The organism is Ruminococcus intestinalis, from assembly GCF_014288065.1.
GTDB lineage: Bacteria > Bacillota > Clostridia > Oscillospirales > Acutalibacteraceae > Ruminococcoides > Ruminococcoides intestinale_A.
In genome coordinates, this window is the sequence record NZ_JACOPS010000004.1 from 288,358 (window position 1) to 346,028 (window position 57,671).

The following is a 57,671-nucleotide window of genomic DNA, read 5'->3' on the forward strand; positions in this document are numbered from 1 at the left end:
TTTAAGAACCTTACAACATTCTCCGAGTGTGTTGCCCGTAGTAATAATATCGTCAATTATAAGAATATTCTTGTCAGCCACTGCTTGACTGTCAATTACACGGTACACACCTTGAACATTGCTTTCTCGTTCTTTTCCTTTAAGCGTATGTTGAGCTTTATTTTTCTTATGCTTTTCAACAAGTTCTGCATACGGAATGTTAAAAATTTCCGCACATTCTTTTGCAAGAAGTTCCGATTGATTATATCCCCGTTCACGCATATTTTTATAATACATCGGTACGGCGGTAATAATATCAAAACAGCCGACACCGTATTTTGCGATTATTTCATTAGCCAGAGGTATGGCAAGTTGGCGGGAATATGACGGATTTTCATAGAATTTAAAGTTTTTTACACCGCTTGCAAATATACCATCATATTTAAACGGCGCTATTGTTTTGTATCCTCCGACAGCGTAAGTTTCATAGCCTTTTTGCGGAAATTTACTCTTACATTCTTTACAGGCGTAGTCATTCCTGTCAATAACTTTTTCGCAGTACGGGCACTTTACGGTGAAAATTATGTCCTGCAAAAACAGCATTGCTCTTTTAATATAACTGTTCATCACGCAGTAAAAATTCCTTTAATCCGCTGTATCTTTTTGTACGGCGGTTATTTTGTACCATATATTCTACCGTTTTTGGATTTCCGACAAGCACAAGCGTTTTCTTTGCTCGTGTAACGGCTGTATAAAGTAAATTTCTGTAATAAAGTTGAGGAGGTCCTTGAAACATAGGTATAATTACGCAGTCAAATTCGTTACCCTGGCTTTTATGTACAGTGACCGCATATGCAAAGTCAAGATCGGTTGCGTATTCATAAGTGTATTTGGCTGTCTTGTCGTCAAAAATAACTATAAGCGTACGGCTTTTGCGGTCGATAGAATCAATAATACCTATGTCGCCGTTAAAAATCCCCGAACCCTGCTCTCCGTCATCTCTTATCCAGGTTATATCGTAGTTGTTTTTTATCTGCATTACCTTGTCGCCAATTCTGAATGTTTTTGATGCAATTTCAATTTCAGCTTTATCGGCTGATTTTGGATTAAGAGCCTTTTGAAGTCTGAAATTCATTTCGGCAGTGCCAAGTTCGCCTTTCTTTGACGGGCAAAGCACCTGAATATTGTCAAATGCAGAGTAACTGTAAGCCTTTGGTAATCTTTGTGCGCAAAGGTCAACGATTACTTGAGAAATTTCGGTTTTGTTATTCCTTAATAAAAAGAAAAAGTCTTTATCAGATGCATTGAGAACGGGCATTTCGCCGTTGACTATTTTATGTGCGTTTGTAACAATAAGACTTTTCTGTGCCTGACGGAAAATTTCGTTTAGCCTTACAACCGGTACAATTCCGCAGTCGGTAAGGTCGCCGAGTATGTTGCCCGGCCCTACGGATGGCAACTGGTTAGAGTCGCCGACAAGTATAAGACGGCAACCGATAGGCAAGGCTTTCATAACGCTTTCAAAAATAAAGGTGTCAACCATAGAAACCTCATCAACTATGAGGGCGTCACATTTAAGCTGATTGCGTTCGTTTTTATTAAAAATAGGTTTATCGTGCTTGTCCCAGCTTACTTCAAGCAGACGATGAATAGTTTTTGCCTCAACTCCCGTTAAAGCACTCATTCGTTGAGCCGCTCTTCCTGTCGGTGCGGCAAGCAAAACTTTTTTGCCGTTGTTTTGCAATATTTTAATAATAGCGTTTAATGTTGTGGTTTTACCTGTGCCCGGACCGCCTGTCAGCACAAGCATACCTTTTGTTAGTGCCTGTGTGATTGCCTCTTTTTGCAGTGCGGCATATTCTATTCCGTCATTTTTTTCGCATTTTTCAATTTCGGTGTCAATATTTTTAATTTGTTCAGCCGCAAATCCAAGCAGCATTTTCACTCTTGAGGCTATATAAAGTTCACAAAGATGGGTGTTAGGAGAAAAAATAAATTCTTTATCGTTTACATTGTCTTTGATAAGCGAGCGGTCGAAAATCATTTCCTGCATTGTTGAAGCAATAAGTGCTATGTCAACTTTCAGGAAATCTGCGGCTTTTTTGCAGAGAACCTCAAAAGGCAAACAGGTATGACCGTTGCCTTCGTTATGTATTAAAATATAAGCAATTCCGGCACGAAGTCGCTCTGTGCTCTGCTCGTCAAAATCACGCTTTTTTGCAATAAAGTCGGCAGTCTGAAAACTTATGCCGAACTCTCCGCTGCAAAGTATGTACGGGTTTCCTTTAATTTGTTCAATAGCGGAAGTTCCGAGTTCTGTGAAAATTTTGACAGCCGCCGCATTGCCTATTCCGTATTCACCGAGGAATATTATTAGTGAGCGGATACCCATGCTTTGCTTTAGCTGCAGAGAAAAATCTTCTGCCTTTGATTTTGAAATTCCCTTGAGCATTGCTACTCTTTCGGGTTCGTTTTCCATAACATCAAGAGTTTTTTCGCCAAATTCAGATACAAGTCTTTGTGCGGTTGTTGCGCCTATTCCACGGATTGCACCGGAAGAAAGGTAACGCAGAATCCCTGCTGTACCGCTCGGACGGCAAAGCTCACAGACCTGGGCAGAGAATTGCCTGCCGTAATTAGGATGTTCCTTATAATTGCCTGTGAGCTTTAAAAGGTCGCCCTGATGTACCCTTGGCATAATGCCGACAGCTGTTATATAGTCGTCATCGTCCGATATTTCAACAACGGTATAACCGTTTTCCTCATTTCTGTAAACTACGCTTTCAACATAGCCTTCAAGCTGTAAAAGTGTATTGTCATCCATAAAAACATACCTGTTTCCTTAAAAAATACAGCGGTATTTTGCCACAATTATAATTATTATAGCACTGTTTTTTTGCTTTAACAATACACCTTGCGATTATTCGTTTAAAAGATGTATAAGTTCAGTCTTTTTTATCATACGAATAAATCCGTATTCTTTGCACAAGGCTTTACAAATGTTTTCGGTTTCTTCGTCCATATCGCAGTCAAGGCAAAGTATGCAGTCTTTACCGCCACGACAAAACCATCTTAATCTTGACGCCGCACCACGCAAAATAAATTCGGCATTTTGATTTTCTCCTTCAAGCGGAGTAACAATAATGATTGAGCAATTATTTTTGTTTTTATAAAGGAAATATGTAATTTCCCTTACGCAGTATATTATTCCCATAACCGCAAAAATAATCAGTATGGCAGTTGAAATCGCTGTCATAAAATCACCTCAATATATTTTATTATTAAGTGTGAATTTGGTGAGGTATATTTACTGTTGTTTTGCAGACAATAAGAGGGCGAACAGAACTGCAACGGCGCAGTGTTCGCTAATAATGTATGAGGTGATTTATAATGATGAACAACTCCTATGTAAACCGTAGCATTAAATGCACCGTAAATAACTGTTCTCATAACAACGAGACTGAACACTACTGCTCACTTGAAACAATTAAGGTTGGTACACATGAATCAAACCCAACAGTATGTCAGTGCACAGACTGTCAGAGTTTTGAGTTAAAACAGGGTTGCGGTTGTAAGTAATCTTGCGGTAAAGCAAAAAGCTGTATCCCTTTGCGGGGTACAGCTTTTACTTATATACCGAGAATTATTATGCAATACAGCTTTTTAACAATCGGCATTTTACCGATTGTTTTATTTCTGAATGTTAATACATAATTAAGAACAATTTTATATTCTTCATCAGAAATATTGTGCGTGGAAAACTTTGCTTTGGTACAGATATTTTCAATTTTTTTCGGTATTCTGACTTTTGCATGAACGGAAAGTTTATTTAAATATCTGTAAATGCAGATTACTCTTGATTTATAATCTTTGTGAGTAAAACTGTATTTTCTGTAATACCGTATTAAAATAATTCTTAAGATTGCCAAAGCTATAATCAGTAAAATAATTATAACAATTATGGCAGGTGTTGAAATTTTTGCCTTTACTTCTGTTTTTACAGGCTTAGTATTTTGTGCCTGTGTAGTAGGCTGAACGGTAGGAGAGGTTGTCTGTGCCTGCGTTGTTGTTTGCACTGATTCGGTAGCTTGCGGCACTTCAAAATCAGATGATGTAGCGTCAAGAGGAATCCAGCCGATTCGTTCGTCAAAGTATTCCACCCAAGCATGGGCATTGTCTGAGGTGACTGTCGCCTTGCCGTCAACTACATTTGCGCAGTAGCCTGTTACATATCTTGCGGGAACGCCTAAGGCTCTCAACATTACGGCGGCGGCATTTGCAAAATGCATACAATAACCTGTTTCGGCATCGTTTAAAAACCATTCTGCAACATCTCTGCCGTCGGGTACTTTTTGTGTATTGAGAGAATACGATGCGGAATGTGAAACAAAGTCCTTAACCGCCGCAACCGTTTGAGAAATATCACTCTTGGATAAATCTTTAATATTGTTGCGCTCGGCAATTTCAAGCATTGCCTGTTTGGTATCGTTTGGCAGAGATAAATAGCATTGTGCAAAATCATCGTATTTTGAGGTGCCACTTATTTCTATTCGTGAAAAGTCGTTAATATTTTCCTCGGAATACGGTATAACAAACATAGTGTAGTTTGTTGCCTTGTCGGTGTTTGCTATGAACACATCGCATACAGGCGAAAAATTGTTGTTGATATAATTAAGATAATAGGGTGTGTAAATAACATTTTCTTTGTTTACGGTGTCAATGGTTACGGTTTCTGCCTCTTCGAAATACTGCGTCATAATAGTCATAATAAAGGATTGATAATCCTGCGGATAGTTGTCTGCCTGCTCATCGGTAAGTACAGACCATTTGTTGTTTTCGTAATTTGCATATGCCATACTCTTAAGGTAAATTCTGCCGTCTGTACTTGATGTGACAGTCATAACCTTTTTCCCTGTTTGAGTAAGTGCGCCTGCATTTGAAAAATCTACTTCGGAGCTGACATTATTTCCTACTTCGGCAAGAGCGGATGAGATTTTGCCACTGCCGTTGTAAGTTTTCATTCCCGTGAGAGTTTGTACTGCATTCAGCATATTATCCTGCCACTTCGGTCTTTCGTAATCGGCAACCGGATTTATTACAGCCAAAACAGTAATGAGTACAGCCAAAATAACGGCACAAACCGCAGTTATTACACCGCTGTGTGCATAGTTTAATTGTCTTGTCTGCGATGAAAAGTAAAGCGCAAACAGAACTGTAAATATTATAAGCAGCGGTACAAGGTCGGGCAAAGTGTTTACAAGTACAAAGCAGGGTACAAGTAAAGCAATGCTCAAAAGTCCTGCAATTTTGATTGATTTAATTCGTGATATTAAGAAAGAAAACAATCCGTTCAGAATTAATGACAGCAAAACAAAGAAGCCTGTAGCGTCGTTCGCTATATAACTTGCAAATTTGATGTTGCTGTAAACAGGAAGATAAACCGAATACAGTTCAAGCAGTTTGTTAATTGCGTAGTTTGCCTGTGCAACAATACGCTCATTTGCAAAAACAAATACCAAAAATGCCACAAAAGCGATTACTGTCATACATAAAGCATATTTCAAATTGTTTTTTACAAAGGCTGACAGCAGGCTGAAAACAATTGAAAATAATACAGCCGCCATAATCAGTACCGAAGCTTCGAGTTTAACCGAAAATGCGCTTGCATAGCAGAGTATGGGGCAGACCGACAAAAGAACTATGCATATACTGTCTGCCAGAGTGGAAAGCAAATATTTTTTCATTTTGCCACCTCCTCGGAGTCGGCAAAAATACTGTGAATTTCTGCATTTGAAGTATCTGCGTTACCGAGATTTTGCCGTGTATAAATTGCTTTGTATATGGAATAAATATTTGTTTGAGGGGTAAGGGGATATGCACCTGCATTTTTGGTAGTACACACCGTACACGGAATTTCATTTTTTATTGCGTTCTTGCAAACGCCTGCAAATTTCGCCAAAACTTTATTGTTGTTGTCGGGGTTGTCGCCAAGCATAAGCATAATTTTAAAATTCTTGTAAATCGGCAGGCTCGGTTCTCGAACCATTAAATCATCATTTTTGGCAGATAATTTCCAGTGAACATTACGCAGATTGTCGCCGTCACGGTATTCTCTGATTTCGTAATCATCAGAAAATCCGCCTCCGGCTTTCTTTTTGTATCCTATAATAGTTTGTTTGCCCGTCAGGACTTCTTCGCTGCAATTTGCGGTTTTAGGAATTACAAGTATTTCTGCTGCGGTATTAAACCTTACGGGAATAAAAAAGATTCCGAGCATATCGTAAATCTTAAGCCATCTTGTTTGTGTTTCGACTAATCCGCAATCTTTGCCGATTTTTGAAAGCGGAATATTTACGGGCTTGTTTATCATTCCGCTGTATTTAAACGCTGTTTTTTTCGATTTGCCGCAAAAACTGTTCTTTGAGTAAACAAGAACTTTAATCAAAGGGCAGAAAAGACCGTTGCGGTTGTTTGCCGCAAGATTAATTACAACATCATCGCCTGCATAAATGACCTTGGAAGCATAAAGAGAAAAACCTTTGACGGCCGAATAAATCATAAAAGGCAGACTGCATAACAATGAAAGAACAGGCAGACAAAGTACAACAATCAGCAGAAAATTGGAAAACCAGGCATAATAAAAAACCGCAAACGAAAATGATATTGCAAGAACCGCAATATATATAAGTATGTTCTTTATCATTTTTCCCTCACTAAATTTTGGGTTGCCTTGTTGTTCTCAAAATCTCATTAAGAGCTTTTGTAACGCTGATTTTTTTAGCGTTTGCCTCTGCGCTCAAAATAACACGATGACTTATGGTAGCAACAAAAATATTTTGAATGTCACGGGGAACAATGTAATCTCTGTCATCCGCAAATGCCGCCGCCTTTGCCATATCTTTAAGTGAAAGTGCGGCTCTTGGACTTGCACCTCTTTCAAAAAGGCTGTTCTGTCTGGTGGCTGTTACGAGCATTACAATGTATTTTGCCATATCTTCGCTTACAAAAACTTCTTTTACTTTGTTTTGCATATTAATAAGTTCTTCAACAGTAACTGCTTGTTTTACCTTATCAAGAGGGTTTTGCCGACTGCGGTTAATAAGCATTTGACATTCAGCCTCAAAATTAGGGTATCCCATTGAAATTCTTACTGTAAAACGGTCGGTTTGAGAGTCAGGCAAAAGTTGTGTACCCGATGCACCTACAGGGTTTTGGGTTGCAATTACGGAAAAAGGATTTTCAAGCTGATAACTGTGTCCGTCAACGGTAACTTGCCTTTCTTCCATTGCCTCAAGCAAAGCCGCTTGAGTACGGCTTGAAGTACGGTTAAGCTCATCCGCCAAAAACAAATTACAGAAAATAGCTCCTTTGTTAAAATGCATTTTTCCGCTTTCTTTGTTAAAAGAAGAAAATCCCGTTATGTCTGACGGCAGAGTATCGGGAGTAAACTGTATTCTGCCGTACTTCAGTCCGAGAGCCTTTGAAAAAGCAAGAGCCATAGTGGTTTTGCCGACGCCCGGTATATCCTCTATAAGAATATTGCCGTTTGCGAGCAGAGCAAGCATTGTAATAATAATTTCCCTGTCTTTGCCGTTAATAACTTTTCTTACTTCATTTAAAACAGATTTAAATTCATTCATATTTTCACCATAATTTCTACTTTTTAGATTAATTTATAAATAAAATATGTGTTTTGTGTGAAATGATTTGTATATATTATATATTACCTTATTTTCCAAAAATCTGCAATACAAATACAAAATATTTACAAACAGAATATAGCAGAATAAAAAGGGAACCCGTCAAGGATTCCCTTTGAAAAATATCAGTTGTTAATTTCGTGCTTTTGTTTTGAATATTCACGGTAAAGTGTTTCACTTATTGCCATTTTTTGAATTATATTTTTGACAGTATTGTCAAGCCCGCTGTTTTCGCTGTAGTCGGCAGGGTAAATGTAATCAACTCTGCCACGCTGTAATAAATCTTCTACTTTTGCGTCTTTTTTTTGATATACGGCAATGGAATATCCTCCGTATGCTTTCATCATTTTCATACACGGTACATCGGAAAGACCGTCGCCAATATAAATCATATTGCAAAAAGGAATACGCTTGCTGTCGTCGGGCATCGATTTGTTGAGATCGTTATCGTTGGCAACATCAAGAACACCTTTGTTTATGCGGTACACAAATTGAGTTTTATTTGTGTAATTAACATCGGTTTTCGGCCATATTCCGTTGCCGTTTTCATCGTAAAGAAATTCACAGGCGAAAATACTTTTAAATTCGTTCGCAATATCCGTACCTTCGATAATCTCTTTAAGACCGGACGAAATAACATAGTGCTCGACACATACGCCGAGTTTTTTACCGAAATTGTTTATTCGTGAAAACCATTTTGAAACTCCGTCAAAAAGTTCGACTTTTTTGCCTGTTTCAACAAGTTTTTCTCTTAATAAAGGAATGTTCTTATCTTTAGATATTTTAACCATTGCATACATATATGCAAGGATTGAATCCATATGCTCCTTGTGCCCGATTTCGTTGGCGTAATTCCAAAACTCTTCCTCGGTTATGCCAAGACTCGGAATAAAGCCGTATCCCTGCATATCTTTTGTACAAAGCGTTTTATCAAAATCATACATTATTGCAATAATAGGCTTTCCGTTCATAATAATCCTCTTAATTGGCAGAATATGTTGTAATTTCTACAGAAGTTACTTTTACATCTTCCGTAGGTTTATTTGTCGATGAGTCAACAGCTACAGATGCGATTGAATCCACTACATCCATTCCCTCAATTACCTGTGCAAATACGGTATGACCTCTGTCAACTGCGTTGTAAGCGCCGTCAAGGTATGGGTTACCGCCGTTATCGTCATAAAGCTTTTTGATGTCATCACTGATTACATCTGTGTTGTAGCAGTATGTGCCGTACTGCTGAACAAAAGCGGAGAAAAGCTCGGAATCTTTATAATTTTCAAGCTGTGCTTTAATGTTTGCCCACTGATTTTCAAAGGCAGAAAAACCGCCGTTGTTTTTATAAGCTTCGGGTGTGGTCTGATTGATAAAGAACTGACTTCCGTTTGTGTCAGGACCGCTGTTTGCCATTGATACCGCACCTCTTATGTTAAAGAGTTTGTCGCAGAATTCATCTTCAAAACTTTCACCGTATGAGCTTGTGCCGCCTGTGCCGTCGGCATTTTCGTAGTCACCGCCCTGAATCATAAAATCATTGATTACTCGGTGGAAAATGGTGTTGTCATATTTGCCCTCTTTGGCAAGATTAATAAAGTTTGTAACGGTTTTTGGCGCTTGGTCCGCAAAAAGGCGGAGCTTTATGTCACCCTTTGAGGTGTGCATAATCGCAATAGTGTCGCCGTCGTTAGGAACGTCAAGCTGGAAACCTACTTTATTGTTGTCGTAATTTATAGAAGGATTAATACCTACGGTTGACGGAACAATGCCCATATCTTCAAGTGCGGATACGGCAGGCTGTCCGACTTTTGCTTCGTCAATTGTGGCAACGGCAGCGGGAGTTGCTTCTGTTGCTTTTGAATTTTCGGATTCGCTTTTATCGTTTGAGCAACCGACTGCAAATGCAGGAATAAGTGCAAGTGCCGCAATAAGGCACAAAGTTTTTTTAATTCTGTTGTATTTCATAGTGTATTGATTCCTTTCGGTACATATTTATACATTTTTATCATAACATACTTTAAAAAAAAATGCAACTTTTTAAGCAAATGAGCCGCTTTTGCGGCTTCTTTAAGATTGATTTAAAAAATAAATACCTGTATTGTTTTATTATGCTTTGTGTGTTACAATAATAAAGTATAGCTATGCGGTCGGTTTTGAATTTATGATTTAACAGAGAGTTTTTATTAAATGATTTGCAGTATTTAAAATAAATCCGATTGCATTGAATGTATAGGGGTTATACTATGATAGAATTAGAAAAACTTAACAGAAACGAGGCAGTGCGTTATCTCGGAGGGGCGGGAATCAGGCTTAATTACCGAATGGATGTACTGATGGATGAATGCGAAAAGGCTGTACTTGAAAAAGCGTCGCCAAAATATCTTTATGTAGAAAAGGATTTGCCGTGCCCGCAGATTATGGGTGGAAAAGATATAGAATCACACTTAAACGGTTGTGAAAAAGCTATTGTTATGTGCGCCACCGTCGGTTCAGAGGTGGACAAACTCATCAGAATTTCGCAGATTTCCGATATGGCCCGTGCTGTGGTAATGGACAGCCTTGCAAGTGTTGCCGTGGAGCAGGTCTGCAATGCTTTTGACAAGATAATTGCGGAAAAATACAGCGATTATAATATGACATTCCGATTCAGTCCGGGCTACGGAGATTATCCTATTGAATTGCAAAAAATAATTTTGCAAATGCTTGATGCGCCAAAGAAAATAGGACTTTGCACAAACGATAACTTTTTGCTTACACCGACAAAGTCTGTTACGGCGGTGCTGGGACTTTCAAAAAATCCTATAGAAAGAAAAAAGCGTGGCTGTGCCATCTGTAATATGAGAGAAACCTGTAAATTCAGGAGAAAGGGACTTCATTGTGGGGTTTAGAGAATTATTAAAGGAAAAAGAATTTATTATACTTGACGGTGCGACAGGCACTATGATTCAAAAAAGCGGTGTACAGTATGACGAAGTGCCCGAAACGCTTAACATTACACATCCCGAACTTATTGCGTCATTTCATAAAGCTTATGTAGATGCGGGCGCAGATGTTGTTTATGCAAACACCTTTGGTGCGAATGCGTACAAACTTGAGGGATGCGGCTACAGTGTTGAAGAAATTGTAGGAGCAGGTATCAGCATTGCTAAAAACGCTGTCGGCGACAGAGCGCTTGTTGCCCTTGACATCGGTTCAATCGGTCAGCTGCTCGAACCTGCGGGTTCGCTCACTTTTGAACAGGCTTATGAATATTACAAACAGCTTATCCTTGCAGGTAAAGACGCTGATGTTATAGTTTTTGAAACTATGACGGATCTTTATGAACTTAAGGCCGCTGTACTTGCCGCAAAGGAGAACAGCGACAAGCCAATATTCACCACTATGACATTTGAGCGTAATATGCGTACTTTTACAGGCACATTGCCGTCTGCTTTTGCCGTAACTATGGAAAACCTCGGCGTTGACGCTCTCGGCGTAAACTGTTCGCTTGGACCTGATGATCTTGAGCCGATTGTAAGTGAGATTTCCAAGTACACAAATCTTCCTATTGTAATTAAACCGAATGCAGGTTTGCCGGACCCTAACACCAATGAATACGATGTTATGCCCGATGATTTTGCAAAGTCATCTCTGTCACTGTTAAAGTACGGTGTTAAAGTTCTCGGCGGCTGCTGCGGTACAAATCCCGAATATATAAAGGCTCTTAAAGACGCTCTTGCAGATAAAAAATATCAGCCGTCAAAAAGTCAAGTTGATACAATAGTATGCAGTGCAAGTTCTGTTGTTGAAGTTAATCATCCGAGAATTATCGGCGAAAGAATCAACCCTACAGGCAAAAAGCTGTTTAAACAGGCACTTGTTGATAATAATATTGATTACATTCTTACACAGGCACTTAGTCAGACGGGCGCAGGTGCGGAAATTCTTGATGTCAATGTAGGTCATCCCGAAATTGACGAAAAGCAGATGATGGTGCGTGTGCTCAAAGCAATTCAGAGTGTTTGCGATGCACCTCTGCAGATTGACTCTACCAAACCCGATGTACTTGAGGCAGGACTTCGTGCTTATAACGGCAGACCGATTGTAAACTCGGTAAACGGTGAGGAAAAAAGCCTTAGCACGGTTTTACCGCTTGTTAAAAAATACGGTGCTTGCGTTGTCGGTCTTACACTTGACGAAAACGGTATTCCAAAGACAGCGGAGGGCAGATTTGAAATTGCAAAAAGAATTGTAGAGAGGGCAGAGGCAATCGGTATTGACAGAAGAGATGTGTTTATCGACTGCCTTACGATGACGGTTTCTGCCGAACAGTCTGCCTGCAGACAGACGCTTAATGCTTTGCACAGAGTAAAAACCGAACTTGGCTGTAAAACCTGTCTCGGTGTTTCAAATATTTCATTCGGACTTCCGAATCGTGACCTTGTTACAAGAACTTTCCTTACTATGGCTCTTGAAGAGGGACTTGACTTACCGATTATTAACCCGAATATTGATTCTATTACGGGTGCGGTAAGAGCATACCGTGTGCTTGACGGTATTGATAAAAACTCTATGGATTTTATTGCCGCATATAACGATGCGGCGCAAGCACCTGCCGCAAATAATAATTCTGCCGCATCCGATTTGGATATTATGACCGCTGTTTTCAACGGCTTGAAAAAAGAAGGTGCGTTGCTTACAGAAAAAATGCTTGCCGAAACAGGCGACGCAATGAAAATAGTAAACGAAATGCTTATTCCTGCCCTTGATAAGGTAGGAGAGGGTTTTGAAAAGAACAAAATCTTTTTACCTCAGCTTATTCAGAGTGCAAATGCCGCACAGGCTTGCTTTGATGTAATTAAATCACATATTTCCAAAACAAGCGGAGAAACCGTAAGCAAGGGCAAAATCATTGTTGCAACCGTTAAGGGTGATATTCACGACATAGGAAAGAACATTGTAAAAGTATTGCTTGACAACTACGGTTATACGGTTGTTGACCTCGGTAAAGATGTTGACCCTCAACTTGTTGTCGATACTGCAATTGAGCAGGATATAAAGATGATTGGTTTGTCTGCTCTTATGACAACTACCCTTAAGAGTATGGAAGATACAATCAAACTTGTAAGAGAAACAAAAGAATTACAGAATCCCGACGGAAGCAGTAAATGCGTAATTTTTGTCGGCGGTGCTGTACTTACGGAAGAATATGCTATGAAAATCGGCGCTGACTACTATTGCAGAGATGCTAAGGAAAGCGTAGATACGGCTAAAAAGGTATTAGGTTAAAACAAAAGGGCAGTTCCGAATCAGGAATTGCCCTTGGTTATATTTATTATGCAAATTTCAGTTCTCAAATGACGAAATCTATAGCATTTAATAACTGTTATATTTTGTTATGGAAAACTCGTTAATCCATTGAAAATGCTAAACTTTTCATTGGTGTTCTGTCCATCACATCTTGTATCGTGTTATATCATTTTACCCTTGATTACGAACCCTCATAAGGGAAAATACAAGGGAAAGAAAATCTGGTGGCAACTAATAACAAATTATAAAAATGGCAATTGGAACTGGATGAAATGCTTTTAATACATTGTCGGTTATAATGACGATGTTACTGCGTTTTTTGCAAAAGTGCAAAAGATATAAAAGAGGTGGAAAATTATTGAAATATAACGAATTATATCATACAATAGTAGTGTTTTTGTACAAGTCAATTTGATAGAAAAGGGGGAGAGAAGGAACTGTGTATTTCGATTTGTATAACCAAAATATAGGCAAACTTATGGAATATGAATAATGGACTTATAGTATATAGTTTCAAGAAAAAACAACCAGATGAAGTACCAGTACCAGTGCCGGTTCCTGAAGAAGAGAAATATGATAACTATGTATATGTTCCGCAATATCAACCATCACAAGAGATACAATTTTGGGGAACTGTAGCAGCTGTTCTTATAGTTGGAGGAACACTTGCAGAAGATGTGATTACAGGTGGTGGCGGAATTGCAGATGATGCCGCATCATTCTATCTTGCATACAGGTTGACGTTTGGACTATAACAAAGGAGATTTTTTATGTCGTTTAATTCACAATTTAAACTTATTTTTGGTGAAACATTTCAAACAGAGGGTTTTCGATATTGCTCAAAATTGAATGTTTTTGTTAAAATGCTCAACGAAGATTTGATGGCTTTTTTTGGAGTAAAAACAGCTCCGGCATGGAATAAAGGGGCAAAAGGATTTTTCCTTACTGCAGGAATTATTTCTACCTATCATTCCTCTATCGATAAAAAATCAATATTGTATGCTGGACAGGATTTAAATTCATTCCTTCCACGAAATGAAGCAAGAGTAAGTTTTGAATATACCGAAGATACAATGGAAGAGATTATTTCAGCGACGGCTTTATATGTGAAGGAACGTTTGATGCCTATATTCAATCGAGTTTATGATTTAGATTCTTTTATTGATTTTTTAAAGGAATATTCGATTAATAAATTGCGCGCATGTGATACTTTTGAAGGGGAATCTCTTGTCTTGATTAAAACAGATAACCATGATGATTTTCAAACGTATTTCCAGCAGCATCTGGATGAATTATACGCACAAATTGATGCAGGAAATGTTGGTGATGGCTATACGAAAGAAATGGCTTATGATGATTTGTTTCATGGTATTATCGAAAGTATTGTATATCCTCGGGATAAAGTATATTCTGACAAGAGTTTATATAATGAGGCGCTGGAAGAGGCTGAGAGAAGAAAAAGTGAAAATATGAAAAAATTATATAGCTATCAAATATTGAAGAACTGATTACTATAGCAATTAATCAAATTGATTTCAATAATGGAAGTTTAGTGTGATTTCTTGATGATGAGTGTTCTGAACTTCATTTTTGAAAAAATTAAGCAATGACTATTGCAAGAGCAAATAAAGCAGAAAAAATAATTAAAGGTAGTCTTTTCTTTGTTTTCTTCATAAAAATGTCCTTTCTTTAAGAATAATGTTATATTGTTTATAAAATTATATTATATCTAAATTAAGTATTTGTCAAATTAGGTAAAAAAAACACATATTTTATCTACGCAAATAAGAAAAGAGCATTGCTTTGCAATTTGACAAAAAATTAAATTTGATGTATAATATTGTGTGTTAATTTGTATAATATTTTAAAATTAGACGATATGTTTGTATTAAATTTTATATAATCAGATAAAATTTGCAGGGGACAATTAAAAAATGAAAAAAATAAATTATCGTAAGCTTATTCTTGCTTTGGCTGATGTTTTTATTATTGTGGTAAGCGGTATTGTGCTTGATTTTGCTATGTCGCTTATATTTCCGGAACTTTCGGAAGCAAGCAGAGGACTGTTATATACAATAATAGTAAACTTAGCACTGTGTATGCTTATTATGTACGGTGCAGGTGCGTATAAAAGACTTTGGCGATACTTTAATGAAAAGGATTACTTGGTTTGCGGTTTGGCGATGTTCGCAGGCTTCGCTTTGGGCTATCTTATTATGTCGATTTTGCAGATACAGCAATCTGTTTTGTTTGTTGCTTTATATGCAATTCTCGCAACAGGCGGAGTGCTCTTATTCCGATTTATATTTAAGCGTACTTTCCTTAATTTAATTGAAGTTGGCAGAGCGGATAATTGTGAGCGTACGCTTATTGTTGGCGCAGGCAATGCAGGCAGAATGATTCTTACCGAAATTCAGAATGCAAGTTATGACGAAAACAGTCCCGCACGCAATCTTATTGCGGTAGGTTTTGTTGATGATGATGAAACAAAACTTAACAGAAGCATTAACGGTGTGCCTGTTCTCGGTTTTTGCAGAGAAATTTCTAAGATTTGCAATGATAAAAAGATTACAAATATTATTGTGGCTGTTCCGTCTTGCGAAGAAGAGGAAAAGCGCAAAATCCTTGATTATTGCTCGGAAACTACTTGTAAAATCAAGATAATTCCTTATTTGAGCGAGCTTTTGTTTGACGATAAGCACACAGAGCTTATTTCACAGGCTAAAGAAATTAAAATTGCAGACTTACTTGGCAGAAAGCCGATTGAATTTGATAAAAAAGAAATAAAAGAATTGGTTACGGGAAAAATCTGTATGGTTACAGGCGGCGGCGGTTCTATAGGCAGCGAGCTTGTAAGACAGATTGCAAAGTATTCGCCTAAGCAGGTAATTATTGTTGACATATACGAAAATAACGCATATGATATTCAGCAGGAACTTGTGCTTGAGTACGGCAACAAACTTAATCTTGTAACTTTGATTTCATCTATCCGTGATTACGACAAAATGGAACTGATATTTAAAACATATCGTCCTCAGCTTGTATTTCACGCAGCTGCCCACAAGCATGTTCCTCTTATGGAAACCGTGCCGGAAGAGGCAGTTAAAAATAATATTTTCGGTACTTTTAATGTTGCAACACTTGCAGAAAAGTACAAAGCCGATAAATTTGTTATGATTTCAACCGATAAGGCTGTAAATCCGACCAATGTTATGGGTGCAACCAAAAGAGCATGTGAAATGATAATTCAGCACAAGGCTCAGCACAGCACTCATACCGAATTTGTAACAACTCGTTTCGGTAATGTTCTTGGGTCAAACGGTTCGGTTATTCCCCTGTTCAGGCGTCAGATTGAAAGCGGTTCACCTGTAACCGTTACTCACCCTGACATAATCAGATATTTTATGACTATTCCCGAGGCTGTTTCGCTTGTCCTTGAGGCAGGCGCTATGGCTCACGGCGGCGAGATTTTTGTTCTTGATATGGGTGCGCCCGTAAAGATTACAACTCTTGCCGAAAATCTCATTCGTATGTACGGCAAGATTCCATATAAAGATGTTCCGATTGTTTTCACGGGCTTAAGACCGGGCGAAAAACTTTTTGAGGAACTTTTGATGGACGAAGAAGGACTTAAGTCTACCGCAAACGAAAAGATATTTATCGGTAATCAGATAAATATCAATTCCGCAGAACTGCTCAAAAAACTTGATGAGCTTAAAGTTGTTGCTAACAGCAACGACAGCGAAAAGACGGTAGAACTTCTTGCGGATCTTGTACCTACTTTTAACCATAAGACAAACTGATATATTTATTCATCAGCAAAGGAGAGAATACATAATGTGTGGTATTGTTGGATATGTTGGACCTAAAGACTGCAGTGATGTGCTTGTAAGCGCACTCACAAAGCTTGAATACAGAGGTTATGATTCAGCGGGTATAGCTGTTTTTGGAAAAAACGGCATTGAAACAGTTAAAACAAAAGGTAAACTTAAAAATCTTGTTGACAAGATGGCAGTTGAGGGTAAACCGGAGGGTCATGTAGGTATAGGCCATACAAGATGGGCAACTCACGGTGAGCCGTCAGATGTAAACTCACATCCGCACAGCGGCGCAAGAGTTACCATTGTTCATAACGGAATTATTGAAAATTACATTGAATTAAAAGAATTTTTAACATCAAAGGGCAGAACTTTCCTCAGTGATACAGACACCGAGGTTGTTGCACAGCTACTTGATTATAAGTATAACGGAAATCCGCTTGAAACTATCGACAGCGTAATGGCTGAACTTAAGGGTTCTTTTGCTCTCGGTATTATGTTCAAAGATTTCCCGGACAGAATTTTTGCCGTAAGAAGAGAGAGTCCGCTTATTGTTGGCGTAGCTGACGGCGAAACCTTTATTGCGTCCGATGTTCCTGCAATTCTTAAATACACAAAGAATTACTATCTTCTCGACCATGATGAGATTGCTACACTTACAGCAGACGGCGTTTCATTTGTAGATGAGCACCTTGACCCTATCGAAAAAGAGTTAAAGGTTGCGGATTGGGATATGGAGGCTGCCGAAAAGGGCGGTTATCCGCATTTTATGATTAAAGAAATCAAAGAACAGCCGGAAGCTATCAGAACCACCGTTGCTCCGAGAGTAAGAGCCGGATTGCCTTGCCTTGAAGAATGCGGTATTACACTCGAAAAATTAAGAGAATTTAAATCAATTTCGGTTGTTGCCTGCGGTACAGCTATGCATGCCGGTCTTGTAGGTAAATATATTATCGAAAGTATTGCGAGAGTACCTGTTACAGTTGATATTGCGTCAGAGTTCAGATACAGAAATCCTATTGTAGGTGAAGGCGACCTTGTAATTATTATTTCGCAGTCGGGTGAAACTGCCGACAGCCTTGCCGCAATGCGCCTTGCAAAGCAGAAAGGTGCAACTACTCTTGCTATTGTAAACGCAAAGGGAAGTTCAATTGCACGAGAGGCGGATATGCTTATTTATACTCTTGCAGGCCCTGAAATTTCTGTAGCGTCGACAAAAGCGTATATTACACAGCTTTCCGTTATGTATCTTTTTGCCTTTGAGCTTGCTCTTGCAAAGGAAACTGTAAGCGAAGCAGAGTGCAAAAGACTTGTGTCTGCACTTCTCAAAATGCCGGAAGCTGTTAAGTATGTTATTGAAACAACAGAGGAAAAATGCAAGTATGTAGCGACAAAACTTATCACAACAGACAGCTTGCTCTACATTGGCAGAGGTCTTGACTATGCTCTTTCAATGGAAGGTTCGCTTAAACTTAAGGAAGTATCATACATTCACTCCGAGAGCTATGCGGCAGGTGAATTAAAGCACGGTACAATTTCTCTTATTGAGGACGGTATGCCTGTAATTTCTGTTGCAACACAGAGTGACCTTATTGCAAAAACTATCAGTAATATTGTTGAGGTTAAGTCGAGAGGTGCTATGAATATTCTTGTTTGCTCGGAGGCTTGTGCAAGAACTCTTGAGGACGGTATTGCGGATTATGTTATTAAAGTTCCGCAGACAGATGAACTTCTTATGCCGATTTCTGCGGTTGTTCCGCTCCAGATTCTTGCTTATTACACAGCGGTCAATAAGGGTAATGACCCTGATAAGCCAAGAAACCTTGCAAAATCAGTTACTGTTGAGTAATTTACAAAAATAAACATTAGAAATTTTATTATAAAAACCAAGTGACGGAATAGCTGTCACTTGGTTTTTGTTTTCTTTATTGGAAAAAACAAACGCTTTAGCGCTTTAAATTTCAAAAAAATTCTCTTAAAACACCGCCTTGCACTTGTATTTTTTACTTGTATTATGTATAATAATTGATGTATATAGATTTATTGACAGAATATTCTGCTTTTCGGAGGCTTTTAGTATGACAGCTAAAAATATAAAAAGATTTTTTACAGCATTTGTTTGTGCGGCACTTGTTGCTTGCACTGCCGTTGTTTGCAGTGCGGCGGGCAGTAAAATACAGATTGAAAAACTTGATAATATGACAATTCAACTGCCCGACAATATGCTTGGCATAACAAGGGACAGCAAGAGTACCGACAAGTATTTTTCCGTTTTCGGACTTGATTATGACAAAACAATGTCTGATTTCAAGAGCAGTGATATTTTTATGCAGGCTATGGATAATCAGGCAACCACGACGGTCACGGTTACTATGACACGCAACGGTGACAGCGAGGGTATTAAGAATTATAAACTTCTTTCGGACGAAAAACTTTATGAAGTGAGAGAAAGTTTTATTTCTCAAGAGGAATATATCAGTTGCACGCCGGATCAGGCGCAAGACCTTGTATGGCTTATGTTTGACCTTAATGTAGAGAGCGGCAGTGACAGAATCAAGACTTATCAGGCAAACACCGTTTATGACGGAATGAGTATTAATATTACTATTCAGCATAACGGCGGCGATGTTACATCTGCCGATTATCAAACTTTAAAGTCAATTCTTTCAACCGTTACTTTTAATGCAAAAGCTGACCCGGAAAGCGACTTTACAAAATATGTTTACATAGGTATAGTTGCTGTTGTTATTATTCTTTTTATCATAGTTATGATTGCAGGTAAAAAGACAAGAAAGAAAAACAAAAAGAGCAAAAACGAAAAAATTTTGCGTGAACTTACCGATAAATACAAATCAAACAATAAACCTGTAAAAAAATTACAGGAAGATGATATTGTCAGCATTCATCAGGCTTATGATGAGTTAAAAGAAGAAAACAACGACATAAGCAGCGGCAGAAAAGACGATGACCTCTTTGACGATTACAAGGACATTGACGAAGAAGAAGTAAAGGTTAAGATTTACGAAAAGCCGACAGTTTCGGATTATGAAATTGACGAAATAGTAAATGAGAGCAAAGAAAGGCTTAAGAATGAGGGCGCAGATGTTGAAGTAATAGAAACAAGTGCCGAAAAACTTGAGCCGCAGGAAGTAATTGAAGACCGACTTGAAGAGGCTAAGGAGGATTTACAGACCGAAGAGGTCGTTCAAACCGTGGCTGTTGACGAACCCGAAGATGAAAACGATGCTGAAGAAAACTCGGAAATAACCGAGGAGGCAGATGCGGATGCTACCGATGCAACCGTTGAAAATCAATCGGAAGAAAAAGTAATTTCGGACGACGGAAAATACGAAGAAGCTGCACAGGCAGAAATTTCAACAGAAGAAGAACCGACAGACGAAATAGAAGAAACAATTGAAGAAGTTGAATCTGAATACGAAGAAGAAACGGAAGATGAAGTTGAAGAAGAAAACGAGGAAGAACTGAGAAGAGAGGCTGAAAAAAATACAGCCGATGATTTTGATGAAGGTTATGATTTCTTTGAGGAAAAGCCGAGAAGAATTGTAGGTATCATTGATGTTGACAGTTCAGACCTCAAAAATGCGGTCGATTACGATGTTCTTTCAGAGGAAGAAAAGCGTGCCGTAGAGGTTGAAACCGCTGTGGATAACGATAAGGCAGAAAGCTTTATTGCGGCTGCGGAAAAAGCAGGTAACGGAATAAAGAATTTCTTTGTACACTGCGGATATTTCTGCACAAATGTTTCAAGACTTATAAAGCGTAAGCATGCTGCTAAAAAGCGTAAAAAAGCTGAACTCGAACGCAGAGAAAGAGAGCGTGTGAGAAAACAGCAGGCTGCGCAAAGGCGTGACGGCAACGGTCTTGTAAAGGTACACAGCGCCACACAGAGAAGACCGCAGCCTAACGGCAGAGCATCTCAGTCAGCTCGCAGAACACCAAACAGAAAACCACAGCAGAACAATAACAGAAGAAAGTAATCAGAGGTGATTAAAATAAATACTTTAGTAATTAAAAACGCACACATAGTTTCACCGTCAGATGGACTTGACAAAGTTGCCGATGTTCTTGTAAAAGACGGCAAAATCACAAGAATTGCAGAGAACATCTCTACAGAGGGAAATGTGATTGATGCAGACGGCTTAACACTTATTCCGGGTCTTGTGGATATGCATGTACATCTTCGTGACCCCGGTCAAACTCACAAAGAGGATATTATATCAGGCTGTAAAGCAGCTGCTGCGGGCGGTGTTACAAGTTTACTTGCAATGCCTAACACAATCCCTACTACGGATAATGCCGAAACCGTAAAATATATTCTTGATAAGGCAAAGAATGCCGACGCCAATGTTTATGTGGCAGGCAGTATTACAAAGGGACTCAAAAGTCTTGAACCGACCGATATTGAAGAACTTAAATCAGCAGGTGCAATTGCTCTTTCGGATGACGGCAGACCGGTTGAAAACACAAAGTATTTAAGCGAGGCAATGAAAAAAGCTCCGCAGCTCGGTATGACGGTTGTTGCACACTGCGAGGATCTTTTCCTTGCAGACGGCGGTAAAATCAACGGCGGCGAAGTAAGCAAAAATCTCGGCGTAAAGGGTATTCCTGCCGCAGCAGAGGATTGCGGTACCGCAAGAGAAATTGCACTTGCGGCGGCGCTTGATGTGCCAATACACATTTGTCATGTCAGCACAAAGACAAGCGTTGCACTTGTAAGAGATGCAAAGAGAAGAGGGGTTAAGGTTACGGCAGAAACCGCACCGCACTATTTCTCAATGACAGAAAAAGAATTGCTTGCAAAGGACGCAGATTTCAGAATGAATCCGCCTCTCCGCACACATGAAGATGTTGTTGAAATAATAAGCGGTCTTAAAGACGGTACGCTTGACGCTATTGCAACCGACCACGCACCGCATACACCGGAAGAAAAGTCCGATTTTGAAAAAGCACCGAACGGTTCTATCGGTATGGAAACTTCATTTGCGGTATCATACACATATCTTGTAAAAACAGGACTTCTTACAATTTCGGAGCTTGTTGAAAAGATGAGCACAAATCCTGCCGAAATTCTCGGAATCAATGCAGGACATATCAAAGTCGGTGTGCCTGCAGACCTTGCTCTCGTTGATTTGAACGAAGAATGGGTTGTTGATGTAGATAAATTGCACGGCAAGAGTAAAAATACTCCTTTCAAGGGCAAAACGCTCTGCGGAAAGGTTAAATATACAATTTTGGGCGGAAAAACCGTATTTGAAGATAAATAATCGGAGCGCTCGCAGATTAAAGGAGATTTGGCAAAATGGCACAAAAAGGTGATTTGTTATCAGTAAGAGAAGATATACGAGTTGTTGACGCTACAATTCGTGACGGCGGACTTTGTAATAATTTTGAGTTCCCCGACGAATTTGTTAAGGCTTTATATAACGCAAATGTAAAAGCAGGCGTTGACTATATGGAGTTCGGCTACAAGGCATCTAAGGAACTTTTCAACGAAAAAGATTTTGGTAAGTGGAAGTTCTGTAACGACGATGACATCAGAGAGATTGTCGGAGAGAACAATACAGACCTTAAGATTGCAGTTATGGCTGATGTTGGCAGAACAGATTTTAAGAATGACATTCTTCCAAAGAACGAAAGTCCGATTGACCTTGTAAGAATTGCAACATATATCAACACAATTCCTGCAGCGGTAGAGATGATTGAGGATTGTGCAAAGAAAGGTTACGAAACAACTATCAATATTATGGCTGTTTCAAAGGCAAGAACAGAGGATATTATTACAGCTCTTGATATTCTCGGAAAAAGCCCTGTTAACGCTTTCTACATTGTAGACAGCTACGGCGCTTTATATCCCGAAGAATCAAGAAAACTCGCAGAGTTATATTGTTCATACGGTGAAAAGTACGGCAAGGCAGTCGGTATTCATGCACACAACAACCAGCAGCTTGCTTTCGCAAATACTATTGAGGCAATGACACAGGGTGTCAGCTACCTTGACGCAACAGTAGACGGTATGGGCAGAGGTGCAGGTAACTGCGCACTTGAGCTACTCTTAGGTTTCCTCAAAAATCCTAAGTACAAGGTTGACCCGATTCTCAAAATGCTTGAGTATACACAGCAGTTCAGAGAAAGCGGAGTTAAGTGGGGATACGATGTTCCTTATATGCTTACAGGTCAGTATAACACTCACCCTCGTCCGGCTATTTCGTTTGTTAAAGATGACAGAAAAGATTATACAAACTTTGCTCACGAGCTTTTTGACATTATCAACAGCTGATGCAGCATATAATGAGATTAAATCCCTTGCCGTTCAAAATGATAGCAAGCGGAGAAAAAACCATTGAGTTAAGGCTTAATGATGAAAAACGCAGACTGATTAATGTCGGAGATGAAATTACTTTTATAAATACGGAAGACAACCGAAAAACATTAAAAACGGAAATTGTTAATATTTATAAATTTAAGTCTTTTGAAGAATTATACGCTGTTCTTCCTTTACTTAAATGCGGGTATACAAAGGAAGATGTAAAGACTGCCTGACCCGAAGATATGCTTGCATATTATTCGGCAAAACAGCAGGAAAAATACGGCGTATTGGGAATAGAGATAAAAGTAATATCGTAAGCGTTATTACTGAATTTAAAAGGAGAGTAAAAAATGGCATTTGACAGACTTATTGATAAAATCGCAGAAATGCAGAATCCTACAGTTGCAGGTCTTGATCCAAAGCTTGACTATGTACCTGAATTTATCAAAGAGGAGTGCTTTGCAAAGTACGGCAAAACTCTTGAGGGTGCGGCTGCCGCTTTGTTTGAGTTCAACAAGGCTCTTATTGACGCTCTTTATGAGGTAGTTCCTGCAATCAAGCCACAGGCTGCTTACTACGAAATGTACGGTTGGCAGGGCGTTAAGGCACTTGCAGACACTATCGCATATGCAAAGTCAAAGGGTATGTTTGTTATTACAGACGGTAAGCGTAACGACATCGGTACAACAATGGAGGCTTACGCTGCCGCTCACCTTGGCTCAACCACAGTTGCAGGCGAAGAGGTAGAGGCTTTTGGTGCAGACGCACTTACAGTAAACGGTTACCTCGGCACAGACGGTATCAAACCGCTTGTTAATATCTGCAAGAGCGGTGATAAGGGCATTTTTGTACTTGTTAAGACATCTAACCCAAGTTCAGGCGAATTACAGGATAAGAAACTTGATGACGGCACAACTGTTTATGAGCAAATGGGTAAAATGTGCGAAGAGTGGGGAACAGAGCTTGAGGGCAAATACGGTTACTCGGGTGTCGGTGCAGTAGTCGGTGCAACATATCCCGAACAGCTTGCCGAAATGAGAGCTAAATGTCCGCACACATTTTTCCTTGTACCGGGTTATGGTGCACAGGGCGGCGGTGCAAATGATGTTAAAAACGCATTTGATGAAAACGGTCTTGGCGCAATCATCAATTCAAGCCGTGGTATTATGTGCGCATGGAAAAAACAGGGCCTTACCGAGAATGATTTTGCAAAGGCTGCTTACAACGAGGCGGTTCGTATGCGTGACGAAATTATCGGTTGCATAGGCAAAATTAAGAAATAATACAATAAATTGTTATTTTTATGTATTAAACACCAAATATTGTTGACTTTGCTAAAAGTTGGCGGTATAATTTAATAGTCAGTATTAGTTAAAACTGTAAATAAAATATATTTTCAAGGGAGATTTTTAATATGGCAAGAGTATATAACTTTTCTGCCGGTCCTTCAATGCTTCCGGAGGCAGTATTAAAGACAGCAGCAGATGAAATGCTTGATTATCAGGGCAGCGGACAGAGTGTAATGGAAATGTCACACCGCAGCAAAACATATGATAAAATCATTAAGGACGCCGAAGCTTTACTTCGTGAGATTATGAACATTCCTGACAACTACAAGGTTATGTTCCTCCAGGGCGGCGGTTCTACACAGTTTGCTATGGTAGCACTCAACTTTATGAACAAGAACAATAAGGCTGACTACATAATCACAGGTCAGTGGGCTAAAAAAGCTTACAAAGAGGCTGCTCGCTATGGCGACGCTAAGGCTGTTGCTTCTTCGGAGGATAAAACTTTCTCTTATATTCCTAAGACAGATAAGTCAATGTTCAGAGAGGACGCCGACTATGTGTATATTTGTATGAACAATACTATTTACGGTACTGTTTATCACGAACTTCCGGATACAGGCGATATTCCGCTTATTGCAGATATTTCATCTTGTATTCTTTCAGAGCCTATTGATGTAACTAAGTTCGGCGCACTTTTTGCAGGTGCACAGAAGAATATGGCTCCGGCAGGTCTTACAATCGCTATTGTTCGTGAGGACCTTATCGGCAATGCTATGGATATTTGTCCTACAATGCTTAACTATAAGACTCACGCTGACGCAGATTCACTTTTCAACACACCTCCTTGCTACACAATTTATATTGCAAAGCTTGTTCTTGAGTGGATTAAGAATGAGGTTGGCGGTCTTGATAAGATGAAAGAGCTTAACGAGAAAAAGGCTAAACTTCTTTATGACTTCCTTGATAATTCAGAACTCTTTAAGGGTACTGTTGTTCCTGAGGATCGTTCACTTATGAATGTTCCGTTCGTAACAGGCAATCCTGACCTTGACGCTAAGTTTGTTAAAGAGGCAACAGAGGCAGGTCTTGTAAACATCAAGGGTCACCGTACAGTTGGCGGTATGAGAGCTTCTATCTACAATGCTATGCCATATGAGGGTGTAGTTGCTCTTGTTGACTTTATGAAGAAGTTTGAGGCAGAAAACAAGTAATTTTTGCTCAAACAATCTGCTTTAAATAAAATAAAAGAGGATGAATACAATGTTTAATATACTTACTCTCAATAAAATTGCTGCCGTTGGCACAAGCCGCCTTGGCGACAATTACGCTTACGGTGACGATGTTCAGAATCCTGATGCAGTTCTCGTAAGAAGTGCCGCTATGCACGATATGCAGTTTGAAGATAATCTCCTTGCCATTGCAAGAGCAGGCGCAGGTACAAACAACATTCCTAAAGATGTTTGTTCTGAAAAGGGTATTGTGGTTTTCAATACTCCGGGTGCTAATGCAAATGCTGTTAAAGAGCTTGTAATTGCAGGTCTTTTACTCTCTTCAAGAAGAGTAATGGAGGGTGCAGACTGGGCAAAGACACTCAAAGGTAACGGTGACGCAGTAGGTAAGATGGTAGAAAAAGGCAAGAGCCAGTTTGTAGGTCCTGAAATTAAGGGCAAAACTCTCGGTGTTATCGGTCTTGGCGCTATAGGTATTCTTGTTGCCAACTGTGCCGTTGCACTCGGTATGGATGTAATCGGTTTTGATCCGTTTATGTCTGTAACAAACGCATTAAAGCTCAATCCTGCCGTTAAGCTTATGAAGAGCGGCGAAGATGTAATGGTAAACTGTGATTACCTTACAATCCATGTTCCTCTTACAGCTGACACTAAGGATATGGTTGATGCAGATATGATTGCTAAGATGAAAGACGGCGTTCGTATTCTCAACTTCAGCCGTGACGGTCTTGTAAATTCAACAGCTGTTCTTGAGGCTGTTAAGAGCGGTAAGGTTGCTAAGTATGTAACAGACTTTGCAACTGATGATATTATCGGCGAAGAGAATATCATTTGTCTTCCACATCTCGGTGCATCAACTCCCGAAAGTGAAGATAACTGCGCAATTATGGCTTGCGATGAGCTTAAAGAGTACCTCGAAAACGGTAACATCGTAAATTCTGTAAACTATCCTGCACTTTCACTTGCAAGAACAAATACAGAGAATGTTCGTTTCTGCGTAATGCACAAGAATGTACCTGAACTTCTTAAGAAGGTACTTTCAGAGGTAAAAGGCAATGTAGAAAATATGCTTTCAAAGAGCCGTGGCGACTACGCTTATGCAATTATTGATGTTGCAGGCGGTAACCCTGAAAATGCTGCCGCTATTGCAGCTATTGAAGGTGTAATCCGTGTTCGTGCTATCTAAAAGCATAATATAATGAAGTCATAGGGCGGCAGAGCTATTCTGTCGCCCTTTTAAAGTTTTGTTTTAATGTTTTCTAAATGTTTGGGTAACATTAATAGATTATGGTTTAACTCGTGCGCTAAACCATACTTTCCCACAATTTTTGATAAAGAATTTTTTTGAATTGAGGAATGAAAATGAGAGGAATAAAAAAATTATCTGTAATTACACTGACTGCCGTGCTTGCATTTTCTTCTACAGTTACTGCATTTGGCGCAGAAGTAACAGAATCGGTTTCTTACAGCAAATGGGGCAGTAAAACCGTATGCGAAGCATTGGGAATAGATACTGCCGAATACTACAAATGGATTGTAAATCACGATAATGATTCAAGCAATGATTATCAGACTTACACTGTTTCTAAAAATTATGATTCATCTGTAGGTACTGATTATTATCTCGGTACAAAATATACATCGGGCGACCATCGTACACCAAAAGGAGATACCAAAGGGTACTTTAATACAGATTTATATTCACCAAACAGCGGATATTACTGTGTAGGTTACGGCAGACAAGACGAGCTTAACGGTTCATCGTACAAGCCGCAGATGAACTGCACAGGATTTGTATGGCATATACTTTACAAGTCGCTTGCAAATACCAAGGCACAAAAGGGTCAGTCAGTAAGCTATTCATACGCAAACACTCATATTCCGAGTTATTCGTATGCGGCTTATGATACGGGTCAGGATACATGGATTAATTGGGCGGGCAATAACAATATCAAGACATATTATTTTGACGGTACAAGTGCCATTAATAATGCATTGAACAGCGGAGTGCTTGAAAAAGGCGATATTATTTTTATGCTCGGTACGGCTGACGCTCATGTCGGTATTTTTTACGGCAATAATTCAAAAAATAACAAGTTCTGGCATTCTCAATATAAAAATGTAAATACAATCACAAATATTGAACCGAGGGGTACTTGCTACGGATTGTATGTATATAAAACAGGTTGTTCAAACGGTATTGATCTTAATATTCAGCTTAACAGCACACAAAGCGGATTAAGGGGTACTTCATACGATTATTCACAGTTTGAATACACGGTTTATGCTGACTCGGCTTGTAGAAAGCCTGTCGGAAAAATTGTACCGCAGTCTGACGGATTCGGTGCATTTGGTCTGACAAGCAGTCAACAGTATTCTTCATCAAGTGCGGTTGCGAGAGGTGTGCCTGTTGCAAATACTTCTTATTGGTGCAAAGAAACAAAAACACCGAACGGGTATGTTGCAGACAACACGGTATATAAATTTGAAAAGTCTACATTGACATGGGGCGGTACGGAAAGATACTATGCAGGTGTAGCTGTAAATGAAAATAACCATAAATTAAGCAAAATAAACAAGACGCCTAAAATAGCACTCCGTATTCAGAATGTGTCATCTTATTCCAAATTGACCGATAATAATGAAAATTATTCACTTAGCGGTGCGGTTTATGAAGTTTATAATTCCGATAACACTTTTTGCGGTTATATGAAAACAGGCGAAGACGGCTGGGTATGCGCAACCTCAAAAGAAAAAACCGACGATGTAAATAATATTAAATGGAATGAAAGTGCGTTCGATTCAGCTCTTTATATGCCGTACGGTAATTATTACGCAAAGCAGGTTGTTGCTCCGAAAGGCTTTGAATTATTCTCTGACAGAATAATTCTTGATAATGTTTATCAATATACATGGAGCGGTCTTACGGTTTATTATGCTCAAGCTGAAAATACACCAATAAAGTTGGATACTTCGACAGTAAGAGTAAATCTTACAAATGAGTTTAAAACCCCGATAAACTGTGCGGAGTTTGATTTGTTTTCAGATGAGGAATGTCAAAATCTTATTGATACGGCAATAACGGACAATAACGGTATAGCCGAATTTGATAAGCCGTTACAGGTTGGCACTTATTATATTAAGCAGAAAAAATCCGCTGTCGGTTATTTTTACGATTCGACGGTAACGGAAGTTGTTGTTAAAGAAGAAAATATCGGCAGTAATACTGACATATCGTTATTTGCAAAAAGCAAGGGCGATGTGAATAATGACGGTAATATTGATATTACAGACAGCACGGTAATTCAGCTGTTTGTTGCAGGCGAAAAAGCAGAGGACGGTTCGGATTTTGTTGATATAAATGATACCGTCAGCTTTGATAATGCCAATATTGACGGCAACGGAATAATAGATATCAACGATATTACTAATCTTCAGATAATAATTTCAAAGAATAACTGATATTATTTAGTGAAAACTTCCTTTGACATCTGCAAAACTAAAATAGTATAATATATAAAGATGTGTTGCACTACTGCGTAATTCCAATCAGTAGTGCAGCACTTTTTTGTTTTAAGAGGTGTTTTTATGAAAAAAATAAAAGAAAAAGACAAAATGGAAATTTTGCCTGTTAAAAGCCTTATGCTTAGAATGGGGGTTCCTATGATACTTTCTATGGTACTGCAGGCAGTTTATAATATTGTTGACAGTGCTTTTGTATCTAATATGGAAGATAACGGTGAACTTGCGCTTAATGCGCTTACGCTTGCCTTCCCTTTGCAAATGTTAATAGTTGCAATCGGCATAGGTACAGGTGTGGGTGTTAATGTTCTTGTAGCAAAAAGCCTTGGAGAGGGTAACAGAAACTATGCCGATAAGGCTGCGGGTAACGGTGTATTTCTTGCTGTTGTTATTTACGCAGTGTTTTTAATATTCGGATTGTTCGGTGTTAAATTATATATCGGCACGCAGACTGCAAACGGAATTGTTTTGGAAATGGCGTGTGATTATTTAAGAATATGCTGCGTATATTCTTTTGGACTTGTATTTTTCTCTCTTTATGAAAAACTTTTACAAGCAACAGGCAAATCGGTATTTTCGACAATTGCACAGATCTGCGGCGCAGTTGCAAATATTATTCTTGACCCTATTATGATTTACGGTTTGTTAGGCTGTCCGAAATTCGGTGTAAAGGGTGCTGCATACGCTACGGTTATCGGTCAAATTATTTCACTTGCGGTTGCTTTTATTTTTCATATAAAGTTTAACAAAGATATAACCAATAATGTTAAAAACATTAAGCCGTCAGCAAATACAATATTGAATATTTATAAAATCGGTTTGCCTGCAATAATTGCACAGGCACTTATGTCGGTTATGACTTACGGCTTTAATCTTATTTTGGGTACGGTCAGTGAGGCGATGGTAACAGCTTACGGATTGTACTATAAAATACAGCAATTCATACTTTTTGCAGCCTTTGGACTAAGAGATGCGATTACGCCTATTATGTCTTACGCATTCGGTATGCAAAGCAAAAAGAGAATTGACGACAGTATAAAATTCGGCTCAATTTACACAACAGTAATAATGTTTGTCGGATTGATTGCAATAGAAATCATAGCAAATCCGCTTTCGAGCGGATTCGGACTGTCGGGAGAAACTCAGTCGCTTTGTATAGGCGCAATGAGAATAGTATCGGCAAGTTTTATATTTGCCGGCATTAACATAGCTTTTCAGGGAATGTTTCAGGCAATTAACGGCGGAATGCAGTCGCTGATAGTTTCAGTTTGCAGACAACTTGTGTTTGTATTGCCTCTTGCGTGGATATTTACTGTGCTTGTCAATAAATCAATTTGCGGCGAATGGATAATTTGGCTTTCCGTACCTGTTGCAGAGATTTTGTCTGCCGTTATTTCGGTTGTATTAATGAAAAAGTTGTACAAAAAACAGATTAACAATAAAACAGAAGCATAAAAATTCCCCTGCATACTCAAAAATATGCAGGGGAAAGTTTTAATTCTGGTCTTTTATAAATGTAAATGATGTTGTGTTATCGTACGAATAGGTGAGAGTTTGCCTTGTCGCTTCATAACTCAGCTTTTCGCTGTTGCCGTTTAGTGTAGCGTCAACGCTTGTGCCGCTGAAAACATAACTGCCTTTATATTCAATACCAGCAAGCGTTGCGGTACAACTGCCGTTTCCTTTAAAATTAAATTCAAAATATCCGTCCTTAAGCTCAAGCTCGCTGTATTGTACGGTTTCTCCGTCGATAACGGCAGATACAGGGACCCATTTTCCCTTTAACACCTCATTTTCGCTTTTATCACCGCAGCCGCTGAAAAGAAAAATTACAGCAAAAAGTGATAAGAAAACAGGTAAGGTGCGCTTTATAATAAATTTCATTGTGACACATCCCAATATTGATATAATATATATTATTTTATCATTTTTTGCGTTTTTAGTCAATTTGCGGAATGTAAAGTATTTCTAACATATTAATGATATGAATGTGCAAATTGTAAGAATTTATATGAATTACTGGTGACCTTTAAGTTTTGACACCGCTTTTTTCAGTTCCTGCGGTATATCGTCGGCACTTAGTGTATCGTGAATTTTGCAAGTGCCGGCTTTTTGCGCAGTTTCGTAATACCAGCATTTGTAATCTAAAATTCCGAGAGTTTCATTCAGTTTTTCCATTTGAGCAAGTACGGCATCTCTTTGCTTTCTGATAAGCTCAAGTCGCTTGTCAATTGAAGAATCCCCCTCGAGAGTCCAGTCTATAAAAACTTTGATGTCTTTAAGCGACATACCTGTTCTTTTAAGACATTCAATGAGAGTTAATAACTCGTAATCGGAATCGTCAAAAATTCGGATACCGCCGTTTGTACGCTTTACATTAGGCATTAAACCCTCTTTATCGTAATATCTTAGGGTTGACGGCTGCATATCAAGTCTTTTTGAAATTTCACCTATAGTATATTGCATAAGAACACCTCGCTAAAGTTAAAGTAAGCTATAAGTATTTTATCACCTTGAAATTATGATGTCAATAAAATCATAACCGTATACCATTTGGTAATTTGCTGCAAATAATATGATTTTTTATCTCTGCATAATTGACAAATTGCAAGCAAAATGCGATAATATAAAGGTATATTTGTCGGGTAATCTGCCCGAATAAATTGTAAGGAGATATGATTATGGCAAAGGAGCTTGCTAAATCCTACAAACCGTCTGAGTTTGAGGACAGAATTTATGATTTCTGGATGAAGGGCAACTACTTCCATGCAGAAGTTGACAAAGATAAAAAACCATACACAATCGTTATGCCGCCGCCAAACATTACAGGTCAGCTGCATATCGGTCACGCACTTGACCTTACACTTCAGGATACTCTCATTCGTTGGAGAAGAATGCAGGGCTATGCTGCACTTTGGCTTCCGGGTACAGACCATGCGTCTATTGCGACAGAGGCTAAAATCGTTGAGGCTATGCGCAAAGAGGGCGTTACCAAAGATGATTTAGGCAGAGAGGGTTTCCTCAAGCGTGCCTGGGAGTGGAAAGAAGAGTACGGCGGAAGAATTACCCGTCAGTTCCGTAAACTCGGTTCAAGCTGTGACTGGCAGCGTGAGCGCTTTACAATGGACGAGGGTTGTTCTAAGGCGGTTAAGGAAGTTTTCGTAAAGCTTTACAATAAAGGACTTATCTACCGTGGTGAGCGTATTATCAACTGGTGCCCGCATTGCTGCACATCAATTTCAGACGCAGAGGTTGATTTTGCAGAGCAGGAGGGCTTTTTCTGGCATCTCCGCTATCCGTTAAAGGACGGCAGCGGTTATGTTGAGCTTGCTACAACAAGACCTGAAACACTTTTGGGCGATACTGCGGTTGCGGTAAATCCCGATGATGAAAGATATAAAGACATTGTAGGCAAAACACTTATTCTTCCGCTTGTAGGCAGAGAAATTCCTGTTGTTGCCGATGCATATGTTGAAAAAGATTTTGGTACAGGTGTAGTTAAAATTACTCCTGCACACGACCCTAACGACTTTGAAGTCGGCTTAAGGCATAACCTTGAGGTAATCAATGTTATGGACGATACAGCCCATATGAACGAAAATGCCGGTAAATATCAGGGTATGGACAGATACGAGTGCCGTGAAGCAATCGTTAAAGACCTTGAAGAGGGCGGTTTCCTCGTTAAGATTGAACCTCACACTCACAATGTAGGTACTTGCTACCGTTGTAAGACAACTGTTGAGCCAAGAGTGTCAAAGCAGTGGTTCGTAAAAATGGAACCTCTTGCAAAGCCTGCAATCAAGTGTGTTAAGGAAAAGCAGACACAGATTATTCCGGAAAGATTTGAAAAAGTATATTATCACTGGATGGAGAACATCAAGGATTGGTGTATTTCCCGTCAGCTTTGGTGGGGACACAGAATTCCTGCTTGGTATTGTGACGATTGCGGTGAGGTTATCGTAGCAAAGGAAACTCCCGTAGCTTGCCCTAAGTGCGGTAAAAACCATTTGCATCAGGACGAAGATACTCTTGATACATGGTTCAGTTCGGCTTTATGGCCGTTCTCAACACTCGGCTGGCCTGACAAGACACCTGAGCTTGAGTATTTCTATCCTACAAATACACTTGTAACCGGTTATGATATTATTTTCTTCTGGGTTGCAAGAATGATATTCTCTGCTATTGAGCAGACAGGTGAAGCACCGTTCAAGACCGTATTTATGCACGGTATTGTAAGAGATGAGCTTGGCAGAAAGATGTCTAAGTCACTCGGTAACGGTCCTGACCCGATTGATGTTATCAACAGATACGGTGCCGATGCGCTCAGATTCTTGCTTGTAACGGGTAACTCACCGGGAAATGACATCAGATATTCGGAAAAGCGTATCGAGGCTTGTGCAAACTTTGCCAATAAGCTTTGGAATGCTGCCCGTTATGTTCATATGAATATCGACGATTACAATGTAGAAAACAAGCTCCCCGATACTCTTACAACAGAGGATAAGTGGATTGTTTCTAAATTCAATACAGTGGCTAAGGAAGTAAACGAAAACCTTGAGAAATTTGAGCTTGGTATTGCTGTTCAGAAAGTTTACGAGTTCATTTGGGATTGTTACTGCGACTGGTATATTGAACTTGCTAAGACAAGACTTTCGGGTGACGGCGAGGACGCTCAAAATGCAAGACAGGTACTTCTTTATGTACTTGATCAGATTTTAAGACTTCTCCATCCGTTTATGCCGTATGTAACAGAAGAAATTTGGCAGACTATTCCTCACGAGGGTGAAACCGTTATGCTTGCTAAGTATCCGGAGTTCAAGGCAGAACTTGACTTCCCGAAGGATGTTGCCGAAATGGAAAGAGTTATGGACGCTATCCGTGCTATCCGTAACCGCCGCAGTGAGATGAATGTTCCGCCGTCAAGAAAGGCTAAGGTTTATGTTGCAACTAAGTTTGCTGATACATTTACCAACGGCACACCTTTCATTCAGAAACTTGCATCTGCAAATGAGGTAGAGGTTGCGGAGAGTTTTGACATTGAGGGCGCAGTAACGGTTGTTACAGCTGACGCAAAGATTTATATTCCGCTTAGTGAGCTTGTTGACAAAGACGCAGAACTTGCAAGACTTAACAAAGAGCTTGAGCAGGTTAAGAAAAGACTTGCACAGAGCGAGGGAAAGCTCAATAATGCAGGCTTTGTTGCAAAAGCACCTGAAGCCGTTATTGAAAAGGTAAAGGGACAGGCTGCAAAGGAAAGAGAGCAGATTGCACTCATTACCGCTGCCATTGACGCTTTAAAATAAAAAATTACAGGGCAGTCTTTGTGACTGCCCTTTGTTTAAGGTGAGTTTTTGTATGGAATGGATATTTAAAAGTTTTGACGAACTTACAAATGAAGAATTATATGCTGTTTTGAAATTGAGATTTGAAGTCTTTGTAATCGAGCAGAATTGCCTTGAAACAGACCCCGATGATAAAGACCAAAAATGTATGCATTTAATACTTGAAGATGACGGTAAAATTATTGGCTATGCGAGAATTTTACCTCCTAATCTTTCATACGATGAGCCGTCTATAGGCAGAATTGTGCTTGATAAGACATACAGAGGAAAAGGACTTGGCAGAGAGATTGTGCAAAAGTGCATTGACTTTATTCACAATATTATGAAGATACAAAAAATCAGGATTTCAGGTCAGGCGTATTTGCTTGATTTTTATAAAAGCTTTGGATTTGTTGTTACCGAAGGCCCATATCTTGAGGATAAAATACCGCATTATCAAATGCTTTTAAGCTGAAAAATGCCCTTGTCTTGCGACAGGGGCATAATTTATGTGTAAATTAAAGTGTGTGATAGTAAATTACTATGTCTTCGTAATCTCCGCTTTGGAGCAAAAATCCGTTTGGAATTGTACCAAGCTCTACAAAACCGAGTTTTTTGTAGAGATGTCGGGCAGAAAGATTTGACTTTACAACTGCGTTGAATTGTAAAATTTTAAATCCTTTTTCCTTGCCTTGAACAAGGCAGTCCGAAACAAGCTTTTCACCGATATGTAAATTTCTTGCACTGCTTTTTACGGCATAGCTTGCGTTGCAAATGTGACCGCATCTGCCTACATTGTTGGGATGAAGAATGTATAAGCCTAAAATTTCGTGACTTTCGGTATTTTCCGCAACCGCACAATATGTTTGTGAACCGAAAAATTCCGCACCGCTGTTTTCGTCAAGTAAATCAAGCTGCGGAAAAGCTATTCCGTCCTCTACAACTTCGTTCCAGATTTCAACCATGGCAGGGTAATCACTTTTGACTGCTTTGCGAATATTTATTTCCATAAAATCAACCTTTTGTGCGTAATCTACTAATATTTTAGCACTTAGTTTTTCTTTGTCAATATGGATTGATTTATCGGTGTAAAAGTATTATAATAAATATTTAAGACAGTACAATTTGATTTGTAAAAAATACAGATGTTTACGGTATTAAATTAGATGCGAATAAAAATAAAAGAGGTAGTTTGATGGATTACTTAAAGAGAACCTGGGCAGAGGTATCGCTTGATGCAATTAAGCATAATTTTAATGAAATAAAAAACAAAGTCGGCGGCAGAGCAAAGATTTGCTGCGTTATAAAAGCAGACGGTTACGGTCACGGCGCCGTTGAACTGTCTAAACTCTATGAGCAGCTCGGCGCTGACTTTTTTGCCGTTTCAAATATTGACGAGGGTATTGAAATCCGTGAGGCAGGCGCAACACTTCCTATCGTAATTTTAGGATTTACTCCTGCAAATGAGGCTAAACGACTTTCGGAATATAACATTTCTCAAGCGGTCTACAGCCTTGAATACGCAAAAATGCTTTCTAAGGCTTGCTGTGAGCAGAATGTGGTTTGTAAAATTCACATCAAAGTTGATACCGGTATGAGCAGAATAGGTTTTATGTGTCAGGAATTTCCGAGAGATGATTATTCTGTCGAAGAAATTAGAACAGCCTGCACTCTAAAAAATCTTGAGCTTGAGGGTATGTTTACTCATTTCTGTGTATCGGATGAAGCCGATGATGGCAAAGACTTTACAGAAAAGCAGTACAGTTGCTTTACTTATGTAAGAGATAAACTTAAAGAATCGGGAATTAACATTAAGATTTGCCACTGCTCAAACAGCGGTGCTATTGAAGATTACGAGCATACATATTGCGATATGGTAAGAGCGGGTATTATACTTTACGGACTTGCTCCGTCGTATAAAATTCAGAATAATTTAAATCTTATTCCCGCAATGACTTTAAAATCAACGGTTGCATATGTAAAAAATCTTAAAAAGGGTGCTGATATTTCATACGGAAGAACATTTACCGCTCCTAAAGATATGAAGATTGCAACTGTTCCGATTGGATATGCCGACGGTTTTATTCGTCAGAACGCAAAGGACGGATATATGCTTGTCAACGGTAAAAAAGCAAAAATTGTGGGCAGAATATGTATGGACCAGACTATGATTGATGTTACCGATATTGAAGATGTAAAAATCGGTGACGAGGTAGTGATTTTCGGAACAGGCGAAAACGGCGAAATGACAGCCGATGACCTTGCAAAAAATACTGATACTATTAACTATGAAGTAGTTTGCCTTGTAGGCAAGCGTGTACCGAGAATTTATATTAAAAACGGAAAAGTAATGGATGTGATGTATAAGCTATGAGAATGCTTGTTATTGACGGAAACAGTATAGTAAACCGTGCTTTTTACGGTATAAGACCGCTTACTACAAGAGACGGTCAGTTTACAAATGCGATTTACGGATTTCTTACAATGCTCACAAAAATAAAGAATGAAGAAAATCCCGATGCGGTAGCTATTGCTTTTGACCTTAAAGCTCCTACATTCCGCCACAAGGCATATGCAGGCTACAAGGCAACAAGAAAAGGTATGCCGGAAGAGCTTGCCTCACAGATTAAACCGCTAAAAGAGCTTTTACGGCTTTTGGGTTATACTCTTGTGACCTGCGAGGGATATGAGGCCGACGATATTTTGGGAACATTTGCAAAGGCTTGCGAGAAAAACGGCAACGAATGTGTGATTGCGACAGGTGACCGTGACAGCTTACAGCTTGTTTCCGATACAACAACAGTGCATCTCTGCACAAACAAGCAAGACATCAGTTATACACCTGCAAAAATTCTTGAGGATTACGGCGTTACACCAAAACAGCTTATAGAAATTAAGGCTATTCAAGGCGATTCGTCCGATAATATTCCCGGTGTTGCGGGAATCGGCCCTAAGGGTGCAGGCGATTTGATTTCACGCTTTGGCAGTATTGATTACATTTACAGCCATATTGACGAGATAGATGTTAAGGACGGCATCAGAAATAAACTTAAAAATTCCGAGGAAAATGCGAAGTTAAGCCGTATGCTCGGTGAGATTTTCTGCGAAGTCCCTATCAATACAAATGTTGAGGATTACAAAGTAGAATTAAAAGACCCCGAAGAATGTGCGAGGTTTATGGCAAAACTTGAGCTATTCTCGCTTATCGACAAACTCGGATTAAAAGAAATGCCGACAGCGGAGGAAAAGCCTGCAGCTGTGCAGAACTTTGAAGTTGTAGAAAATGCAGATGCTAATGTTCTGTATGAGAATATTAAAAAACAGGGTAAGGTATATTTTAAAACTGATTTTTCTGATATGGAAAATCCTGTTTGCAATATTCTTTTTGACGGTAAAGTTTATATTGTTAAGGATAACGAATTTTTCGACAAACTTCTTGAAAATGAAGAAATTTTGAAATTTACTCACGGCAGCAAGACAGTTTTTGCTTATGCCGATAAGAAGAATATTGAAGTAAAATCGCTTGCGTTTGATATTGAACTTGCGGCATATCTTATTGAGCCGTCATCAAAAGATTACAGTGACGAAAATTTATGCGGCGGTTACGGAATAACGCTTCCGAAAAACGAGAAGTTTTCGGAACTTTCTGCTCTTGCCGTATATGATGTGCTTTGCGAAAAACTTAAGAAAGATATAGATACAAACGAACAGGAAAAGCTGTTGACAGATATTGAAATTCCTCTTGCAAAGGTGCTTGCTAAAATGGAGAACATCGGATTTGCCGTTGACAGGCAGGGTATAGAGGACTACGGCAAGATATTGCACGAACAGATAAAAAATCTTGAAAATGAGATATACACAAGCATCGGTTATGAATTTAACATAAATTCTCCGAAACAGCTTGGCAAGGCGCTTTTTGAAGATTTAGGACTTCCGTGTAAGAAGAAAACAAAAAGCGGCTACAGTACAAACGCAGAGGTGCTTGAAAGTCTGCGCTACGAACATCCTGCGGTTGAAATGGTGCTTTCGTACCGTACGCTTGCAAAACTTTATTCAACCTATTGCGAGGGGTTGTTAAAGGTTATTGCCGAGGACGGCAGAATACACTCAAGTTTTAATCAAACCGAAACCAGAACGGGAAGAATCAGCTCAACAGAGCCTAATTTGCAAAATATCCCTGTCCGTACAGAAATCGGCAGAGAATTGAGAAGGTTTTTTGCCGCAAGAGAGGGTTGGGTGCTTGTTGATGCCGACTATTCTCAAATTGAATTAAGAGTGCTTGCTCATATTTCGGGCGACAAGAATATGATAGAGGCATTTAATACGAATGCCGATATTCACACTATTACAGCGTCACAGGTGTTTAATATGCCTGTTGAAATGGTTAATTCCACAATGCGCAGCCGTGCCAAGGCGGTAAACTTCGGTATAGTTTACGGAATCGGTGCTTACTCACTTGCTAAGGATATTAAAGTAACCAATAAAGAGGCATCTAAATATATTAAAGACTACCTCGCTCATTACAGCGGTGTTGACGAATATATGAAAAATGTCGTTGAAAAAGCAAAGCGTGACGGTTATGTTGAAACAATGTTCGGCAGAAGAAGATATTTGCCTGAACTTAGCTCGGGCAAACATATGATGAGAGCTTTCGGTGAGCGTGTGGCAAGAAATATGCCGATTCAGGGCACTGCCGCAGATATTATCAAAATCGCAATGATTAAAGTTGACGAAAGAATGAAAAAAGAGGGCTTGCAGGCAAGACTTATTTTGCAGGTGCACGATGAGTTGATTGTCGAGGCTCCCGAAAATGAAAAGGAAACAGTGGCAAAGCTGTTGCAGGAGGAAATGGAAAACGCCGTAAAACTTTCTGTTCCTCTTACCGCCGACGCTGCTGTCGGAAGGACTTGGTATGATGCCAAAAAATAAAATTATGTTTGTATGCACAGGCAATACTTGCCGCAGCCCTATGGCAGAGGCTGTTTTTAACCGTTTTGCAGAGGAAAAAGGACTTGCCGTAAGGGCAGAGAGTATGGGTACAACAACTGTTACTGGTATGCCTGTTTCTGAAAATTCGGTTGAAGTCTGCAAAGAAATCGGTATTGATATTTCGGATATGCATTCTACGGCTTATTCCGATAAAAAACTTGACGAATACGATAAATTTTATTGTATGTCGACAAGCCACAAGTTTTTTCTTATGACGCAGTGCGCTGTCCCTGCCGATAAAATCGAGGTTATTAATGTTGCCGACCCGTATATGTGCGGTGTTGAGGTTTACAGACAGTGCCGAGATGAAATTTGCAGTGCCGTTAAGGAAATTTTAAAACAATATGAGAATTGAAGAAATGAAAGAAAGCCACCTTTTACAGGTGGCAGAGATTGAAAATAAATGCTTTTCTCATCCGTGGTCATTAAAAAGTCTTGAGTCTGAACTAAAAAACAACGGCTCGCATTTTTATGTAAGTGTTGAGGACGATAAGGTTCTCGGCTACATAGGAATGAATGTTGTTGTTGACGAAGGATATATTTTTAATGTGGCGGTTGATGAAAACGCACGAAAAAAGGGCATAGGTACGGCTTTGATAAATACTCTTGTTACCTTTGCCAAGAAAAACAGCCTGGCTTTTTTGACTCTTGAGGTAAGACAATACAATGAAAATGCAATAAGACTGTATTCAAACGCAGGCTTTGTTAAGGTGGGGGAGAGAAAGAATTATTATTCTGAACCTGCCGAAAACGCAATACTGATGACAAAGTATTTTTGATAAAACGAAAGGATTATTTTTATGAAGATACTTGCAATAGAGTCCTCTTGTGACGAAACCGCAGCAGCGGTTGTTGAGGACGGAAGAAAAGTTATATCCTCTGTTGTTGCCTCTCAGGTTGAGGAGCATAAACTGTATGGCGGTGTTGTTCCCGAAATTGCATCCCGCAGACACGCCGAGGCAATAGTGCCTGTTGTAAAAAACTCGCTTGAGCAGGCAGAACTTACTTTAAAAGAAATAGATGCAATTGCGGTTACATACGCACCTGGTCTTATAGGGGCTTTGCTTGTAGGAGTTAATTTTGCAAAGGGACTTTCTCTTTCAACAGGACTTCCGCTTGTTCCGACCCATCATTTAAGATCGCACATTGCCTCTAATTATATTTCTAATCCCAATTTAAAACCGCCGTTTCTTTGCCTTGTTGTTTCGGGCGGTCACAGTCATATTGTAATGGTTGAGGATTACACAAAAATGCGCATTATCGGCAAAACAAGAGATGATGCGGCAGGCGAGGCATTTGATAAAGCGGCAAGAACTATGGGTATGCCGTATCCGGGCGGAATTGCACTTGATAAGGTAGCAGAGGACGGCGATCCTTTTGCATTTAAGTTGCCAAGACCTACCGTAAGCGGTTCACAGTATGATTTCAGCTTTTCGGGACTTAAAACAGCTGTAATAAATCTAATTCATAATTCTGCGCAAAAGGGTATAGAACTTAACAAGGCAGATGTTTGCGCATCTTTCAGATATGCGGTTGTTGACTGTTTAAAAACCAATTTTTTGAAAGCAGCAGAAGATTTAAAGGTTGACAAGCTGGTTATTGCGGGTGGTGTGTCTGCAAACCGACTTTTGCGTTCTTCTTTACAGGAAGAATGTGATAAGCACGGACTTGCTTTTTATATGCCCGAAAAATCTCTTTGCGGTGACAATGCGGCAATGGTTGGCTCGCAGGGATATTATGAATTTTTAAGCGGAAATATTGCAAGCACAGACCTTAATGCTTTTGCCACTATGAGTATTGAACTGTAAATAAATATGTATTAATTTGTGGCATTTGTTAATTAATTGTTGACATTTGTTGACTTGTACTTTATAATAAACATTAAGGCAAATTATGTATATTTACAGTGGTTTGCTGATTTTATGCTTACAAATTTATGGAGGAAAAAGATGGACAATTACAACAATAACGGCTACAACAACGATTCTTGGAATAACCCACAGGGCAACGGCCCGGATCCACAGCAGAATAACTACTCAAATCAGGGTTACCAGCAGCCTTACGGTACAGACAATAATCAGGGTTACCAGCAGCCTTACGGTACAGACAATAATCAGGGTTATCAGCAGCAGTCATATGGTGCAAATGATTATCAGCAGCCATACGGTTCACAGCCTGATTACAGTAACTACAATCAGAATAACTATCAGCAGCAGTATCCTAACTACAATCAGTATCCTGTAGAGGATAAAAGCGCAAAGAATAATGCTACTGCATCACTTGTACTCGGTATTATAGGCCTTTGCTGTTGTGCTCCTTGCGGTATAGTTGGTCTTATTCTTGGTATTAATTCTAAAAAGGCAAATCCTGAAAATAACGGACTTGCAACTGCAGGTATCATTCTTTCTATTATTGCTTTAGTAATATGGGCAATACTTCTTATTACTCAAATTGTTTCAGGCACATTTATCAGTTCAATTTCCTAATTTACTATTAATTTTATTACATAGCAAGCAACAAGCGGACTATATGTCTGCTTGTTTTGCTTTGAGGTGATTTTTATTATTAAGCCGTACAATACATATCAAAAAATTTTGGTTTTAATTTTACCGTTTGCCTCACTTTTTTTGTGTTATCTGATTTGTGCTTTTGTGTTTAAGTACATTTCATTGCCACCGTGTTATATACATCAGTTTACAGGTTTGTATTGCCCCGGCTGTGGAACGACAAGAGCGGTATATGCGCTTGTTCACGGAGATATTCTGCTTTCGCTAAGGCAAAATGCTTTTTTAGCGGTTGGAATAGTTATTGTGCTTATTCTGTATATTCAGTTCGTACTCCGTGCTTTTGGTAAAAAAATCAATACATTTATTAATATGCAAGGTTTTATATGGATAATGTTTGCTTTATTGATTGTTTATACAATTTTAAGAAATATTTTTCCCGCACTTGCTCCTGTGGAGATTACATATTAAGCAGGTTTGTAAAATTATAATATTTTCAATAAATTATTGACATTAAAATAACTGTATTTTATAATTATATTGAGTAGGTTATATTAATTTGCTTTTGTGGCTTATTAAAATTTGGAGGAAAACTATGGACAATTACAACAACGATTCTTGGAACAATAACCAAAATCCACAGCAAAATCAGAATACATATTCTGCACAGGACTATCAGCAGCCATACGGTTCGCAAAACTATTCCGCACAGGATTACCAGCGACCATATGGGACTGACAACAATCAAAATTATCAGAATTCTTACGGCACAGGTTACAATCAGACTCCGTCTTATCAGCAGCCTAACTATAACAATATGAGCAATGACGAAGAGCATGTTTCTGTTCTTCACTGGATTGGAATTTTCTGCCTTAATATCATTCCGTGCGTAGGCCCTATTGTTTATCTGATTATGATGTTTGTTTGGGCTTTTGGCAGCACACCTAAAAAGTCACTTAAGAATTTTGCAAGAGCACAGCTTATCTTGTCTGCGATTGCATTAGGTATTATGATTATTATGATTATTATTTCAGTAGCAACAGGTGCTGCTGTATTCAGCGGTTCAAGCAGCTATAATTATTATTAATTTTTACAGCAAGTTTATATACGAGGTGGTATAAATAATTACTCCATATAAAACATATCAAAAAATATTGGTATTTATATTACCGTTTGCATCTGTTGGTATGGCGTATTTGTTTTCGTTGTATGTTTTCAGATACATAACATTACCGTCTTGTTATTTATACGAGCTTACAGGAATTTACTGTCCCGGATGCGGCTGTACAAGAGCGGTTTATGCGCTAATTCACGGAGATGTTATATTGTCATTAAAGCAAAATCCGTTGGTTATAGTTTCTCTTGCTGCATTATTTGTACTTTATATTGAACTCGTTTTCAGAGCTTTCGGAAAAAAACTGCGCACATTTGTACACAGCAAATACTTTTTATGGGGTGCGTTTATAGCGATAATGATATATACGGTATTGAGAAATATCTTTCCGCAGCTTGCTCCGATAGAGCTTGTGTAAAATTAAAACTTTATAATTCGGTAGAAAGGCAATGTAAAAGTTGCCTTTTTATTTTTTGAAAAATTTTTCGGAAAAGTGTTGACAAATACTCGACAATAGTATATCATATAAATACAGTAATCATTACTGATTTATATGATAATTATAGAAAATATGAATTAGAAAGGGTTGAACTTTATGGCAAATAAATATGCCGGTACACAGACAGAGAAAAATTTACTTGAGGCTTTTTCAGGTGAATCACAGGCAAGAAATAAATATACTTACTTTGCGTCAAAGGCTAAGAAAGACGGATTTGAGCAGATAGCTTCATTATTTCTGAAAACAGCAGATAATGAAAAAGAACATGCAAAGATGTGGTTTAAAGAATTGAACGGTATTGGCAGTACAGCAGAAAATCTTGCCGCAGCTGCAGAGGGCGAAAATTACGAGTGGACTGATATGTACGAAGGTTTTGCAAAGACAGCGGAGGAAGAGGGATTTCCTGAACTCGCAAAGAAATTCCGTATGGTCGGTGCTATTGAAAAAGCACACGAAGAGCGTTACCGTGCATTACTCCATAATGTTGAAATGCAGGAAGTGTTTGCAAAGAGTGAAGTTAAGGTATGGGAATGTCGTAACTGCGGTCATATTGTAGTAGGAGAGAAAGCTCCGCAGGTTTGCCCTGTGTGCGCTCACCCACAGTCATACTTTGAAATTCACGAAGAAAATTATTGATTATTGACAGAGTTTACTGTATAATAATTTAAATTCAAAAGATTTTAAATATAGTTTAGCAAACTGTTTTGCCAAGTAACTATAAAAGTATTTTGTTAAACCGTAATTAATAAAGAAAATAGAACAATATAAAAACAGCAGTCTATATCGTAAAGTAATAATGACTGCTGTTTATTTTATCAGTTATTTGTTTTATCGGCTAAAATTCCCGATAGCTTTTTTAATGCCATAAAACTCTCTTCGCTTATATCGTGCTCGATTTTACATGAATCTTCATAAGCTGTTTCTTCGCTTACACCGAGAGAAATTAAAAGTTCGGCTATATAATTATGCTTTTCAAGAATTTTCTGCGCAATATTCATTCCGCTTTCGGTAAGGGTGATATAACCCTCGCTGTCCATAAGAATGTAATCGTTTTCTCTTAGCTTTTTCATGGCAACGCTTACGCTTGGCTTTGAAAAACCGAGAAGATTTACTATGTCGATAGAACGAACGCATCCTCTTTTTTGTTTAATTAAAAGTATAGCCTCGAGGTAATCTTCGGCTGACTTGTGGACTGATAATGACAATAAAAACACTCCTTGAACAATGATAATATTAATGTTCAATCCCTTAATACATAAAATTAATAAAATATTACAAAAAGATTATATAACTATTTTATTTATTGTATCATATTTTTATTAAAAAGTAAAGTTATTAAATTTTATTATTAAATATTTTTAAGTATAAAAATTCACTTGATATTTTTGGTGATTTAGCGTAAAATGTAAGGCAAAGGCCAGTATATAAATTTATTTGTAATATAAAATGAAAGGACGATTTTTATGTCACAAAATCCTGTAGTTACTATTGAGATGGAGAACGGCTCTGTTATTAAAGCCGAGCTTTATCCCGAAATTGCGCCAAATACAGTTAATAATTTTCTTAGCCTTGTAAATAATGGCTATTATGACGGACTTACTTTTCACAGAGTTATTTACGGTTTTATGATTCAGGGCGGTTGTCCTGATGGAACAGGTATGGGTGGCCCCGGTTACTCAATTAAAGGCGAATTTGCTGTTAACGGCTTTGAAAATAACCTCAAGCACACAGAGGGCGTACTTTCTATGGCTCGTTCAATGATGCCTGACTCTGCAGGTTCACAGTTCTTTATTATGCATAAAAATGCTCCTCATCTTGACGGACAGTATGCAGCATTCGGTAAAGTAATTGAGGGTATGGATGTTGTAAACCGGATTGCCGAGTGCGATACTGACTTTGCAGATAAACCTCTTGACGCACAGGTTATGAAAAAGGTGACAGCCGAAACATTCGGTGTTGAGTATCCTGAACCTGAAAAGTGCTGACGAATATACATTATACATAGAAAGGAAATCACTATGAATGTTTTGCTGACCGGTGGCGCAGGCTACATTGGTACACATACTTGTATTGAACTTATAAATGCAGGCCATACTGTAGTAGTTGCGGATAATTTTTCAAACAGTTCTCCAAAAGCTATTGAGAGGGTAGAGGAGATTACAGGCAAAAAAATTCCGCTTTACAACATTGATGTTTGCGATGTTGAGGCTTTGGACAAACTTTTTGCCGAAAATAAAATTGATGCAGTAATTCACTTTGCAGGTCTTAAGGCAGTAGGCGAGAGCTGCGAAATTCCTGTAGCTTACTACAGAAACAATCTTGATTCAACGCTTGCTTTGCTTGAGGTTATGAAGAAATATTCAGTAGCAAACTTTGTATTCAGCTCATCCGCTACTGTATATGGTATTCCAAAGAGTGTTCCGCTTGTTGAAACAATGCCTACAGGCTGTACAAACCCTTACGGTTGGACAAAGCTTATGAATGAGCAGATTCTTACAGACGCAGCAAAGGCTGACAGCAACCTTTCCGTAGTTCTTTTAAGATATTTCAATCCGATCGGTGCTCACGAAAGCGGTAGAATCGGCGAAAATCCTAACGGTATTCCAAACAACCTTATGCCTTATATTACACAGGTTGCTGCAGGCAGACTTAAAAGACTCGGTGTGTTTGGTAATGACTATCCTACACATGACGGCACAGGTGTAAGAGATTATATCCATGTTGTGGATCTTGCAAAAGGTCATGTAAAAGCTATTGATTATGCCGAACAGCACAAGGGCACAGAGATATTTAACCTTGGCACAGGTACAGGCTACAGCGTGCTTGATATTGTTAAGGCATTCAGCAAGGTTAATAATATTGAAATTCCTTATGATATAAAGCCGAGAAGAGCGGGCGATATAGCAGAATGTTACGCCGATCCGACAAAAGCATATGAAATTCTCGGTTGGAAAGCCGAAAAAAATCTTGAAGATATGTGCCGTGACTCTTGGAACTGGCAATTTCATAATATTAATGGTTACGAATGACCGAAAAAACAATCTTGTTTTTGTGCAATTAACCAAAATAACACAAATTTATAAAAATAACTCTCCAAAGTGTCAAAATCATTTGACTTTTGGGGAGTTTATATTATATAATAGTATAGCTTATAGAAGCATTATTATTAAAGGAGGAAAAAGAAAATGTTCAAAAAAGCATTAAGCCTTGTTGTCTCTCTGATGCTTATGGTAACTTCATTGTCATTTGCAGCAATTTCAGTTTCTGCTGCAGATACAACATATGTAGTTGCCGGCGCAGAAGAACTTTGCGGCGTTTTATGGAAGGGCAGCCCAGAAGAAGCTCCTGCAAATGTTATGACAGACAATGGCGACGGTACTTACACAAAAGTATTTACCAATGTTCAGCCGGCATCAGGTCTTACACTTAAGGTTGTAGAAAATGGTGCTGACGGTTCACAGAACTGGATTGGCGACGCAACAGGCAATAACATTACATTTAATGTAACTGTTGCAAGTGATGTAACAGTAAAATTTGATTCTTCTACTAAAGAAATCACTGTTACAGGCGACGGCGTTCAGTTTGTAACAAATCTCGATATCAAGAGCATCAATGCTGTTGGTAACGGCGATCCTGAAGATGCAGCTTGGTTAAACGGTGTAGCTTGGGATCCTGCAGCTAACCCTATGACAGAAGTTTCAGAAAAAGTTTATGAGATTACATTCAAGAATGTATCTAAGTTCGACAACTATCAGGTTAAGTTTGCCGCTAACGGCGGATGGACTGACAGTTGGGGCAGTGCAGCGGAAAACTTCACACCTGAATCAGGCGTAGAGTTTGACGCAGCATATAACGGAGAGAACCTTACCGTTAATGTTCCTTATGAATTTGCTGATGTAACACTCAAGCTCGACCTTACAAACTTCGACTATGCTACAAAGGCCGGTGCTAAGGCAACCGTTACAGTAACTGAAGTGTCAACTCCTGCTGAAACAACAGAAATTGCTACAACAGAAGCAACAACTGCTCCTGCTACACAGGCAACAGCTGCTCCGGAGAAAGCACCTCTTACAGTAAATGCAACATCTAATGTATTCTCAACAGCAAAAGCAGAATACAACAGCGAAACAAAGCAGGTAACAGTATGCTACTATCTTGGTACAAATTGTGACCTTGTAAACCTCGAATGGTACTTCACATATGACAGTAACATATTTGAGGTAAACAACAAGAACAACCTTGATTCAACAGGTAAGAAACTTGGTATTATGCCACAGATTACAAGCAGTTCTGTAATCAACACAAGTATCCCCGGCAAGGTAAACGCCAACTCTTCTGACCTTGGCCTTTACACAATTGATGCAAAGGTTCCGTTTATTAAGATTGTTTTAGATGTAAAGGGTAATCCTGAAAATGTTGAAACAAATGTAAACCTTAATGTAAGAGTTCTTACAAAGGGCGAAATGGACTTTAATACAATGAGAGTTGATCCTGATACAATGGTATCATTCGTACTGGAGTATAAAATAGTAGATCCTTCATATATTGTTTCTGCTGAAACAAAACTCACAGAGTCAACATTTGTTCCATCGACAGAGTCAACAGAAGCTCCTGAAACAACAGTTCCTGAAACAACAGTTCCAGAAACAACAGTTCCTGAAACTACAGTTCCGGAAACAACAGTTCCTGAAACTACAGAAGAAGTTCCTGCTGGTGCTCTTACTGTAAATGCTACTTCTAACTTATTCCCTGCATCATCTAATGTTGTTGCAGGTGACGAAGAGTATGTAACAGTAACTTATTACTTTGAGTCAGAGAAGAATGTTCTTAACGCAGACTTCAACCTTACTTATGACCCAACAATGCTCGCTCTTGACAGTGTTATGACTCCTTACACAAACGGTGTAGTAGTAAACTCTGCAACAGCAGGCAAGGTTTATGGTAATATGTCAAGCCTTGAGCTTTACAATTTCAACCAGAAGACACCATTTGTTTCAGTTGTATTCAAGAAACTTGGTCTTGGCGAAACAGATGTAAACCTCACAGTTGATAACCTTACACTCTCACTTGCAAACGCTGAGGGCGTAACAGACGAGGCTCAGGAAGAGGGTCTTGTAAGAGATGGCGTTCTTGCTGAAACATCAACAAAATATTCAGTTGAAACTGAAATTCAGGCAGGTAAAGTTACACCTGTTGTTCCAACAACAGCTGAACCAACAACAGCTCCTGCTCCTGCAGGTTCAACATATGTTGTAGCAGGTTCAGAAGAACTTTGCGGTGTTTTATGGAAGGGTAGCCCGGAAGAAGCTCCTGAAAATGTTATGACAGATAACGGCGACGGTACATACACTAAGGTATTTACCGATGTTCAGATTGCTGATTCACTTCAGATTAAGGTTGTAGAAAATACAGCTGATGGCGGTCAGAATTGGATCGGTGATAACGGCGGAGACAACAATATAACCTTTAATGTTGTTGCCGCTTGTGATGTAACAGTTACATATGACAGCAATACACGCAAAATTACTGTTTCAGGTGACGGTGTTCAGATCGTTTCTGATATTGAAATCAAAAGCATGCATGCTGTTGGTAACGGTGACCCTGATGATGAATCATGGTTAAACGGCGTAGCTTGGGATCCAACAGCTAATGAGATGGAGCAGGTTGCAGATAAGGTTTATGAGATTACATATCACAATGTAACTGCGTTTGACAACTACCAGGTTAAGTTCGCAGCTAACGGCAAATGGGCTGACAGCTGGGGCGGTGCAGAAGAGAAATTCACACCTGAATCCGGCGTTGCATTTGACGCTGTATACAATGGTGAGAACCTCACTGTAAATGTACCATATGAGCTTGCTGATGTAACACTCAGAATTGACCTTTCAAACTTCAACTATGCTACAAAGCTCGGCGCAGTTGCTACAGTAACTGTAACAGATGCTTCTCAAGTACCATCAACAGTTCCGACATCAACAGTTCCGACAACAACAGATCCGGCAACAACAGTTCCGACAACAACAGTTCCGGCAACAACAATTGCACAGAATACAACAACACCTAATACAACTCTTGCTCCTGCAACAGAAGATGCAACATCTTCAACAGGCGCAACAGTTAAGCCGGGTACAGCCGATACAGCTAACAACGGTAACAATGGCAACAGTACAGCCAATAACAACAATGGTACAGTTAAGACAGGTAATGCTTCTATGGCAGCAGTTATCCTCCTTGTACTTTTATCAGCTACCGGTGTAGTTTACTTTACCCGCAAGAAGGTTAAATAATCTTTTATAAGCATTAATAAAACATAGTTTTTTTCACCCTCTGAGAAATCAGAGGGTGTTTTTTGTTTATAATTCAGAAGTCTAAATTATGGTTTAGCAAATTGATTTGCCAATTAATTATAAAAGTTTGGTCGACCTTTTCAAAGGTCGTGGGTGTGGGTAAAGCCCACAAATACTTTCCGTTTATGCAATTTAACGATAGCCAAACAGCTTGCTGTTTGGCGGCTTGAACAAACAGGCGAAAGCCTTTGCGAGAGCAACAAAAGAAAATACACTTCATTTTTCATAGTCAACGCAATGCGTTGACTATGTTTTTAGCGTTTCTGTTTATAATGGCTGTCGCCTGTTTTAACAAACTAAGTCTTAACACGCAAACAGCGTGGCTGTTTGCGCCTGATAAATTGTTATATCAAAAGATTTTATGGGCGCTGCCCAAACCCGCAATTTTTGAAAAAATTGAGTAAACTTTTTTGCTTTTAGGAGGATAATTTAGCGTTAACTAAATTTCAATGCCCAACCGACACTTTGCTAAACCACAATTTATGGTGTTTATCTTATGTTTAAAATATAACTCAACATAGATTTATTTCTTTTTTAAAATTATCACATAAAATTCAAATTAAATTTTATATAAGTTCGTTGAAATTTTGTTTATAATATTATATAATAAATGTATTATATATAAGGAATTGATTTTATGTTTAAAAAAATTAAAACTACGTTAGCTTGTTGTTCTGCACTTATGATGCTTTGTGCTGTACCTCTAAATGTAAATGCGGCGGAAGAAGTGAAAATTAACGATGCTGCTTCTGTTGCTGTGGGGGACACATTTACATATTCAATGTATATTGCTGATGCATCAAAAGATGTAATGGGTATGCAGGCATATGTTTTTTATGATACAGATTACCTTGAAATTGACACTGATTCTATTAATTTTGATAATTTGAACGGTGTGATTTATAATGGAAATCTTGACGGATATATGACTTTTAATTTCTCTGATATATCAAATTATGCAAGCTTTTCATCCCGTACACAGCTTGTATCTATGAATTTTAAGGTTAAAAAATCCGGAAATACTAATGTTACATATTTTATTAAAGAAATGTATGACAGCGATATGAATACTCTTACTGCATATACCATAACCTATGATATTAAGTCAGACGGAGAAACTGTTGTGTCAGAAAAAACACCGATTGTTGAAGAAGCGGAAAAATATATAAATACTTACCAGGGAAATTTTATTAATTATATAGACGGTAAAGGAAATGATAATACAGATGAAAAAACGGACCATAAAGCTGTAATCGGCGAAAAAACAACAATGATGCCGCAAAATAACCAAGGCAATACGCAATATGTTGATGTTCAGAAATCTGGTTCGGGTGCATCGGTTACAACGATTGTAATCGTTTGCGGCTTGCTGCTGATAGGCGGAGCAATCGGCGGAGTTATGTATTTCAGACATAAAGAAAATACGAAAAACGGTTTGAATACTGATAGTGACAATATTGACAACGATATGACTTAAAGTGACGAACAGTTTTGACTGTTTATTGCAAAATTAAAAATTGTTTAAAAATTGTAACTGATTTTTGGTTATTATTACACCCTATAATCGACCTGTTTTTTTGAAAAAGCCTTGATTTTTTGAGCAAATTATTATATAATTGTCATACCGAGTATATCGGAAACATATTTTTATAGGAGGAAATTTCTAATGTCCAAGAAGATCATTAGTCTTATGTTGGCTATGGCTCTTTCTGCTTCAATGGTAGCAGTTGCAGCAGTTAGCGTTTCAGCTGACACAGACAGCGATGGTTACTATGTTCCTTCAGAGGGAACTGAAACATATAGATATTATTTCTATATGCCACAGAGATGGGAAAATGAGTTCACAACAACAGCAGGTGCATACTGGTGGGAAGGTACAGATCTTTGCGAAACATGGCAGGATATGTATAAGGTTAAAGAAACTGAGAACGAAAACATTTTCTGTATTGATGTTCCAACGGATGTTCCTAAGCTAGTCTTCAACAACTATGTTGACGGCGGTGCAGACCCAGAGGCTCCTCAGTACACAAAGGGTGCTCAGACATCAGATGTTACATGTGTAGATTCTGATGATGAAGAGGCTTGGGGTTACTGGCCTAAAACTGATGAAGACGATCCTAGTAACGAGCTTTATCCGGAAGGTATCAGAAATTTTGATAACATGATTTATGTTATTGATGAAAACAGAATCGAAGAGAACCCACTCAACCAGAAGCTTACATGCCGTGGTCAGTGGTACTACTACTATGGTAACGGCGAATATGGTTACACACCTGTAAAGGGTGACGGCGCTGTTTACAACACAGAGTATATGTCATTTGAAAAGGCACTTAAGGATAAAGAGGACGGTGTTAAACCAACACCAACAGAGCCTGACTCAACTGTAGCTACAACAGAGGCAGTTGAAACAACAGCTTCAGAGGAAGCTACAACAGCTCCTGCTCCTGTTTCAAAGCCTGCTCTTACAGTAAATGCTAAGTCAAACGTCTTCTCAGATGCTAAGGCTGTGTATGATAACTCAACAAAGCAGGTTACAGTTACTTACTACCTTGGCACAGACAGAGATCTCGTAAACCTTGAGTGGTACTTAAAATTTGATAACACTGTTCTTGAGTACAAGAACGCTAACAACCTTGATGCTACAGGCAGAAAACTCAACATTATGCCACAGATTCCAAGCGGCTTTGTTTTTAATACAAGCCTTCCGGGAAAAATCAATTCTAACGCTTCTGACCTTGGTCTTTACGCAATCGACTCTGAGAAGCCATTTATACAGGTTACATTTGATGTAATCGGTGAGCCTGAAAATGTTGAAACAACTATCGACCTTGACGTAAGAGTTCTTACAACAGGCGAGCTTGACCCCGTCAAAATGCAGGTTGATGCTTCAACAATGAACTCGTTCGTAGTTGATTCTGAAATTAAGGATCCTTCAGTTCTTAAGGTTGCTAATACAACTCTTACAGAGTCAACATATGTAGCGCCAACAGTTCCTGAGACAACAAAGGCTACTGAAACAACAAAGGCAACTGAGACAACTAAAGCTACTGAGACAACTAAGGCTACTGAGACAACAAAGGCTACTGAGACAACTAAGGCTTCTGAAACAACAATAGCTCCTGCAACTGAAGATGCTACATCATCGACAGGCGCAACAGTTAAGCCGGGCACAGCTGATACAGCTAACAACGGCAACAACGCAGCTAACAATGATAACGGCACAGTTAAGACAGGTGACGCTACACTCGCAGTTGTAATTCTTACTCTTCTTGTTTCTGCTACAGGCGTAATGTTCGTCATTCGCAAGAGAGAGATGTTCTAATCTTAATTAGTAATAATTTAGATTTCTTTGGGCTGACCTGACAGGTCAGCCCATTTTTGATATTATGATTAAGAATAAATTTCAGAAAAATTGTGTAAATTATGGTTTAGTAAAATGTTTTATCAAATAATTATAAAAGTTTGGTCAACCTTTTCAAAGGTTGTGGGTGTGGGCAAAGCCCACAAATACTTTCCGCTTACACAATCTGACGATAGCCAAACAGCTCCCTGTTTGGCGGCTTGAACGCAACGGCGAATGCCCTTAAATGCGATAGCAACAAAAAAGCCATTCGATATATAATGAAAAGTTAATTATTTCTTTTATAAAATGCTGTCGTCTGTTTTTCAAACTATGTGCAAGCACGCAAACAGCGTGGCTGTTTGCGTTTGATAAATCGTTATATCGGAAGATTTTTATGGGCGCTGCCCAAACCCGCAATTTTTGAAAAAATTGAGTAAACTTTTTTGTCTTTGGGAGGATAATTTAGCGTTAGCTAAATTTTAATGCCCGACCGACACTCCGCCAAACCCAATTTATCAAGTTTAACCAAAATTTAGAACAGAAAAAATACCCTATAAACTCATTTTAATATGTCTGATATTTACTTAAATTTATAACTTGTATTTTGTGCGTTGACTATGAATTTTACTTATAATTCCTATAAATAATAATTTTGAAAAAAATTAAAAAAATAGCGTATTTATGAAGAATTTATCGTAAATATCGGTTGACAAAGCGCAAATACTTTTGTATAATAATCAATAGCGTTTTAATATGCGTTTATGCGGTCAAGAGGTGCAATTATGCTTTTTGAACTTAAAAGTGTCTTTCAAAATGAAGGCGAAGAAAAAACAATCAGCTATAAGCTGGATATAAGCAATATTGACATTGACGGCGTTTTTCCATTCAAAACACCGCTTGATATTACCGCAACAGCAGGAAACAGGGCATCACTTGTTGACCTTACTTTGATTGTCAGCTTTGACTATGTTCGCAGCTGCGACAGATGTGGAGAAGAATTTACAAGGAAGATGAAGTACAAGTTTACTCATAAGCTTGCCCGTACTCTTGAAACTGACGGCAACGACGACTATATTGAAACACCTGATTTTGTACTCGACCTTGATGAAACGGTTATTTCTGATGTGCTGTTGTCGCTTCCGCAGAAAAACCTCTGTAAAGAAGATTGTAAAGGACTGTGCAGTCAGTGCGGTCATAATCTTAATGAGGGTGAATGCGATTGCGATAAAAAGCAGGTTGACCCAAGGCTCGAGATTCTTAAACAACTTATGGATTGATATATGTTATTGTAAGGAGGTCTTTGTAATGGCAGTACCAAAGAGAAAAACTTCACACGCAAGAAAGAGTTCAAGACGTTCAACAGTTTGGAAGCTCAACGCTCCAACACTTGTAATTTGCCCTAACTGCGGTGAGTACAAGGTAGCTCACAGAGCTTGCGGCAACTGCGGTATGTATAACGGCAGACAGGTAATCGTAAAAGCTAACGAGAACTAATTACGGTACAAACATTATGGGCGGCAGAATTCTGTACGCCCTTTTGTTTTGCTCTGATACCTTGAATTTTTCGTGATTTTTGTGTAAAATAAGTGTGAGGTGAGTTCGTGGCTGTAAATATATTTGGTGTGACTGCTAACAGTCACGCAGACAGAGCAAAAATTAAAAGCGGTGAAATTCTGCTTAGTATTAACGGAAATATAATCGAAGATGTCCTCGATTACCGTTTTTATCAGGTAAACAGAGATTTGACACTCGAGATTAAAGATAAAAACGGCGAAATCAGAACAGTGCGTATTGTGAAAAGTGAATACGAGGAAATCGGTCTTGAGTTTGAAACTTATCTGATGGACGAGCAAAAGAGTTGCCGTAATAAGTGTATTTTCTGTTTTATAGACCAATTGCCTAAAGGTATGCGTGAATCACTTTATTTTAAAGACGATGACAGCAGACTTTCATTTTTGTTTGGTAATTACATTACGCTCACAAACCTTACACAGCACGAAATTGACAGAATCATAAAAATGCACATCAGCCCGATAAATGTGTCGGTTCACACTACGAATCCACAACTGCGCTGTAAGATGATGCATAACCGTTTTGCAGGTGATGCGTTAAGACATCTTGAAAGTTTTGCAAAGGCAGGAATCAGTCTTAACTGTCAGATTGTTGCTTGCCCCGGTATAAATGACGGTGATGAACTTATCCGTACTTTTACCGATCTTGAAAAACTTGGAGTTAATATGACCGCTGTCGTGCCTGTAGGACTTACAAAATACCGTCAAGGATTATATCCGCTTACGGAATACAATCAAGAAACTGCCGCACAGACGCTTGATATAATCGAAAAATTCGGTGATGAATGTGTTAAAAAGTACGGCAGAAGAATTTTTTATGCCGGCGATGAATTTTATATAAAGGCTAACAGACCGATTCCCGATCCTGATTTTTATGAGGGCTTTCCCGCCGTAGAAGACGGTATTGGTATGATTGCCTGTCTTAAAGAAGAAATTGAGTTTGCTGTGGAGGACAGCGAGTACAATGATGCATTGAATTATAAGGTGACTATGGCATGCGGCGAGGCTGTTGCACCTTATTTGAGAGATATGATGAAGATTATTGCAACAAAATTTCCGAATATAGAGATAAATGTTGTTGCAATTAAAAATAACTTTTTTGGCGGAGGAGTTAATGTGTCGGGTTTGGTCACAGGCGGTGACTTGATTGACCAGCTGAAAGACAAAGACCTTGGCGACAAACTTTTTATTCCGTCATCTATGCTTAGATTTGAAAATGACATTTTCCTTGATGATGTTTCGGTTGAAGATGTTGAGCGTGAGCTTAATATTTCTCTTGGAATTGTAAATAACAACGGTGACGAACTTGTAAGAGAAGTTACCACGGTAAAGGAATGATAGAAGAATGAATAAACCTGTAATTGCGATTGTTGGCAGACCGAATGTCGGTAAATCTACACTTTTTAATAAACTTATTGGTCAAAGACTTTCAATAGTCGATGATACACCGGGTGTTACCCGTGACCGTATTTACGGCGAGGTTGAATGGCTCGGCAAAAAAGCGTTTATAATTGACACAGGCGGTATTGAACCGAAATCCGACGATATTATTTTGTCGCAGATGCGCAGACAGGCACAACTTGCCATTGATACCGCAAATGTAATTATCCTTGTTACGGACGGCAAAACAGGTATGGTTGCCACAGATATGGATATTGCGCAGATGCTTATGAAATCAAACAAGCCGATTGTGCTTTGTGTAAATAAATGTGACGGAATCGGCGAACCGACTCCTGAATTTTATGAATTCTATAATCTCGGACTCGGAGATCCTATTCAGGTTTCATCTGTTCACGGACACGGCACGGGCGATTTGCTTGACAATGTGTTTGAACACCTTGATTTTACAGAGGACAGCGAGGATGACGGCACAGTAATTAATGTGGCTGTTATAGGCAAGCCAAATGCAGGTAAATCATCGCTCATTAATAAAATTACAAACGAGGAGCGCTGCATAGTTTCTGACATTGCGGGTACTACAAGAGATACCATTGACACAATGATTGAAAATAAGTACGGTAAATTTAACTTTACCGATACAGCAGGACTTCGTCGTCAGAATAAAATTTATGATGATATTGAAAAGTACAGTATTATCAGAGCAAAGATGGCTATTGAACGCAGTGATGTATGCGTTATTATGATTGACGCAGAGGCAGGCGTTACCGAGCAGGATACAAAGGTAGCAGGACTTGCTCACGAGGCAGGCAAGGCTTGTATTCTTGCGGTAAATAAATGGGATGCAATTGAGAAAAACGACAAGACAATGCAGGAGTTCAGGAAAAAACTTGATACAGACTTTGCATTTATGTCTTATGCTCCTAAGGTATTTATTTCTGCAAAGACAGGTCAGCGTATTGACAGGTTGTTTGAATTTATTGTAAGCTGTGCGGAGCAGTCTGCAAGAAGAATTACAACAGGTATGCTCAATGAATTGCTTGCACAGGCTACAACAAGAGTTCAGCCACCGTCTGATAAAGGCAAGAGATTAAAGATTTTTTATGTTACCCAGGCATCGGTTAAGCCGCCGACATTTATTTTCTTCTGTAATAACGCTCAATTATTCCACTTTTCTTATCAGCGCTATCTTGAAAACAGAATCAGAGAGGCATTCGGACTTGAGGGCACACCAATCAGAATTATTATCAGGGAGCGTGGCGAAAAGTAATGAATTTTTATTTATCGTTTTTAGCGTATAATTGTTGGAGAATTATAATTACTGCCGTTATAGCTTATCTTTTAGGCAGTGTGAATACAGCCGTTATAGTTACAAAGATTGTAACGGGCGGTAAGAAAGACATTCGTGAAATGGGCAGCGGTAATGCAGGATTT

General features: G+C 38.9%; 50 protein-coding genes (2 of these 50 only partly in view). 38 read left to right on the plus strand and 12 right to left on the minus strand.

Annotated features, from left to right (window positions below):
- From H8R91_RS09715 to H8R91_RS09725, 3 genes are all read right to left on the minus strand, one after another.
- Positions 1-606 carry the 5' portion of a ComF family protein gene (locus H8R91_RS09715; protein WP_186935857.1) on the minus strand. Its footprint begins 54 nt before the window's first position, so 606 of the gene's 660 nt are visible here — the first part of the coding sequence; the start codon lies at positions 604-606; its stop codon lies off the left edge, out of view.
- Positions 590-2,803 carry an SF1B family DNA helicase RecD2 gene (gene recD2 / locus H8R91_RS09720; protein WP_186935859.1) on the minus strand — a complete coding sequence of 738 codons (2,214 nt, stop codon included), beginning with the start codon at positions 2,801-2,803 and terminating at the stop codon, positions 590-592. Before recD2 ends, H8R91_RS09715 begins: the two co-directional genes overlap by 17 nt.
- Before the next feature lie 96 nt (positions 2,804-2,899).
- On the minus strand, positions 2,900-3,235 hold the full coding sequence (locus tag H8R91_RS09725) for a hypothetical protein (protein WP_022234448.1): 336 nt from the start codon (positions 3,233-3,235) through the stop codon (positions 2,900-2,902).
- 134 nt (positions 3,236-3,369) lie between these two features.
- Here H8R91_RS09725 and H8R91_RS09730 point away from each other — a divergent pair, with 134 nt between their 5' ends.
- Positions 3,370-3,558 (plus strand): DUF1540 domain-containing protein, encoded by a 189-nt coding sequence (locus tag H8R91_RS09730; protein ID WP_022234447.1) that lies wholly within the window; start codon positions 3,370-3,372, stop codon positions 3,556-3,558.
- 50 nt (positions 3,559-3,608) lie between these two features.
- Here the strand turns inward: H8R91_RS09730 and H8R91_RS09735 are convergent, their stop codons facing one another.
- From H8R91_RS09735 to H8R91_RS09755, 5 genes are all read right to left on the minus strand, one after another.
- A complete protein-coding gene (locus tag H8R91_RS09735; RefSeq protein ID WP_186935861.1) occupies positions 3,609-5,723 on the minus strand; it encodes a transglutaminase-like domain-containing protein in 2,115 nt (704 codons plus the stop codon).
- Positions 5,720-6,682, minus strand: coding sequence for a DUF58 domain-containing protein (locus H8R91_RS09740; RefSeq protein ID WP_186935863.1), 963 nt, complete (start codon positions 6,680-6,682; stop codon positions 5,720-5,722). Before H8R91_RS09740 ends, H8R91_RS09735 begins: the two co-directional genes overlap by 4 nt.
- Before the next feature lie 10 nt (positions 6,683-6,692).
- Positions 6,693-7,619, minus strand: a complete 927-nt coding sequence (locus H8R91_RS09745) for an AAA family ATPase (RefSeq protein WP_022234444.1) — start codon at positions 7,617-7,619, stop codon at positions 6,693-6,695.
- A gap of 185 nt (positions 7,620-7,804) precedes the next feature.
- Entirely contained in the window at positions 7,805-8,650 is an 846-nt protein-coding gene (locus H8R91_RS09750) for an HAD family hydrolase (protein ID WP_022234443.1), read from the minus strand.
- A 10-nt stretch (positions 8,651-8,660) separates the two neighbouring features.
- Complete coding sequence (locus tag H8R91_RS09755; protein ID WP_243237815.1) at positions 8,661-9,641, minus strand: peptidylprolyl isomerase; 981 nt, start codon at positions 9,639-9,641, stop codon at positions 8,661-8,663.
- A gap of 278 nt (positions 9,642-9,919) precedes the next feature.
- On the opposite strand from H8R91_RS09755, the gene H8R91_RS09760 reads away from it, so the two are divergent.
- The 15 genes from H8R91_RS09760 to H8R91_RS09830 all read left to right on the plus strand — a co-directional run bounded on the left by H8R91_RS09760 (position 9,920) and on the right by H8R91_RS09830 (position 30,606).
- Complete coding sequence (locus tag H8R91_RS09760; protein WP_186935865.1) at positions 9,920-10,564, plus strand: methionine synthase; 645 nt, start codon at positions 9,920-9,922, stop codon at positions 10,562-10,564.
- Positions 10,554-12,944, plus strand: coding sequence for a homocysteine S-methyltransferase family protein (locus H8R91_RS09765; protein WP_186935867.1), 2,391 nt, complete (start codon positions 10,554-10,556; stop codon positions 12,942-12,944). The genes H8R91_RS09760 and H8R91_RS09765 overlap by 11 nt, the downstream gene beginning before the upstream one ends.
- Positions 12,945-13,450: 506 nt before the next feature.
- Entirely contained in the window at positions 13,451-13,720 is a 270-nt protein-coding gene (locus H8R91_RS09770) for a hypothetical protein (protein ID WP_186935871.1), read from the plus strand.
- A gap of 15 nt (positions 13,721-13,735) precedes the next feature.
- On the plus strand, positions 13,736-14,473 hold the full coding sequence (locus tag H8R91_RS09775; RefSeq protein WP_186935873.1) for a hypothetical protein: 738 nt from the start codon (positions 13,736-13,738) through the stop codon (positions 14,471-14,473).
- Between the two features lie 426 nt (positions 14,474-14,899).
- Positions 14,900-16,768: a polysaccharide biosynthesis protein gene (locus tag H8R91_RS09780; RefSeq protein ID WP_186935875.1), complete on the plus strand. Its 1,869-nt coding sequence runs from the start codon at positions 14,900-14,902 to the stop codon at positions 16,766-16,768.
- Between the two features lie 34 nt (positions 16,769-16,802).
- Complete coding sequence (gene glmS, locus H8R91_RS09785) at positions 16,803-18,632, plus strand: glutamine--fructose-6-phosphate transaminase (isomerizing) (protein ID WP_022234436.1); 1,830 nt, start codon at positions 16,803-16,805, stop codon at positions 18,630-18,632.
- Positions 18,633-18,861: 229 nt separating this feature from the next.
- Complete coding sequence (locus tag H8R91_RS09790) at positions 18,862-20,781, plus strand: hypothetical protein (RefSeq protein WP_186935877.1); 1,920 nt, start codon at positions 18,862-18,864, stop codon at positions 20,779-20,781.
- Positions 20,782-20,796: 15 nt separating this feature from the next.
- Positions 20,797-22,068, plus strand: coding sequence for a dihydroorotase (locus tag H8R91_RS09795; RefSeq protein WP_186935972.1), 1,272 nt, complete (start codon positions 20,797-20,799; stop codon positions 22,066-22,068).
- A gap of 35 nt (positions 22,069-22,103) precedes the next feature.
- Entirely contained in the window at positions 22,104-23,081 is a 978-nt protein-coding gene (locus H8R91_RS09800) for an aldolase catalytic domain-containing protein (RefSeq protein WP_186935879.1), read from the plus strand.
- An 11-nt stretch (positions 23,082-23,092) separates the two neighbouring features.
- Positions 23,093-23,344, plus strand: a complete 252-nt coding sequence (locus tag H8R91_RS09805) for an ASCH domain-containing protein (protein ID WP_207722757.1) — start codon at positions 23,093-23,095, stop codon at positions 23,342-23,344.
- Between the two features lie 117 nt (positions 23,345-23,461).
- Entirely contained in the window at positions 23,462-24,394 is a 933-nt protein-coding gene (pyrF, locus tag H8R91_RS09810; RefSeq protein ID WP_186935881.1) for an orotidine-5'-phosphate decarboxylase, read from the plus strand.
- 131 nt (positions 24,395-24,525) lie between these two features.
- Positions 24,526-25,611, plus strand: a complete 1,086-nt coding sequence (gene serC / locus H8R91_RS09815) for a 3-phosphoserine/phosphohydroxythreonine transaminase (RefSeq protein ID WP_186935883.1) — start codon at positions 24,526-24,528, stop codon at positions 25,609-25,611.
- 49 nt (positions 25,612-25,660) lie between these two features.
- Positions 25,661-26,815 carry a 3-phosphoglycerate dehydrogenase family protein gene (locus H8R91_RS09820; protein WP_186935885.1) on the plus strand — a complete coding sequence of 385 codons (1,155 nt, stop codon included), beginning with the start codon at positions 25,661-25,663 and terminating at the stop codon, positions 26,813-26,815.
- 176 nt (positions 26,816-26,991) lie between these two features.
- Positions 26,992-29,091 carry a SpaA isopeptide-forming pilin-related protein gene (locus tag H8R91_RS09825; protein WP_186935887.1) on the plus strand — a complete coding sequence of 700 codons (2,100 nt, stop codon included), beginning with the start codon at positions 26,992-26,994 and terminating at the stop codon, positions 29,089-29,091.
- 126 nt (positions 29,092-29,217) lie between these two features.
- Entirely contained in the window at positions 29,218-30,606 is a 1,389-nt protein-coding gene (locus H8R91_RS09830; RefSeq protein ID WP_207722758.1) for an MATE family efflux transporter, read from the plus strand.
- Between the two features lie 39 nt (positions 30,607-30,645).
- Here the strand turns inward: H8R91_RS09830 and H8R91_RS09835 are convergent, their stop codons facing one another.
- A complete protein-coding gene (locus H8R91_RS09835; protein WP_186935889.1) occupies positions 30,646-31,035 on the minus strand; it encodes a hypothetical protein in 390 nt (129 codons plus the stop codon).
- 132 nt (positions 31,036-31,167) lie between these two features.
- On the minus strand, positions 31,168-31,617 hold the full coding sequence (locus H8R91_RS09840) for a MerR family transcriptional regulator (protein WP_022234425.1): 450 nt from the start codon (positions 31,615-31,617) through the stop codon (positions 31,168-31,170).
- Between the two features lie 215 nt (positions 31,618-31,832).
- Between H8R91_RS09840 and H8R91_RS09845 the strand changes: the two genes are divergently transcribed.
- Together H8R91_RS09845 and H8R91_RS09850 are read left to right on the plus strand one after the other, a co-directional pair.
- Positions 31,833-34,454 (plus strand): valine--tRNA ligase, encoded by a 2,622-nt coding sequence (locus tag H8R91_RS09845; RefSeq protein ID WP_186935891.1) that lies wholly within the window; start codon positions 31,833-31,835, stop codon positions 34,452-34,454.
- A gap of 52 nt (positions 34,455-34,506) precedes the next feature.
- Complete coding sequence (locus H8R91_RS09850; RefSeq protein WP_186935893.1) at positions 34,507-34,947, plus strand: GNAT family N-acetyltransferase; 441 nt, start codon at positions 34,507-34,509, stop codon at positions 34,945-34,947.
- A gap of 43 nt (positions 34,948-34,990) precedes the next feature.
- Here H8R91_RS09850 and H8R91_RS09855 read toward each other — a convergent pair whose 3' ends face one another.
- Positions 34,991-35,482: a GNAT family N-acetyltransferase gene (locus tag H8R91_RS09855; protein ID WP_186935895.1), complete on the minus strand. Its 492-nt coding sequence runs from the start codon at positions 35,480-35,482 to the stop codon at positions 34,991-34,993.
- A 185-nt stretch (positions 35,483-35,667) separates the two neighbouring features.
- On the opposite strand from H8R91_RS09855, the gene alr reads away from it, so the two are divergent.
- The 10 genes from alr to rbr all read left to right on the plus strand — a co-directional run bounded on the left by alr (position 35,668) and on the right by rbr (position 44,214).
- Complete coding sequence (gene alr, locus H8R91_RS09860; RefSeq protein WP_186935897.1) at positions 35,668-36,846, plus strand: alanine racemase; 1,179 nt, start codon at positions 35,668-35,670, stop codon at positions 36,844-36,846.
- Positions 36,843-39,401 carry a DNA polymerase I gene (gene polA, locus H8R91_RS09865; protein ID WP_186935899.1) on the plus strand — a complete coding sequence of 853 codons (2,559 nt, stop codon included), beginning with the start codon at positions 36,843-36,845 and terminating at the stop codon, positions 39,399-39,401. The genes alr and polA overlap by 4 nt, the downstream gene beginning before the upstream one ends.
- On the plus strand, positions 39,385-39,816 hold the full coding sequence (locus H8R91_RS09870; protein ID WP_022234416.1) for an arsenate reductase/protein-tyrosine-phosphatase family protein: 432 nt from the start codon (positions 39,385-39,387) through the stop codon (positions 39,814-39,816). The genes polA and H8R91_RS09870 overlap by 17 nt, the downstream gene beginning before the upstream one ends.
- Positions 39,806-40,240, plus strand: a complete 435-nt coding sequence (gene rimI, locus H8R91_RS09875) for a ribosomal protein S18-alanine N-acetyltransferase (RefSeq protein WP_186935901.1) — start codon at positions 39,806-39,808, stop codon at positions 40,238-40,240. The genes H8R91_RS09870 and rimI overlap by 11 nt, the downstream gene beginning before the upstream one ends.
- 21 nt (positions 40,241-40,261) lie before the next feature.
- Positions 40,262-41,269, plus strand: a complete 1,008-nt coding sequence (tsaD, locus tag H8R91_RS09880) for a tRNA (adenosine(37)-N6)-threonylcarbamoyltransferase complex transferase subunit TsaD (RefSeq protein ID WP_186935903.1) — start codon at positions 40,262-40,264, stop codon at positions 41,267-41,269.
- A 141-nt stretch (positions 41,270-41,410) separates the two neighbouring features.
- Positions 41,411-41,947 (plus strand): DUF4190 domain-containing protein, encoded by a 537-nt coding sequence (locus tag H8R91_RS09885; RefSeq protein WP_186935905.1) that lies wholly within the window; start codon positions 41,411-41,413, stop codon positions 41,945-41,947.
- Positions 41,948-42,112: 165 nt separating this feature from the next.
- On the plus strand, positions 42,113-42,436 hold the full coding sequence (locus tag H8R91_RS09890) for a DUF2752 domain-containing protein (protein WP_186935907.1): 324 nt from the start codon (positions 42,113-42,115) through the stop codon (positions 42,434-42,436).
- Between the two features lie 124 nt (positions 42,437-42,560).
- Positions 42,561-43,052 carry a hypothetical protein gene (locus tag H8R91_RS09895; protein WP_186935909.1) on the plus strand — a complete coding sequence of 164 codons (492 nt, stop codon included), beginning with the start codon at positions 42,561-42,563 and terminating at the stop codon, positions 43,050-43,052.
- 100 nt (positions 43,053-43,152) lie between these two features.
- Entirely contained in the window at positions 43,153-43,497 is a 345-nt protein-coding gene (locus H8R91_RS09900) for a DUF2752 domain-containing protein (protein ID WP_186935911.1), read from the plus strand.
- Between the two features lie 177 nt (positions 43,498-43,674).
- Complete coding sequence (gene rbr / locus H8R91_RS09905; protein ID WP_022234411.1) at positions 43,675-44,214, plus strand: rubrerythrin; 540 nt, start codon at positions 43,675-43,677, stop codon at positions 44,212-44,214.
- A 179-nt stretch (positions 44,215-44,393) separates the two neighbouring features.
- Here the strand turns inward: rbr and H8R91_RS09910 are convergent, their stop codons facing one another.
- Positions 44,394-44,783 carry a metal-dependent transcriptional regulator gene (locus H8R91_RS09910; RefSeq protein ID WP_022234129.1) on the minus strand — a complete coding sequence of 130 codons (390 nt, stop codon included), beginning with the start codon at positions 44,781-44,783 and terminating at the stop codon, positions 44,394-44,396.
- 258 nt (positions 44,784-45,041) lie between these two features.
- Here H8R91_RS09910 and H8R91_RS09915 point away from each other — a divergent pair, with 258 nt between their 5' ends.
- The 10 genes from H8R91_RS09915 to plsY form a co-directional block, all read left to right on the plus strand.
- Positions 45,042-45,563, plus strand: coding sequence for a peptidylprolyl isomerase (locus H8R91_RS09915; protein WP_022234130.1), 522 nt, complete (start codon positions 45,042-45,044; stop codon positions 45,561-45,563).
- 33 nt (positions 45,564-45,596) lie between these two features.
- Positions 45,597-46,607: a UDP-glucose 4-epimerase GalE gene (galE, locus tag H8R91_RS09920; protein WP_186935913.1), complete on the plus strand. Its 1,011-nt coding sequence runs from the start codon at positions 45,597-45,599 to the stop codon at positions 46,605-46,607.
- Between the two features lie 156 nt (positions 46,608-46,763).
- Positions 46,764-49,865 (plus strand): hypothetical protein, encoded by a 3,102-nt coding sequence (locus tag H8R91_RS12510; RefSeq protein ID WP_243237817.1) that lies wholly within the window; start codon positions 46,764-46,766, stop codon positions 49,863-49,865.
- Between the two features lie 697 nt (positions 49,866-50,562).
- Entirely contained in the window at positions 50,563-51,402 is an 840-nt protein-coding gene (locus tag H8R91_RS09930; RefSeq protein ID WP_186935915.1) for a cohesin domain-containing protein, read from the plus strand.
- A gap of 189 nt (positions 51,403-51,591) precedes the next feature.
- Entirely contained in the window at positions 51,592-53,247 is a 1,656-nt protein-coding gene (locus H8R91_RS09935) for a hypothetical protein (protein ID WP_186935917.1), read from the plus strand.
- Between the two features lie 803 nt (positions 53,248-54,050).
- A complete protein-coding gene (locus tag H8R91_RS09940; protein WP_186935918.1) occupies positions 54,051-54,545 on the plus strand; it encodes a YceD family protein in 495 nt (164 codons plus the stop codon).
- A 28-nt stretch (positions 54,546-54,573) separates the two neighbouring features.
- A complete protein-coding gene (gene rpmF / locus H8R91_RS09945; protein WP_186935920.1) occupies positions 54,574-54,762 on the plus strand; it encodes a 50S ribosomal protein L32 in 189 nt (62 codons plus the stop codon).
- A gap of 107 nt (positions 54,763-54,869) precedes the next feature.
- Entirely contained in the window at positions 54,870-56,177 is a 1,308-nt protein-coding gene (locus tag H8R91_RS09950) for a DUF512 domain-containing protein (RefSeq protein WP_186935922.1), read from the plus strand.
- 7 nt (positions 56,178-56,184) lie between these two features.
- Positions 56,185-57,507 carry a ribosome biogenesis GTPase Der gene (gene der, locus H8R91_RS09955; protein WP_178586178.1) on the plus strand — a complete coding sequence of 441 codons (1,323 nt, stop codon included), beginning with the start codon at positions 56,185-56,187 and terminating at the stop codon, positions 57,505-57,507.
- A protein-coding gene (plsY, locus tag H8R91_RS09960; protein ID WP_186935924.1) for a glycerol-3-phosphate 1-O-acyltransferase PlsY crosses the window boundary here: on the plus strand, positions 57,507-57,671 show its start. It continues 555 nt past the right edge of the window; the window shows 165 of its 720 coding nt (coding positions 1-165); its start codon is at positions 57,507-57,509; the stop codon falls past the right edge of the window. The genes der and plsY overlap by 1 nt, the downstream gene beginning before the upstream one ends.

What these genes read in the sequence shown, in the direction of transcription:
- recD2 (WP_186935859.1), bottom strand. Translation starts at nt 2,803, where the DNA reads ATGGATGACAATACACTTTTACAGCTTGAAGGCTATGTTGAAAGCGTA.
- H8R91_RS09725 (WP_022234448.1), bottom strand. Translation starts at nt 3,235, where the DNA reads ATGACAGCGATTTCAACTGCCATACTGATTATTTTTGCGGTTATGGGA.
- H8R91_RS09730 (WP_022234447.1), top strand. Translation starts at nt 3,370, where the DNA reads ATGATGAACAACTCCTATGTAAACCGTAGCATTAAATGCACCGTAAAT.
- H8R91_RS09735 (WP_186935861.1), bottom strand. Translation starts at nt 5,723, where the DNA reads ATGAAAAAATATTTGCTTTCCACTCTGGCAGACAGTATATGCATAGTT.
- H8R91_RS09740 (WP_186935863.1), bottom strand. Translation starts at nt 6,682, where the DNA reads ATGATAAAGAACATACTTATATATATTGCGGTTCTTGCAATATCATTT.
- H8R91_RS09745 (WP_022234444.1), bottom strand. Translation starts at nt 7,619, where the DNA reads ATGAATGAATTTAAATCTGTTTTAAATGAAGTAAGAAAAGTTATTAAC.
- H8R91_RS09750 (WP_022234443.1), bottom strand. Translation starts at nt 8,650, where the DNA reads ATGAACGGAAAGCCTATTATTGCAATAATGTATGATTTTGATAAAACG.
- H8R91_RS09755 (WP_243237815.1), bottom strand. Translation starts at nt 9,641, where the DNA reads ATGAAATACAACAGAATTAAAAAAACTTTGTGCCTTATTGCGGCACTT.
- H8R91_RS09760 (WP_186935865.1), top strand. Translation starts at nt 9,920, where the DNA reads ATGATAGAATTAGAAAAACTTAACAGAAACGAGGCAGTGCGTTATCTC.
- H8R91_RS09770 (WP_186935871.1), top strand. Translation starts at nt 13,451, where the DNA reads ATGAATAATGGACTTATAGTATATAGTTTCAAGAAAAAACAACCAGAT.
- H8R91_RS09775 (WP_186935873.1), top strand. Translation starts at nt 13,736, where the DNA reads ATGTCGTTTAATTCACAATTTAAACTTATTTTTGGTGAAACATTTCAA.
- H8R91_RS09780 (WP_186935875.1), top strand. Translation starts at nt 14,900, where the DNA reads ATGAAAAAAATAAATTATCGTAAGCTTATTCTTGCTTTGGCTGATGTT.
- glmS (WP_022234436.1), top strand. Translation starts at nt 16,803, where the DNA reads ATGTGTGGTATTGTTGGATATGTTGGACCTAAAGACTGCAGTGATGTG.
- H8R91_RS09790 (WP_186935877.1), top strand. Translation starts at nt 18,862, where the DNA reads ATGACAGCTAAAAATATAAAAAGATTTTTTACAGCATTTGTTTGTGCG.
- H8R91_RS09800 (WP_186935879.1), top strand. Translation starts at nt 22,104, where the DNA reads ATGGCACAAAAAGGTGATTTGTTATCAGTAAGAGAAGATATACGAGTT.
- H8R91_RS09805 (WP_207722757.1), top strand. Translation starts at nt 23,093, where the DNA reads ATGAGATTAAATCCCTTGCCGTTCAAAATGATAGCAAGCGGAGAAAAA.
- pyrF (WP_186935881.1), top strand. Translation starts at nt 23,462, where the DNA reads ATGGCATTTGACAGACTTATTGATAAAATCGCAGAAATGCAGAATCCT.
- serC (WP_186935883.1), top strand. Translation starts at nt 24,526, where the DNA reads ATGGCAAGAGTATATAACTTTTCTGCCGGTCCTTCAATGCTTCCGGAG.
- H8R91_RS09820 (WP_186935885.1), top strand. Translation starts at nt 25,661, where the DNA reads ATGTTTAATATACTTACTCTCAATAAAATTGCTGCCGTTGGCACAAGC.
- H8R91_RS09825 (WP_186935887.1), top strand. Translation starts at nt 26,992, where the DNA reads ATGAGAGGAATAAAAAAATTATCTGTAATTACACTGACTGCCGTGCTT.
- H8R91_RS09830 (WP_207722758.1), top strand. Translation starts at nt 29,218, where the DNA reads ATGAAAAAAATAAAAGAAAAAGACAAAATGGAAATTTTGCCTGTTAAA.
- H8R91_RS09835 (WP_186935889.1), bottom strand. Translation starts at nt 31,035, where the DNA reads ATGAAATTTATTATAAAGCGCACCTTACCTGTTTTCTTATCACTTTTT.
- H8R91_RS09840 (WP_022234425.1), bottom strand. Translation starts at nt 31,617, where the DNA reads ATGCAATATACTATAGGTGAAATTTCAAAAAGACTTGATATGCAGCCG.
- H8R91_RS09845 (WP_186935891.1), top strand. Translation starts at nt 31,833, where the DNA reads ATGGCAAAGGAGCTTGCTAAATCCTACAAACCGTCTGAGTTTGAGGAC.
- H8R91_RS09850 (WP_186935893.1), top strand. Translation starts at nt 34,507, where the DNA reads ATGGAATGGATATTTAAAAGTTTTGACGAACTTACAAATGAAGAATTA.
- H8R91_RS09855 (WP_186935895.1), bottom strand. Translation starts at nt 35,482, where the DNA reads ATGGAAATAAATATTCGCAAAGCAGTCAAAAGTGATTACCCTGCCATG.
- alr (WP_186935897.1), top strand. Translation starts at nt 35,668, where the DNA reads ATGGATTACTTAAAGAGAACCTGGGCAGAGGTATCGCTTGATGCAATT.
- polA (WP_186935899.1), top strand. Translation starts at nt 36,843, where the DNA reads ATGAGAATGCTTGTTATTGACGGAAACAGTATAGTAAACCGTGCTTTT.
- H8R91_RS09870 (WP_022234416.1), top strand. Translation starts at nt 39,385, where the DNA reads ATGATGCCAAAAAATAAAATTATGTTTGTATGCACAGGCAATACTTGC.
- rimI (WP_186935901.1), top strand. Translation starts at nt 39,806, where the DNA reads ATGAGAATTGAAGAAATGAAAGAAAGCCACCTTTTACAGGTGGCAGAG.
- tsaD (WP_186935903.1), top strand. Translation starts at nt 40,262, where the DNA reads ATGAAGATACTTGCAATAGAGTCCTCTTGTGACGAAACCGCAGCAGCG.
- H8R91_RS09885 (WP_186935905.1), top strand. Translation starts at nt 41,411, where the DNA reads ATGGACAATTACAACAATAACGGCTACAACAACGATTCTTGGAATAAC.
- H8R91_RS09895 (WP_186935909.1), top strand. Translation starts at nt 42,561, where the DNA reads ATGGACAATTACAACAACGATTCTTGGAACAATAACCAAAATCCACAG.
- H8R91_RS09900 (WP_186935911.1), top strand. Translation starts at nt 43,153, where the DNA reads ATGGCGTATTTGTTTTCGTTGTATGTTTTCAGATACATAACATTACCG.
- rbr (WP_022234411.1), top strand. Translation starts at nt 43,675, where the DNA reads ATGGCAAATAAATATGCCGGTACACAGACAGAGAAAAATTTACTTGAG.
- H8R91_RS09915 (WP_022234130.1), top strand. Translation starts at nt 45,042, where the DNA reads ATGTCACAAAATCCTGTAGTTACTATTGAGATGGAGAACGGCTCTGTT.
- galE (WP_186935913.1), top strand. Translation starts at nt 45,597, where the DNA reads ATGAATGTTTTGCTGACCGGTGGCGCAGGCTACATTGGTACACATACT.
- H8R91_RS12510 (WP_243237817.1), top strand. Translation starts at nt 46,764, where the DNA reads ATGTTCAAAAAAGCATTAAGCCTTGTTGTCTCTCTGATGCTTATGGTA.
- H8R91_RS09930 (WP_186935915.1), top strand. Translation starts at nt 50,563, where the DNA reads ATGTTTAAAAAAATTAAAACTACGTTAGCTTGTTGTTCTGCACTTATG.
- H8R91_RS09935 (WP_186935917.1), top strand. Translation starts at nt 51,592, where the DNA reads ATGTCCAAGAAGATCATTAGTCTTATGTTGGCTATGGCTCTTTCTGCT.
- H8R91_RS09940 (WP_186935918.1), top strand. Translation starts at nt 54,051, where the DNA reads ATGCTTTTTGAACTTAAAAGTGTCTTTCAAAATGAAGGCGAAGAAAAA.
- rpmF (WP_186935920.1), top strand. Translation starts at nt 54,574, where the DNA reads ATGGCAGTACCAAAGAGAAAAACTTCACACGCAAGAAAGAGTTCAAGA.
- der (WP_178586178.1), top strand. Translation starts at nt 56,185, where the DNA reads ATGAATAAACCTGTAATTGCGATTGTTGGCAGACCGAATGTCGGTAAA.